Annotated in this window: 50 protein-coding genes and 1 pseudogene (1 of these 51 only partly in view); 27 read left to right on the top strand and 24 right to left on the bottom strand. The window is 58.7% G+C overall.

What is annotated here, in order from left to right; translation table 11 throughout:
- Positions 1–275: 275 nt before the first annotated feature.
- The 9 genes from HY298_06655 to HY298_06615 form a co-directional block, all read right to left on the bottom strand.
- Positions 276–653, bottom strand: a complete 378-nt coding sequence (locus HY298_06655) for a hypothetical protein (protein MBI3849957.1) — start codon at positions 651–653, stop codon at positions 276–278.
- 113 nt (positions 654–766) lie between these two features.
- Positions 767–1,222 carry an Hsp20/alpha crystallin family protein gene (locus HY298_06650; GenBank protein MBI3849956.1) on the bottom strand — a complete coding sequence of 152 codons (456 nt, stop codon included), beginning with the start codon at positions 1,220–1,222 and terminating at the stop codon, positions 767–769.
- Positions 1,223–1,906: 684 nt separating this feature from the next.
- A complete protein-coding gene (locus HY298_06645; GenBank protein MBI3849955.1) occupies positions 1,907–2,272 on the bottom strand; it encodes a hypothetical protein in 366 nt (121 codons plus the stop codon).
- A gap of 58 nt (positions 2,273–2,330) precedes the next feature.
- Complete coding sequence (locus HY298_06640; GenBank protein ID MBI3849954.1) at positions 2,331–3,212, bottom strand: sugar phosphate isomerase/epimerase; 882 nt, start codon at positions 3,210–3,212, stop codon at positions 2,331–2,333.
- Positions 3,154–4,701: a hypothetical protein gene (locus HY298_06635; protein MBI3849953.1), complete on the bottom strand. Its 1,548-nt coding sequence runs from the start codon at positions 4,699–4,701 to the stop codon at positions 3,154–3,156. Before HY298_06635 ends, HY298_06640 begins: the two co-directional genes overlap by 59 nt.
- Positions 4,702–4,707: 6 nt before the next feature.
- Positions 4,708–5,745, bottom strand: a complete 1,038-nt coding sequence (locus HY298_06630) for a nitroreductase (protein ID MBI3849952.1) — start codon at positions 5,743–5,745, stop codon at positions 4,708–4,710.
- 148 nt (positions 5,746–5,893) lie between these two features.
- On the bottom strand, positions 5,894–8,659 hold the full coding sequence (locus HY298_06625; protein MBI3849951.1) for a cation-translocating P-type ATPase: 2,766 nt from the start codon (positions 8,657–8,659) through the stop codon (positions 5,894–5,896).
- Positions 8,660–8,928: 269 nt separating this feature from the next.
- Complete coding sequence (locus tag HY298_06620; protein ID MBI3849950.1) at positions 8,929–10,692, bottom strand: hypothetical protein; 1,764 nt, start codon at positions 10,690–10,692, stop codon at positions 8,929–8,931.
- Positions 10,693–11,454, bottom strand: coding sequence for an ABC transporter ATP-binding protein (locus HY298_06615; GenBank protein MBI3849949.1), 762 nt, complete (start codon positions 11,452–11,454; stop codon positions 10,693–10,695).
- Between the two features lie 166 nt (positions 11,455–11,620).
- Here HY298_06615 and HY298_06610 point away from each other — a divergent pair, with 166 nt between their 5' ends.
- The 8 genes from HY298_06610 (at position 11,621) to HY298_06575 (ending at position 17,606) form a co-directional block, all read left to right on the top strand.
- Positions 11,621–13,048: a class I SAM-dependent DNA methyltransferase gene (locus HY298_06610; GenBank protein MBI3849948.1), complete on the top strand. Its 1,428-nt coding sequence runs from the start codon at positions 11,621–11,623 to the stop codon at positions 13,046–13,048.
- Positions 13,049–13,060: 12 nt separating this feature from the next.
- Positions 13,061–13,954 (top strand): hypothetical protein, encoded by an 894-nt coding sequence (locus HY298_06605; protein MBI3849947.1) that lies wholly within the window; start codon positions 13,061–13,063, stop codon positions 13,952–13,954.
- A 3-nt stretch (positions 13,955–13,957) separates the two neighbouring features.
- Positions 13,958–14,926, top strand: coding sequence for a DNA adenine methylase (locus tag HY298_06600; protein MBI3849946.1), 969 nt, complete (start codon positions 13,958–13,960; stop codon positions 14,924–14,926).
- Positions 14,923–15,093: a hypothetical protein gene (locus HY298_06595; GenBank protein MBI3849945.1), complete on the top strand. Its 171-nt coding sequence runs from the start codon at positions 14,923–14,925 to the stop codon at positions 15,091–15,093. The genes HY298_06600 and HY298_06595 overlap by 4 nt, the downstream gene beginning before the upstream one ends.
- Complete coding sequence (locus HY298_06590) at positions 15,075–16,526, top strand: SIR2 family protein (GenBank protein MBI3849944.1); 1,452 nt, start codon at positions 15,075–15,077, stop codon at positions 16,524–16,526. Before HY298_06595 ends, HY298_06590 begins: the two co-directional genes overlap by 19 nt.
- A gap of 2 nt (positions 16,527–16,528) precedes the next feature.
- Positions 16,529–16,972: a TIR domain-containing protein gene (locus HY298_06585; protein ID MBI3849943.1), complete on the top strand. Its 444-nt coding sequence runs from the start codon at positions 16,529–16,531 to the stop codon at positions 16,970–16,972.
- 85 nt (positions 16,973–17,057) lie between these two features.
- A complete protein-coding gene (locus HY298_06580) occupies positions 17,058–17,228 on the top strand; it encodes a hypothetical protein (protein ID MBI3849942.1) in 171 nt (56 codons plus the stop codon).
- A 162-nt stretch (positions 17,229–17,390) separates the two neighbouring features.
- Positions 17,391–17,606, top strand: a complete 216-nt coding sequence (locus HY298_06575; protein ID MBI3849941.1) for a hypothetical protein — start codon at positions 17,391–17,393, stop codon at positions 17,604–17,606.
- A 151-nt stretch (positions 17,607–17,757) separates the two neighbouring features.
- Here the strand turns inward: HY298_06575 and HY298_06570 are convergent, their stop codons facing one another.
- On the bottom strand, positions 17,758–17,922 hold the full coding sequence (locus tag HY298_06570) for a hypothetical protein (GenBank protein ID MBI3849940.1): 165 nt from the start codon (positions 17,920–17,922) through the stop codon (positions 17,758–17,760).
- Between the two features lie 428 nt (positions 17,923–18,350).
- Here HY298_06570 and HY298_06565 point away from each other — a divergent pair, with 428 nt between their 5' ends.
- From HY298_06565 to HY298_06510, 12 genes are all read left to right on the top strand, one after another.
- Positions 18,351–18,656 (top strand): glycoside hydrolase family 13, encoded by a 306-nt coding sequence (locus HY298_06565; protein ID MBI3849939.1) that lies wholly within the window; start codon positions 18,351–18,353, stop codon positions 18,654–18,656.
- Between the two features lie 29 nt (positions 18,657–18,685).
- Positions 18,686–19,270: a universal stress protein gene (locus tag HY298_06560; GenBank protein MBI3849938.1), complete on the top strand. Its 585-nt coding sequence runs from the start codon at positions 18,686–18,688 to the stop codon at positions 19,268–19,270.
- Positions 19,271–19,274: 4 nt separating this feature from the next.
- On the top strand, positions 19,275–19,748 hold the full coding sequence (locus HY298_06555) for a cyclic nucleotide-binding domain-containing protein (GenBank protein MBI3849937.1): 474 nt from the start codon (positions 19,275–19,277) through the stop codon (positions 19,746–19,748).
- Positions 19,749–19,866: 118 nt separating this feature from the next.
- Positions 19,867–20,751 carry a universal stress protein gene (locus tag HY298_06550; GenBank protein ID MBI3849936.1) on the top strand — a complete coding sequence of 295 codons (885 nt, stop codon included), beginning with the start codon at positions 19,867–19,869 and terminating at the stop codon, positions 20,749–20,751.
- 168 nt (positions 20,752–20,919) lie between these two features.
- Positions 20,920–23,427, top strand: coding sequence for a phosphoenolpyruvate synthase (gene ppsA / locus HY298_06545; protein MBI3849935.1), 2,508 nt, complete (start codon positions 20,920–20,922; stop codon positions 23,425–23,427).
- Positions 23,424–23,903: a hypothetical protein gene (locus HY298_06540; protein MBI3849934.1), complete on the top strand. Its 480-nt coding sequence runs from the start codon at positions 23,424–23,426 to the stop codon at positions 23,901–23,903. The genes ppsA and HY298_06540 overlap by 4 nt, the downstream gene beginning before the upstream one ends.
- A gap of 18 nt (positions 23,904–23,921) precedes the next feature.
- On the top strand, positions 23,922–24,554 hold the full coding sequence (locus tag HY298_06535; GenBank protein ID MBI3849933.1) for a hypothetical protein: 633 nt from the start codon (positions 23,922–23,924) through the stop codon (positions 24,552–24,554).
- 44 nt (positions 24,555–24,598) lie between these two features.
- Entirely contained in the window at positions 24,599–25,993 is a 1,395-nt protein-coding gene (locus HY298_06530; GenBank protein MBI3849932.1) for a universal stress protein, read from the top strand.
- Complete coding sequence (locus tag HY298_06525) at positions 25,990–28,719, top strand: cation-transporting P-type ATPase (protein MBI3849931.1); 2,730 nt, start codon at positions 25,990–25,992, stop codon at positions 28,717–28,719. The genes HY298_06530 and HY298_06525 overlap by 4 nt, the downstream gene beginning before the upstream one ends.
- Positions 28,720–28,731: 12 nt before the next feature.
- Entirely contained in the window at positions 28,732–31,476 is a 2,745-nt protein-coding gene (locus tag HY298_06520) for a bifunctional acetate--CoA ligase family protein/GNAT family N-acetyltransferase (protein ID MBI3849930.1), read from the top strand.
- Positions 31,477–31,526: 50 nt separating this feature from the next.
- Positions 31,527–35,132, top strand: a complete 3,606-nt coding sequence (gene nifJ, locus HY298_06515; protein ID MBI3849929.1) for a pyruvate:ferredoxin (flavodoxin) oxidoreductase — start codon at positions 31,527–31,529, stop codon at positions 35,130–35,132.
- 30 nt (positions 35,133–35,162) lie between these two features.
- Entirely contained in the window at positions 35,163–36,158 is a 996-nt protein-coding gene (locus HY298_06510; GenBank protein ID MBI3849928.1) for a dihydroorotate dehydrogenase-like protein, read from the top strand.
- A gap of 206 nt (positions 36,159–36,364) precedes the next feature.
- Here the strand turns inward: HY298_06510 and HY298_06505 are convergent.
- The 4 genes and pseudogenes from HY298_06505 to HY298_06490 all read right to left on the bottom strand — a co-directional run bounded on the left by HY298_06505 (position 36,365) and on the right by HY298_06490 (position 38,638).
- Positions 36,365–37,382 (bottom strand): annotated as a pseudogene (locus HY298_06505) (fructose-bisphosphate aldolase class I).
- A gap of 51 nt (positions 37,383–37,433) precedes the next feature.
- Positions 37,434–37,652 carry a hypothetical protein gene (locus HY298_06500; GenBank protein MBI3849927.1) on the bottom strand — a complete coding sequence of 73 codons (219 nt, stop codon included), beginning with the start codon at positions 37,650–37,652 and terminating at the stop codon, positions 37,434–37,436.
- Positions 37,649–38,272: a TraR/DksA family transcriptional regulator gene (locus tag HY298_06495; GenBank protein ID MBI3849926.1), complete on the bottom strand. Its 624-nt coding sequence runs from the start codon at positions 38,270–38,272 to the stop codon at positions 37,649–37,651. The genes HY298_06500 and HY298_06495 overlap by 4 nt, the downstream gene beginning before the upstream one ends.
- A 192-nt stretch (positions 38,273–38,464) precedes the next feature.
- A complete protein-coding gene (locus HY298_06490; protein MBI3849925.1) occupies positions 38,465–38,638 on the bottom strand; it encodes a zinc ribbon domain-containing protein in 174 nt (57 codons plus the stop codon).
- A gap of 254 nt (positions 38,639–38,892) precedes the next feature.
- On the opposite strand from HY298_06490, the gene HY298_06485 reads away from it, so the two are divergent.
- The gene (locus tag HY298_06485) at positions 38,893–39,039 is read left to right on the top strand and encodes a hypothetical protein (GenBank protein ID MBI3849924.1); all 147 of its coding nucleotides are present in this window, start codon (positions 38,893–38,895) and stop codon (positions 39,037–39,039) included.
- Positions 39,040–39,198: 159 nt separating this feature from the next.
- Here HY298_06485 and HY298_06480 read toward each other — a convergent pair whose 3' ends face one another.
- From HY298_06480 to HY298_06460, 5 genes are read right to left on the bottom strand one after another with little or no spacing between them, the layout of a single operon-like run.
- Entirely contained in the window at positions 39,199–40,083 is an 885-nt protein-coding gene (locus HY298_06480; GenBank protein MBI3849923.1) for a DNA-binding protein, read from the bottom strand.
- Between the two features lie 48 nt (positions 40,084–40,131).
- Positions 40,132–41,262 carry a site-2 protease family protein gene (locus tag HY298_06475; GenBank protein ID MBI3849922.1) on the bottom strand — a complete coding sequence of 377 codons (1,131 nt, stop codon included), beginning with the start codon at positions 41,260–41,262 and terminating at the stop codon, positions 40,132–40,134.
- A 4-nt stretch (positions 41,263–41,266) separates the two neighbouring features.
- Complete coding sequence (locus tag HY298_06470) at positions 41,267–42,604, bottom strand: erythromycin esterase family protein (protein MBI3849921.1); 1,338 nt, start codon at positions 42,602–42,604, stop codon at positions 41,267–41,269.
- Positions 42,601–43,260 carry a phosphoribosyltransferase gene (locus HY298_06465; GenBank protein MBI3849920.1) on the bottom strand — a complete coding sequence of 220 codons (660 nt, stop codon included), beginning with the start codon at positions 43,258–43,260 and terminating at the stop codon, positions 42,601–42,603. Before HY298_06465 ends, HY298_06470 begins: the two co-directional genes overlap by 4 nt.
- A 52-nt stretch (positions 43,261–43,312) precedes the next feature.
- Positions 43,313–44,026 carry a dienelactone hydrolase family protein gene (locus HY298_06460; protein ID MBI3849919.1) on the bottom strand — a complete coding sequence of 238 codons (714 nt, stop codon included), beginning with the start codon at positions 44,024–44,026 and terminating at the stop codon, positions 43,313–43,315.
- Positions 44,027–44,247: 221 nt separating this feature from the next.
- On the opposite strand from HY298_06460, the gene HY298_06455 reads away from it, so the two are divergent.
- The 5 genes from HY298_06455 (at position 44,248) to HY298_06435 (ending at position 50,641) form a co-directional block, all read left to right on the top strand.
- Positions 44,248–45,216 (top strand): ketose-bisphosphate aldolase, encoded by a 969-nt coding sequence (locus HY298_06455; protein MBI3849918.1) that lies wholly within the window; start codon positions 44,248–44,250, stop codon positions 45,214–45,216.
- Positions 45,217–45,219: 3 nt separating this feature from the next.
- Positions 45,220–46,119, top strand: a complete 900-nt coding sequence (gene iolB / locus HY298_06450; GenBank protein MBI3849917.1) for a 5-deoxy-glucuronate isomerase — start codon at positions 45,220–45,222, stop codon at positions 46,117–46,119.
- 235 nt (positions 46,120–46,354) lie between these two features.
- Entirely contained in the window at positions 46,355–47,338 is a 984-nt protein-coding gene (gene iolC, locus HY298_06445) for a 5-dehydro-2-deoxygluconokinase (protein ID MBI3849916.1), read from the top strand.
- A 13-nt stretch (positions 47,339–47,351) separates the two neighbouring features.
- A complete protein-coding gene (gene iolD, locus HY298_06440; GenBank protein ID MBI3849915.1) occupies positions 47,352–49,247 on the top strand; it encodes a 3D-(3,5/4)-trihydroxycyclohexane-1,2-dione acylhydrolase (decyclizing) in 1,896 nt (631 codons plus the stop codon).
- Between the two features lie 110 nt (positions 49,248–49,357).
- Positions 49,358–50,641: a Gfo/Idh/MocA family oxidoreductase gene (locus HY298_06435; protein ID MBI3849914.1), complete on the top strand. Its 1,284-nt coding sequence runs from the start codon at positions 49,358–49,360 to the stop codon at positions 50,639–50,641.
- Between the two features lie 406 nt (positions 50,642–51,047).
- On the opposite strand, the gene HY298_06430 is transcribed toward HY298_06435, so the two are convergent.
- Genes HY298_06430 through HY298_06420 form a run of 3 tightly spaced genes read right to left on the bottom strand, consistent with a single transcriptional unit; the run spans position 51,048 to position 52,763 of the window.
- On the bottom strand, positions 51,048–51,377 hold the full coding sequence (locus HY298_06430) for a hypothetical protein (GenBank protein MBI3849913.1): 330 nt from the start codon (positions 51,375–51,377) through the stop codon (positions 51,048–51,050).
- A gap of 7 nt (positions 51,378–51,384) precedes the next feature.
- A complete protein-coding gene (locus HY298_06425; protein ID MBI3849912.1) occupies positions 51,385–52,332 on the bottom strand; it encodes a hypothetical protein in 948 nt (315 codons plus the stop codon).
- 35 nt (positions 52,333–52,367) lie between these two features.
- Positions 52,368–52,763 carry a hypothetical protein gene (locus HY298_06420; protein ID MBI3849911.1) on the bottom strand — a complete coding sequence of 132 codons (396 nt, stop codon included), beginning with the start codon at positions 52,761–52,763 and terminating at the stop codon, positions 52,368–52,370.
- 666 nt (positions 52,764–53,429) lie between these two features.
- On the opposite strand from HY298_06420, the gene HY298_06415 reads away from it, so the two are divergent.
- Positions 53,430–53,966 carry a four helix bundle protein gene (locus HY298_06415; GenBank protein MBI3849910.1) on the top strand — a complete coding sequence of 179 codons (537 nt, stop codon included), beginning with the start codon at positions 53,430–53,432 and terminating at the stop codon, positions 53,964–53,966.
- Between the two features lie 258 nt (positions 53,967–54,224).
- On the opposite strand, the gene HY298_06410 is transcribed toward HY298_06415, so the two are convergent.
- Entirely contained in the window at positions 54,225–55,574 is a 1,350-nt protein-coding gene (locus HY298_06410; GenBank protein MBI3849909.1) for a PQQ-binding-like beta-propeller repeat protein, read from the bottom strand.
- A 349-nt stretch (positions 55,575–55,923) separates the two neighbouring features.
- On the bottom strand, positions 55,924–57,671 hold the 3' portion of the coding sequence (locus HY298_06405) for a metal-sulfur cluster assembly factor (protein MBI3849908.1). 241 nt of this gene lie beyond the right edge of the window; 1,748 of the gene's 1,989 nt are visible here — the last part of the coding sequence; the start codon falls outside the window, past its right edge; it ends in the stop codon at positions 55,924–55,926.

Here is a 57,671-nt window from a genome sequence, read left to right as displayed (position 1 = left end):
GTTCCGTCCGGCAATTGCTTTCCCGTTGCACCGCAACTTGGAGATTACTTGCGTGGAAGCGTCGCGAGCAAAGTCTGCCGGCGCCGCACCATTTTGATCTGACGTTCGCCGCGGTCTTCACGGATGTCGCGCGATTGCGCGAAATTGGGATCGCGCTTCCGCAATCTTCGGGCGGATTCATTGCGGTTCGGTCCCAGTCTGTGTGAAACTTTTTTTGGTGGGTTGGGCATAACCTCAAGAAGTTCGGAATTACAGATTTAGAGCCTAAGGGCGAGTCAGTCTATCAGCCATGATAGTCTCCCGCCCGGATCGATTAACACGGCATACAGCGCCGGAAGCCAGGATAGAATCAAGCCAACAAAAGTTTCAACGGTACGCAACCGGCGAATGAATGGAAGCGAGCCGAGCGTCACCAGCGTCCAGGCAATGAGCAGGAGCAGCAGCAGAAACCACGAATAAAAGGCAGCCGCCCAATGGGCGCCGTGCTTCAGCCCGGCATGGTCTTCAATCAAAATCGGCCAATACCCCAACCGCAACCAAACCCGAATGCAGTAGGCGTATGCCAAACCCAGCCACAGCATCCACAGCACGGGCAGAACATAAAGCCAGAACCGCAACCAGAATTTCTTGGGTTGCGCTGTATTTACTCCCATAGCAGTTGCGATCCAGTCCAAACGCTTGCCTGCTGAAGCGTGGGCGGGGGTTGTTGCCGCTTTTACCTCAGGCCCTTTTCCCCGCGCCCCTCGCTTCAAACAGACTTTGCATCCTACGCCACTTTGACTTCAACCGCCTTCGGCTTTGCCTTTTCGCTCTTGGCCAGGTGAACCCTGAGCACGCCATCTTTGAAGTCGGCATTGACCTTTGAACCATCGGCTCCATCAGGCAGCGTGAAGCTCCGCATGAACGTCCCGTAGGACCGCTCGATGCGATGATACTTCTTGTCTTTTTCCTCTTTCTCGAACTTGCGCTCGCCGGTGATGGTGAGAACACCGTTTTCGACGGTGACCTTCACGTCTTCCTTCTTCACCTCGGGCAAGTCGGCTTTCACGAGCCATTCCTTTTCATCCTCGATGATGTCCACGGACGGCGACCATTCCGTGACCGTCATCAATTCCTTTCCACCGTCTCCGGTGCGCGCCGGTGCCAAGCCGAACACTCTGGCAAACCGGTTCTGCAATTCTTCCATTTCCTTGAATGGATCGTAACGAATTAATGCATTCATCAGCTATTCCATTTCTGGTGGAATCGGGTTGTTTTGGCGCGGGGCCACTTCCACCGCTTCCGGCACCCGCGCCCGGATTGAGCGAATGCGAACCGTACAACCTGCTGCTCAACCCTCTTACAACATCCCGAATTCACGCGATCTGCGCTCTCCCGTTCTTGGCGAAGATTGGGCGTTTCTTGAAGCTGGACGCTGCGCCACGGCGTAGTACACATAAACACGCGGGAACACGGAAGGACATTGGCGCGAATTGCGCGAGTTGTCGCGAATCGATTTTGAATTCGCGTTAATTAAGGAGAGCATATCGTGGAGCCGGTGGGCGTCGGCGTTTTAACTGCAACAACGGCAGAAGGATTGCCCGTACCAAACTGCGGTTCGGGCGCGGGCGTTCAAATAGCAGGGGGTGATCTGGCGCTGCTGGCAGGACCGCAAACCATATAACGAGCAGACCTCGGAGGCGGCGTTGCGCAAGGCGGACAGCCGGCTCGTGGAGGTGTTCGATCGGGTGGAACCGGGCGAGAGCCCGTGGAATAATCCCGCGAAAAAGAACTCAAAAACCGCTGGCGGATTACCTCAGCAGTCGTCCGAGCGGGACGCCCGCCGACACGACGCGCTCCGGTCGTTTCAATCCATTGGTGGTCAGATGGGTAAACCATCAGATCTTGGGACTTCAGTTACTACTTTTCAGGTACTACTTCTAAGCTCCCTCCTGTACAGCCAATTGAGCAGGAACAAAACACCGATCAGCAGCGGAGGGCCGCCAATAAACACATACGAGTCCCAATGGAACCTGCCCCAAGACGTCACAATATAAAATATCCCGATTACAATAAAGAGAATGCCCCCAACCCATTCCCAGCGCCAGGAGACGGCCAAAACGATAAGAAGGATACAGGTTGGAATGAGATGTATCAGTAAAGCGAGCATTGTCTTCCAGAATCCATAGTGCTCACCGAATACATCGGCGGCGAAGATGCTCAGGAAACCAGCAAACAGAATACACAGAATCCTGGGTGTCCAGAACAACAATTGCCTGATTGGTCTTTTCATGGCCATAGTCTCCATCTTTCGCTTTTGGCAAAGCCTGGCTGTTTTTTCACCGCGCATGCTAGACACGCCAGTTGGCGACGCTGACCGTGGGCGGACAGGACAACGCCAGGCGACGTGAGATTTCCCGCAGGTAACGCCGCGCCCGACGCGCTTCAGCCAGAACAGCCTCTGGCTCCTTATCGCCGGACAGTTCGAGAATAAAGCCCCCGTGAAATTCAATTTGGGACAATTCGGTGAGCAGCCGATTCCAATCAATGTTCCCCTCGCCCGGCGGTTTGTGGTCGTCATAGCTGCCACCGTTATCGTTGGCGTGAATCATTTGCAAGTGGCCGGACAATTTGTGCATCACGTTGTAAAGATCGCCGGAGAGGAAAGCATGACCGGTGTCGAGACACGTGCCGATGTTGATGGCGCTCATCGCGCCCAGAATCCAAAGAATGTCGCTCGTGCCGCCGAACAAAAGATGCGGCAGTTTGTTTTCCAATACGCAACCGATGCCAAGTTCCAAACAGCGCTGCGCGACTCGGTTCAATGTGCCGGCTGCATTTTGCATCCGCTGGAGACGCTCTACACAAGGCAGGTCCGGCGTTTGTTCGTGTTCCGGCCCGGGATGAATCACGAAGTAGCGGACTTGCAGAATCGCGGCGGCCTCGGCGGCCTTGAGAATTTCATGCAACGCGGCGTTGCGTTGGTCATTATTCAGCGATGTGATGTCGATGTGATCAGCAAACGGCGCGTGGAACGAGTACGCCTCCAGCCCCAGTTCATCGACCCGCTTGGCGGCGCGGCGGACGGCGTCGAAGTCGTGATAATCAAGATGGGCCGGGAAGGAACAGATTTCGATCATGCTGAACCCGCTGTGCCGGATGGGTTCCAGGCAGTCAAAGATGCTCTTCTGGTAAAAACAGCCGGTTGAAAGGCCGACAGGCCAGTCGTTCATATTTTCTCCGATTCAGTAGTGAGGTTTTGTAGTGCTCCAGATTAAAGGGACAGTCGGCGACAAAACACAACTTTTCTTCCTTGGCGGACTGACAGTTGAAATCGACCAGATCGTCGCGTCCGGTAACGAACAAGCCGGCGAAGACCCGCGTGTAGAAATCCGCCCGGGTGGCTGGATCGTAGCCGGCCCACACTTCACCCCAGCCGTAGTCGCGCTCGAACCGGGCACGAATCAACCCGGCGATGTGACGGGGATGCCAGCCGAGTGATAGCATCACGTGCACGACACGTTTGAGGTGGGCGGGGCGAAGCAACAGGTCATTCGGCTGCTCCAGCACATGGCGCACGCAAGCCGGCAACGGATCGAGTGGCATGCAGTCATAAGTTTGCGACCACTTTTCTGGCGGTTCATGTTCCTGGGAATAAAACCAGTCGTGAAATGTTCTCAGCGCTGATCTTTCGTAGGAACGAATCAGCCTTTCGGTGGACCCACTGTGATCGGGAATGCTTACCGTGGCGCGCCGGGCGAGGTCGGTGACCTGCTTGATGTCATGCATGACCCGGATGCCTTGCTTGGTATCCATCTCGTGCAACGGAATCAAAAACACCGGCGGCAGTTGCTTCACGATTTCTTCCCCCAGGACATTCCGTTGTTGCAATGGTTTAAGATAGAGGCTGAACGGCACGCGAATGACCCGCGTGCTCAACGGATCGCCATATTCAGAGATGTCGATGGAAATCATCTCGCGGCCGTGTTCATTGGGGCCGACCTCGACGGCGGTCAGTTCGACTGGAACATCGCTCAAGGGCGCGGCTTCTTCCTTGATGCGATGCGCCAGATGCTCCATGACCAGACCCGCTCCGGCAAAAGCTGCGCCCAGTTCAGGAGGAACCGGCTCGCCGTGCGGCCGATGGGAACGCGCGTTGAGTTTCTCCAAACTGGGTGGCACATGGCCCAGGCTGGCGAGCCGGCTGAAGGCATCGGAATCCTGTCGGATGCGCCAGACGAAATGATGCCCACGGCCGCTGAGCAGGTGGAGCGGCGTGAGGTTGTAATCCAGAAGGACGGCTTCGATTACTGATTCCAGCGGCTTCTGCAAATCGAAAATCCGGTCCGTTTCCAGATAGGCTTCAATGGGAAAATCGAAATTCACGTACTCGATATCGAGATCCAAGAGGAGCGACTTGCGGTCCCAGAGCGAACGGCTGATGTCCAGTTCTTCCTCCCAGAACGCGGGCAAATCCGTTTCCGGACGCGGCTGGCGATAGTGCGGGTTGTCGGTGTCGCCGGCGGTCAGATATCGGCACGTGATGTTCTCCAGCGAATCGCCGCCGAGAAATTCAAGCATCCGACTTCGCATGTGCGGATATTTGTAGTAATTTTTCACATTGCTCACATCATCCTGACATGAGGTCATGCCGCCCCGAGAAGTTGGCCTGGCCTGGGCTTTGTCCGCGAACTTGTCGAAGTCGCCGTGGTTGGCAGACAATTCAGTTTATCCAGTCAGCACCGCATCAACTTCCCGGCGCGGTGTCGGTTTCAGATCCTTCCCGAATCCAAATCGCAAGACTGCTTGCGGAAAGTCCCGCGTTGGAACCAGTTGGTGGAGTTTCATCCGCAGGTACGGCACTTCAATCGGTTGGTTGAGAAACGAGGCCCACACATCTTCAACGCGTGCGCGCAATAAAACTCCCGCCAATGCCTGGCCCGCCGCGAGCCATTCGCGTGGGCTGTCGCCCACGGTGCCGAGCACGGCGAGCGCCGGCGAACCGGTGGCCACTTCGTGGTCCTTGGCCGCCTGCCCATCGCCCATGTCGAACGTGCGTACCACCAGCGGTCCGGCATAGGACATCAAGTCGTCGATGCCCTGCGCGTATCCCGGAATGCCGTCGCGCGCCGCGCTGCGATTCGAATGCACCCACTTCGCCAGCTCCCGGCGAAACGCCTGGTTGCCCCATTGCCAACGATCGCCTTCCGCGACGAGGTCGGCGACGGCATGTTTCAACTCCTCCTCGCGCACGAAACGCAGCGTGGCGGATTCCTTCTCCGCTGTTCTTTGCAGGGCGGCGAGCAAAGCTTCCGGCAAGGGGTCGTCGCTGAAGGGCTGACGGTTGGTCCGGCGTTTTGGAATCGCGTAGAAGACCATGCTTTCCTCCGCCGACACTTCCTCCTTTGTGCCCATTGAAACCCGCGCCAGCAAATCGTGATCTGCCGGCTTGGGAAAAATCTCGACCTCGCCCAAATAGCCGTAATGCTGAATTGCGGTCCGCAAATGGTAGAGTGCGCAGCCGCAACTCATGATGAGTTCGCGGTCGTCCGGGTCCACCACTGGGCAGGCGCGCTGTCGGTCCGCATAAATCTCGACCTGGTCATTGAGGATGCGAAAGCGCCACGGTTGTGAATTGTGGCTCGACGGCGCGAGCACCGCGTAACCAAGGAAAAATTTCCATTTCTCCAACATGGTGCCGTAGGTCGGAAAGTCCTCGGCTGAAATGTTCCAGGGACTCGTTGCTTTGTTCGGCGTCAATTTCATAGTGCGTTTCCCGGCAAGAATCCGGTGGCGGTCGCGTTGCTCGAACGACCCGGTCTGTTTCCAAATCAACCATAACCGCCAGTCTGCCAGCCTCGCTCTCCCGGTCTTGCCAAAGGCTCGCCTTTTTTTGCGCGGGCACCGCTTCCAGTCAGTTGTCCGGGATGCCTGCCTGCTCCTGCAAACCGCGCCGCCTTTGACCGACGCCCTTGGCCAGTTCGAGAACCACCAGTGGCACCGCAGAAACAATCAAGAGCAACCCACAATGCGTCAACGGCATCGCGGTTATCTTGAAGAACCAGCTCAGCTTTTCGCTTTGTAGAATGAAGAACTGGAGAACCAGCGAAATGCCGACCACCAACGGGAGATGGACATTGGCCAACCAATCGAGCCGCCAGACGGGTCTGATTTCATTACGAGAGCCGAACGCCCGCAGCAATTCGGCGAACATCAGCGTCCCGAAGGCATAGGTTCGCGCCACCGACTCAGATGCAGTGCTCAATCCGTAAAGATAGGCCGCCAACGAAACACTGGCCGTCAGTAAACCCGTAACCGTCGTGGTCCTCCAGAATCTCCGGTCGGCGATTTTTTCCGTGCGCGGGCGCGGACGGCGCGTCATCTCGTCGGGATCAATGGCATCGGCTGCAAGGCTTAATGCCGGAAGGCCGTCGGTGACTAGATTGATCCAGAGCAACTGGACTGGCAGCAACGGGGTGGGCCAGCCAGCCAGAACACATACCGTCATCAGCGACAGTTCGCCGGTATTTCCGGCCAGCAGGTATTGCAGAGTCTTGCGGATGTTGGCGTAAATTCCGCGGCCTTCCTCGACCGCGGCGACAATGGACGCGAAATTGTCGTCCGTGATGACCATGTCGGCTGCCTGCTTGGTAACTTCGGTGCCGGACTTGCCCATCGCGATTCCGATATCCGCACCTTTGAGCGCAGGCGCATCGTTGACGCCATCGCCGGTCATGGCGACGACGTCGCCGTTCGCTTTCAGCGCGCGGACGATGCGCAGTTTGTGTTTCGGCGCGACGCGGGCATACACCGCCACTTCCGGTGCGCGTTGCTGCAACACCTCATCTGACAACTGGTCCAGTTCTGCGCCCGTGAGTTCCTTGTCCTCGGTGCCGGCGATGCCCAACTCGCGCGCGACGGTGAGTGCGGTGCGCGGATGGTCGCCGGTAATCATCACCACCCGGATACCCGCCTCCCGGCAGCGCGCCACCGCTGCTTTGGCTTCGGGACGCGGCGGGTCATACATTCCCGCCAGGCCGACGAACACCAGATCCCGCTCCACCGCTTCGGCGGTCAACCCGGCGGGCACTGTATTGTCCAGATCGCGGTACGCCGAGCCAAGGACCCGCAGGGCCTGCTTTGCCAGTGCGCTGTTCTGCGCTGCGATTTGTTCGCGATCCGCTTCAGTCATCGACCGAATGCCCCGCTCGGTGTAAATCTTTGTGCACCGCTCGAGCAGCACGTCGGGCGCACCGTTGATGAAAGCCCGCAACCGCCCGTCCGGCATCAAACGAATGACTGTGCGTCGTTTCCGGTCGGAGTCGAACGGGATTTCGTGATGCTTCGGCAATTCTCGCTCGATTCTTTCCTTGCTGCCGCCCGCCTTGTGGCCGACTGAAAGCAACGCGCCCTCCGTTGGATCGCCGATGACTTTCCATTTTCCTTCTTCAAGCACGACGTGCGCGTTGTTGCAGCCCATGAGAACGTTGGCCATCTCCAGCAACGGTGCCACGTGCCGGGTGTCGGAAGGTTTTCCCTCAAAGCGCACCTCGCCATGCGGACCGTAACCTTCGCCTGTGACTTCAAAACTTTGCCCGGCGATGTAGAGCGACCGCACCGTCATCTCGCCGACGGTCAACGTGCCCGTCTTGTCCGCGCAAATCACACTCGTTTCGCCCAACGCCTCGACCACCGAGAGCTTTCGCACCAGGGCCTTGCGCCGGGACATTCGCAACACACCGACCGCAAGTGCGAGGGTGACAGCAGCCGGAAGTCCCTCTGGAACGGCGGCCACGGCCAGGCTCACGGAGGTCATGAACAGCTCAAACGCCTTCATGCCGCGTATCAAACCCAGGATGAAGACCAGTGCCACGATGCCCAACGAACCCCACACCAGTACGCGCCCGAAACTCAGGAGTCTTTGCTGCAAGGGCGTCTCCTCTTCCATACCGGCCTCCTCGACCAGGCTCGCGATTTGCCCGAGTTCCGTGTTCATGCCGGTGGCAACGGTCACCGCCCGGCCCATCCCGCTCGAAACGGTCGTCCCCATGAAAACCATGTTCTCGCGCTCACCGAGCGGAAGATGCTTGTTGGGGAGTGTCACGGCATGTTTGGTCACCGGCTCCGATTCGCCGGTCAGCGCCGACTCGATGCAGTTCAAAACCTGCGCCTCCAGCAAACGCCCATCTGCGGGCACCAAGTCGCCCGCCTCCAATTCAACGACGTCACCTGGCACCAAATGGGACGCCGGGATCGACTGCACCCGGCCCGCGCGCCGCACTCTGGCGCGCGGCGCCGTCATTTTACTTAAAGCGGCAATCGACTTCTCCGCGTTGAACTCCTGATAAAACCCGATGACCGCGTTAAGGAGGACAATCGCCAGAATGGCCAGGCAATCAATCAAGTCTCCCAGGACGCCGGAGATGACGCCCGCCACGATGAGGATCACAACGAGAATACTCTTGAACTGATTGAGGAAGATGATCCAAGGCTGGATCGGCCTGGCTTCCTTCAACTCGTTGGCGCCAACAATCCGGAATCGTTGCTCTGCCTCGACCGAATCCAGCCCTTCAACCGAGACCGTGAGCAGACGTAGCACATTATCCAAGGATTGTGCGTGCCACTGAACCAACTGTGTCTCGGTGTCGCGAGCCGCCAGACTTGCTACAGTTTCGGCCATACCAACGACGCGTAACAAAACCAGCGCGAAGTTGCTTGCTGTTTCTTGGCTAACCGGCGTCCTTTTTTGCACCTCAGCCGGGACGCCGGTGCTGATGGTTTCCGTTTCGCACCGATGGTCACTCCTTGCATGGGAATCCAGTTGCCCTCGCGCCTTGGTAATCGCCTCAATCCGCCACTAAACAACTCAGCATTGCTGACGCGGTGATCCTCGAGTAGAACCTCCCCATCCCAAGGAGCACCCGTAGATTTACGGGCTGCCGTTTCCGGCTACTCGACCTGCACCGTCACGATGCTGAGGATTTTTGTTTCGCGGCGATGCAACAGGCGGCCCAGCGGTTCGAGTGCCTGCCAGTACACAAACGCCATCAATGCGGCGAGTGCGACGGAGCAAATAAGATTGACGGGCACCGCCGCCGGCCAGCCGGCCATCTGCCACAACAATTCCAACAACGGCGGCGCGAACACCGGCGCCATGGCGAGAGGGAAAAGCAAATGGCACAGGACCATCACCAACATCGCCAGACCGGGCATTTTCGTCGGCTTCATCGAGCCGGATTGGATGCGGTAGGGAACGAGAATGGAAAGCAGATTGCCCACGAGGCCGGCGAGCAGCAGCAGCGTCGCAAGTTGGAATAAGGCCGCCACGAGCGCGAGCGGCGACAGGCGCAACCAGAAGGAAATAATTGCCAGCAGTACCGTGCCGAAGGTTGCGCCGACGATCAGGCTGGCGAGATTCTTGCCGAGCAGAATGAGCCGCCGCTCCACGGGAGAAAGGATCAACGCGCGGAAGCCGTCGCGGTCGAAACCGAACTGGTTGGCGAGAAATTGAACGAGCATGAAGATCGAAAACGCCATCGAACCGCCGACCATGAACGGCTTCGCAACGTCGGGTATCTTCGACGCCGAACGGAGAAAGAGCGATGAGCCAAGGATCACCGTCACGATGAAGGAACTTGCCCAGGCCATTTTCACCTCGGGCGCGCGGAGCAGGGAACGAAACGTGGCGAGCGCGAGCGCCGCGGCCTGCTCCGGCACAATGGGCAGGCGTAGTTCGAGAAACCGGACGCCAGTTTTGGCAGGGGTGGCAACAGCGGGTGAGACCGGAGCGCTTTCGCTTCGCGCCATAGCTTTGCCACCGGTTTCGCCATGATAAAACCGCACCGTGCTGCGATACGCGCGGCGCAATCCGAGCGCACCGATGGTGAAACAGCCGAGTGTGCCCAGTACCGCCGGCAGGGTGCGCCCTTCGGCGAGCGCCCTGGCGCCGGCGGGCAACCACAGTGGCGGGATAAATCTCTGCGCGGTGAACAACTGTTCACGCAGCTTTCGCTTTGCGACGCTTTGTTCCTCGCGCTGGCGTTGTGCTTCCTCGGGTGTGTCGGCACTTCGCGGCGAAGGCCTGGTGTTGCGCTGGATGACGTTGAAATAGAGATTGGGTCCCTGGCCGAGCAGCACGAATGCGAGGGTGATGCCCATGATGATCGTCCGGCGTCGGCGCGGGTTGGTCATCAACGCCGCCAGCCAGCCGCGCAGGCAATACGTCCACGCGGTAATCATGAATACCATGGTCAACGCGAGCGGCAGCAACAACATCATCGCCGGCCCGCGCACCATCACGAGACCGATAGCCAACCCGATCATTCCCGGCACCATCAGGATGATGCTCAAGGCTAGGTGCGACGTGACGTAGTTCACGACGAACATCTGGCCGAGCGCGACCGGCAGGTGCATGAGGCGCTGGAGATCAATGGTCTCCGAACGTTGAATTTCCGTAAGCAGACCGATCATCCAAAAAAACAAAAATGCGCTGGTGACAATGAGCCAAACGATCATTACCTCAAATGGCGAGGCTTGGCGCAGGCCGTAGATCGCTCCCAGCAAGCCGCCGGTAAAACTCAGAGCGCCCAGCACGAACGCGCCCACGCCGACGAGCACAGCGAGGACCGCGCCGAGTCCACCGCTGCGCGACCATTGATTGCGTGTGAGCCGCCAGCGCAGCCAGAGAATCGTTTTGAGTTGTTCCCAGTTCACTCAGGCTTCCAGCCAGCTTAATTTTTGCGCCTCGCCTTTGCCGTCGCCCACGACCTCGAGGAATCGGTCTTCAAGCGAACCGTCCCGGTGTAATTCCTCCATGCTGCCTTGGTGAACCAATTTCCCCTGCGCAATGATGCCGACGTCCGTGCAGAGCTTCTCCACGATCTCCAGTATGTGCGACGTGAGAAAAACCGTGGCGCCGCGGCCAACGCATTGTTTAAGCGTGTCACGCAACACCCGCGACGCAACGGCATCCACGCCTTCGAATGGTTCATCCAGAAAGAGGAGATCGGGGTTGGGGATCAAGGCCGCGGCCAGGGAAAGCTTCTTCTTCATGCCGTGAGAGAATTCGAGCGTGAGCTTTTTCACTTCCTTGGCGAGGTCCATCATCACGAGCAATTCGTCGCAACGCTCGCGCACGGTTTCGCGAGGCAGCAGATACATGCGGCCGATGAAGGTGAGGTATTCGCGCGCGGTCAGGTTGTCGAACAACGCGAGGTTCTCCGGCACCACGCCGATGCGCCGTTTCACTTCGAGTGCCCGGCGCGGGTCGCTCACATCTTCGCCGAGGATGCGCATGGTCCCGGCGCTGGGCGCGAGCAAACCCGTGAGCATCTTGATGGTGGTGGATTTGCCGGCGCCATTGGGACCAAGAAAACCGTAGAAGCGCCCGGACTCGACCCGGAGATTGAGCTGGTTGACGGCGCGGAACTGGCCGAAGTCACGGGTCAGATTGGAAGTCTCGATGGCGACGTTCATGTGGTATTCAATGCCCGGCAGGCTACTTGTCATTGCCTGCCGGAGCAAATGCGAAACTTCCACCCGTCTTGAGCGCCGTCTCGGCTCCTCGCATAGCAATCCCTCTCAACCCCCCGCCAAACAACTCAGCATTGCTGACAAGGCGGCCCTCGTGTAGAACCGCTTCATGCCGAGCCGGGAAAAACTCTCCGAATTTGTCGGGTGGTCGCAGAACCACATCACGGGCGACGAAAAGGGCCAGGCGCAAATTTTCCTCGACCGACTCTTCCAAGCCTTTGGCCAATCCGGGTGTCTGGACGTGGGCGGCACTGCCGAATTCCGCATCCGCAAAGCCGATGAAGATGGTGGCGGCACCGCCTTCGCCGATTACGTCTGGAAACCCGTCGTGCTCATCGAAATGAAAAAGCGCGGCACGGACTTGCAGAAGCATTACCGCCAGGCTTTCGATTACTGGACGCGCCTCGTGCCCAATCGCCCGCGCTACGTCGTGCTCTGCAACTTCGACGAGTTCCGCATTTACGATTTCGACACCGACCTCGACACGCCCAAAGACACCGTCGCGCTGAAAGATTTGCCGGAGCGCTGGGGGCCGCTGGCGTTTCTCGCGCCCGGTTCACCGAAGCCGAGCTTCGACAACGACCGTGAAATTGTCACCCGGCAGGCCGCCGATTGTCTCGCCGACTGTTTCCGCAAACTTGTCAAGCGCGGCGTGCCGCAACCGATGGCGCAGCGTTTTACCCTGCAAATGCTCGTGGCCCTCTTCGCCGAAGACATTGATTTGCTGCCCAAGTATTTTGTCACGCAAGTTCTGGAAGATTGCAGCACGCCCGCGAGCACCTACGACCTCATTGGCGACTTGTTCGAGGCCATGAACACCAACCCGCCCCAGGCCGGTGGCCGTTTCAAAGGCGTGAGTTATTTCAACGGCGGACTCTTTGCCCAGCCCGCGCGTTTGGAAATCCAGGACAGCGAACTGGTCTTGCTCCGCAAAGCAGCGGGCTTTAACTGGTCAAAAGTTCAGCCCGAAGTCTTTGGCACGCTCTTTCAGCATTCGATGGACGCGGGGGAACGCCACGCCTTCGGCGCTCAGTTCACCCACCCGATTGACATCATGAAGATCATCGGCCCGACCATCGTCGAGCCGTGGCGCGAACAGATCGAAGGCGCCCGGACCCTCAAGCGTCTGCGCGAACTCCTCCAACGGATGCACCAGTTCCGCGTGCTCGACCCCGCGTGCGGCTGCGGCAACTTCCTTTACCTCGCCTACCGCGAACTCAAACGGCTCGAAGCCCGCATCTACGAGCGCATGGCGGAGTTTGCCAGCCAGGCCGAACCCGGCCAGATGCGCCTGAGCTTCCTAAGCGCGCAAAACTTCTACGGCCTGGACATCCTGCCCTTCGCCGTCGAAATCGCCAAAGTCACCATGATGGTTGCGCGCAAGCTGGCGATTGACGAACTGCACATCACCGAACCGGCTTTGCCTTTCGGCAATCTCGACAAAAACTTTCTCGCTGCCGACGCCCTGCTCACGCCCGAAGGCTTGCCAGCGGATGGTGCGAGTAAACTTCTCGAAACCCAGTCCTTTTCAGAATAAACTTTTGTCGTCATGTCCAAAAACCTTAAACTCAAACACCCTCTCGCAGAAATCTTCGGCTTTCCGACATCGGACATGAGCGCCGCCGCGAACCGTCACCGAACAAAACGCCTTTGCCCGTTCAACAACAAAGTTCCGAACTGCACCAAAGACAAAGCCCAGAATCCGCTCGGTGTTTGCAGTGTTTTTCATGACGGCGAAGTCGTAATCACGTGTCCGATTCGTTTCAGACAAAGCTGGATGATCGCAGACGACGCTGCCGAATTCTTTTTTCCTGCTAACGCGACTTGGACAACGCTGACAGAAGTTCGCCTGAAAGATGCCGACGGCGGTTCAGCCGGCAACATTGATATTGTGGTCTGTGCTTACGACAAAGCGGGCAAGGTTTACGACTTCGGTGCGTTGGAAGTGCAGGCCGTTTACATTTCCGGGAACGTGCGGAACCCGTTTGAGCATTACATGGAAGCTCCGGCGAAAAATTTCGGCATGGATTGGACGCCCCAGGAAAACTATCCGCGACCTGACTACCTGTCGTCTTCCCGCAAGCGTCTTGCTCCACAGTTGATCTTCAAGGGCGGGATCATCAACGCATGGAGCAAGAAGACCGCCGTTGCCCTCAACAAAAGCTTCTTCAATACGCTGCCCAAGTTGCCGGAAGTGCCCAAGGCGGAAGCCGACATCGCTTGGCTGATTTATGATTTGAAGCTGCCAACCACTGCTGGCGCGCATTACGAGATGTTCCGTGAGCGGACTGTTTACACTCGGTTTGAGCCGGCCCTTAACCAGATCACAAAGTCGCGCCCCGGCAAGATGGAAGATTTCCTACGCCAACTTCAGACAAAAGTTGACGAGAAACTGGAAACACCGCCGACGAATCGGACGCTTGAAAATCCTTTCGGCAAATGAGCTATGTCGCAGACTTACTTACTGCCAGAATTTGAAACCGAGGAACGCGAGAAGCCGGTAAACGTCGCTTCTGTTCCTCAGCGCAGCCCATTCCGCTACCCGGGCGGGAAGACATGGCTCGTGCCTCTTTTCCGCCGTTGGATGATGAGCCTGCCAAGTCAACCAGCAGTTCTGGTTGAGCCATTTGCTGGCGGCGGAATCATCAGCTTGACCGCTGCTTTTGAGCAACTGGCCGACCGCGTTGTCATGGTAGAACTCGATCAACAGATTGCGGCCGTCTGGAAAACAGTTCTCGGCGGTGATGCCGAGTGGCTTGCGAAGCGCATCCTCTCTTTTGATCTCACCGTTGAATCAGCCAAGGCAGAGTTTGCTAAGACGTCCAAAACCCAGCGCGAACTTGCATTTCAAACGGTCGTAAAAAACAGGACAGCACACGGCGGCATTCTCGCGGAAGGCGCGGGTGTCCTGAAAAACGGTGAAAACGGAAAGGGCATTCTTTCGCGGTGGTATCCGCAAACCATCGCCAAGCGGATTACGAACATCGGATATGTTGCACACCGAATCGAATTCAAACACGGCGACGCTTTTGAAGAACTCACACGTTTTCGGAATGACCGGAGCGCCGTGTTCTTCATTGATCCTCCGTACACCGCTGGTGGTAAGAGCGCGGGCTCGCGTCTCTACACTCATTGTGAGATCGACCATGAACGGTTGTTCTCGCTTTGCGAAAAACTCCGTGGCGACTTCCTGATGACCTACGATAACGCCGAGGAAGTTTGCGGCCTCGCCAAACGACATGGTTTCGAGACAAAGCCCGTTGCGATGAAAAACACGCATCACGCAGAGATGGACGAGCTCTTGATTGGGCGGAATTTGGACTGGGTTGACGATGGCGGTGTGTTCCGTGAAGAGCCAACGCCCTACAAGGCTGCGGCGAAACGCAAGCGTACAAGCAAAAAAGCATTGAAATGAAATTGTGCGGTGTTTTGCAATCATCGCCGCAGGCGGCGACGGTGAAGCAGATTGACGCGGTGGCCACGGCGGCGGTGAGCGCCAACGCTGCCCGTTCGCAGCCTTTGCGCCAGTCCATTTTGCAGAAAGCATTCACAGGAAAACTTGGTTGCATCACGACGCCATGACAATACCACAAGAACAATTCATCCGTGATTTTACCAAGGAAATACGAAGCAAGAATGCGGCGATCTTCGCCGGAGCGGGCCTTTCAATTCCAGCGGGCTTCGTGGACTGGAAGGGGCTACTCAGAGAAATCATCAGCGATCTCGGCCTTGATCCCGAGATTGAAACAGACTACGTGACTCTCGCGCAGTATCACTGCAATGAGAAACAGACTCGGAATCGCCTGACGCAAACTGTTTTTAATCATTTTGCGGAAACGAAGACTCCGCCTGCGAATCTCGAAATCCTCGCACGTCTTCCTATCCACACATATTGGACCACCAATTACGACAAGTTAATCGAGACAGCTTTGACGAATGCAAGAAAAGTCCCCGACGTTAAATACACGATGGAGCAATTGACAGTCACGAGGCCTGAGCGTGATGCGGTGGTTTACAAAATGCACGGAGACATCGACCACCCCACGGAAGTGGTCATCACCAAGGACGACTACGAAAAGTATCCACTCAAAATGGGTTTTTTCATTTCCGCTCTCAAAGGGGATCTAATTTCAAAAACATTCTTGTTCCTCGGCTTCAGCTTCACCGACCCGAACATTGACTACATTCTCAGCCGCGTTCGCGCGACATACGAGAAGCACCAGCGCCTCCATTATTGCATTCTGCGCAAAGTCGCAAAAAGCGAAGGCGAAACCCCTGAAGCATTTGAAGCCAGGCGACTGAAGCAAGAATACTTCATCAAGGACTTGAAGCGATTCGGAATACAGACCGTCTTTGTCTCCGATTACCAAGAAATTACAAACATCCTGCAAAGGATCGAAAACCGCTATAAACGCACGTCGATTCTTCTGTCCGGTGCGGCCCACGACTACGGCGTTTGGACACAGGGGCAGGCGAATGAGTTTTTGCACAAACTCAGCTACCAGATTGTGTCGAGCGGAAATCGAATCATCACCGGGTTCGGCTTAGGAGTTGGTAGTGCTGTCATCAACGGCGCACTCGCTTCCATCGAGGCACATGGGAAATCCGTTTCCGAAGAACAACTCGTCATGCGGCCCTTTCCTCAAATTGCCACCGGCGGCGGTGACCTCGCGGCACGTTGGACAGCGTATCGCCGATCTATGGCCAGTTCCTCCGGCATTGCAATCTACGTTTTCGGAAACAAGCTCGTTGACGGAAAGGTCGTCCCTTCGGGGGGCATTCAAGAGGAATTCCGAATCGCATGCGAAGCGGGAGTTAAGCCTCTGCCGATCGGCTGCACAGGCTATGTTGCGGAGGCTCTGTGGAAGCAAGTGCTCGCAGACTTTGATTCATTCTATCCATCCGCTCACCGTTCATTTCGGGAGCTTTTCGAGAAGTTGGGCACAAAGTCCGACAACTTGGATGAGCTCTTAACCACAACAAACAAACTGATACAAAAACTACAGGAGAACTAAATATGGCACGACGAGTATTCTTCAGCTTCGATTACCGCCACGTCTGGCGGGTCAACCAGATTCGCAGCATGCCCAACGTGATTGGTGGTGCAGCGGCCGGATTCCACGATGGCTCTCTTTGGGAGGAAGCGAAAAAGAAGGGTGACGCAAACATAAAAAAGATGATTGATGCGGCCCTTGAAAACACTTCGGTAACGGTGGTCTTCGTAACTTCCGGCACAGCGGACAGAAAGTTTATTAAATACGAAATCGAAAAGTCGATTGAGCGAGGCAATGGGCTAGTTGCCGTGCAGATCCACGAGCTCAAAGACCAGGCCAACGAAACCGGGTCTCCGGGCAGAATTCCTGACGGAATCGAATCCAACGGCTACAAAGCATACAAGTATACTACCAAGGAGGCCTTGGAGCGGTGGATTGAGGAAGCCGCGAAGACGGCGGGGCACTAGCCCGCTTCAGCATTTACAAAATGAGCAACCCGCAGCAACTCGTTCAGAAGCTCTGGAACTACTGCAACATGCTGCTCCACGGCGCGTGTTGAAGCAGGTCGAGCCTCTGGATTCCAAGTCGGACGATTTGCTTCAACTCACGGATTTGCTGACCGGCTGTGTCAACAATCGGCTGGGTCATCCGGCGGGCGAACGAAAACAGCAGTTGCGCCGCAAGGCTGAGGAACTGGGCCTGATCAGCGACCGGAACATCTGAAAGGAGTCGTTACCAGCCGTTCGCAGATTCAATTCGGCTGGCGCGGAGAAAAATGCGTCCTTGCCGTCGAGAAGCGGAAGGCTAAACTAGCTGCAGCTTGGTCCCGCAGGCACGACCGGTTGAGGATGCCGTTCCTCCAATCAAGGACAAGCGAAAGTTGCCATGAGCGTGACGACATTTGAAGGCGTAGTCGAAAACGGACAGATTCGTTTGGCGGCCGATATTTGTCTGCCGGAGAAGGCGAAGGTCTATGTAATCATCCCCAACGGTGCTGTGCCGCCGCCAGCTTTCATGGCCAGTCCTCGTCTCGCGCACCCGGAAGAAGCCATCGCTTTCAAAATGCAAGTGATTCAAGAAGCGCCAAATACCGGCGTATGACGCCATTCGGTTCACGCCGCCCGCGCCGCTGGCGTTGGTCACGTTTCGCAATATCGCGACCGCCGCAAGCGCGTCAGACGTGCCGATGTTGCTGGATTCGGGTGCCGATATGTCGCTCGTCCCAAGGCAGGCCGTTCGCCCGCTCGGAGTTTCAATTGACCCAGCCGGGGTTCATGAATTGATGGGGTTCGACGGAAACAGAAGTTTGGCGCAAGCCGTGCATCTCGATCTGGTCTTTCTCGGGCGAACCTTCCGAGGCCGCTTCCTGTTGAGCGATCACGAATGCGGCATTTTGGGCCGCAACATTCTCAATCATCTTTCGTTGTCGCTTGACGGCCCGAGTTTGACTTGGGACGAGCGGACATCTCCTGCCAAATGACACGAGGGCGTCCGTTCTTGGGAATGGTTATTTTCCCGTGCTGATTGCAAAATCCGGAGTTTCCCCATTTGAGACGCAGTGCATACTCACCGACCCTGGGTTGCTGGGGGGTGGAGAGCTACAAAGCCTTCCTTTCCAAACGCCGGGAGATGATCGCCCAGAGGGTCAATGAATGCCTCGGCACAACATCCGCCCCGATCGCACCCTGAGCATCAAACGCTGGGATGGGTGACTTGAACAATACCGACGTGTGGCTCATTCGCGAGCAATCGATGGAAAGGGTTTGCCAATTTCGGATGAGCGACCAGGCCAGTTCTCGTGTCTCTTAAAATGGAAACCTGAAGGAACAGACTGTGAAGACAACGCTGGCAAAGAGAACAAACAGCAAGTTCACCCATCCGCGCAACGCGACACGATTGACGCGGATCGAGTACGTGAACCCGCAGGCAACGTCGGTGTACATCGCCGGGCAGTTCAACGACTGGCATCCAACGATTACCGAGATGTTCAACATCGGCAATGGCCGTTGGGCAAAAGACCTGACGCTGACACCCGGTACTTACGAGTATCGGCTGGTCGTGGACGGCCAATGGATGGAAGACCCGGCTTGTCACAACTGCGCGCCCAATCCATTCGGTGGGCGGAACTCAGTCCTGACTGTCCCGGCCTAAACCGGAAACCATCAACCACCAATAAAACCATGAAATTCAAACCAACCACCAAATCGGGCGGGGTCCTCGTCGAACTGGGCCCCAAGGAAGCGCAACTGCCAGTCACATCCGCGGAAAAGGAAACGGCGGCGCTGCCGGTTTTCAAATTGAAGAAGATTCTCGTCCCGGTGGACTTTTCGGATTGCTCAAACAAAGCGCTGCACTATGCCATACCGTTCGCCAGACAGTTCGATGCGGAATTAATCTTACTCCATGTGGTGCAGCCTTATGTGCCTGTGCCAGAAATGCCGACCATTGATATTGGACTCCTTCAGAGCCAGATGCGAGGGTCAGGCGAAAAGGAGTTGAAAACGCTTCAACGCAAGGTTGCCGGCGAAGTTTCATCGGAGATCGCCGTGCGTGTGGGCACGCCCTATATGGAAATCATCAAAGCGGTAAAGGAACTGGACGTGGACCTGGTGATCCTCGCTACGCACGGCCGTACGGGTTTGGCCCATGTGTTCCTCGGCAGCACGGCCGAACGGGTCGTCCGCCACGCCGGTTGCCCCGTGCTGGTCGTGCGGGAGCGCGAACGCGACTTCGTGGCCACCCAGTCCGGCGGGACCAAGGATTGAGGTCATGAATGATGCACTGCAATCCGTCATTCAAGACCATCCCTTCTTTCAAGGGATGAAACCGGCGCATTTGGACGTGATCGCCTCGTGCGCGACCGAGGCGACGTTTAGACCGGAACAAATTTTGTTCCACGAAGGCGAACCCGCCAGCTTGTTTTATCTCATTGAAAAAGGCCGCATCGCTTTGGAGGCGCACGAGCCGGCGGACGGCACCGCACTGGTTCAAACTCTTGGTGTGGGAGATGCGCTCGGCTGGTCCTGGTTGTTTCCGCCCTTTGTCTGGCACTTTCAAGCCCGCGCCTTGGAGCCCACCACGGCCGTCGTCCTGAACGGCGCGCATCTGCTCATTGCGGCCGAACGCGATCACGAGTTTGGTTACGAGTTGATGAAGCGTGTCTCCCAAATTGTCATCAACCGCTTGCAGACCACACGCCAGCAGTTGCTCGTCAACCAAATGCAGTCCGCCTCAGACAATTAAACCTTCAGACGCAGTTCGCAAAATGGAAAGTCTGCCGATGAATGCTTGGGAACATCCAACCTCCAGGCCCGACGCGCCTCGTGAACGGCCGTCCGGCATTCGGCTCCAAAATATTTTGGTGCCAACGGATTTCTCGACCGCCTCGCGGCAGGCGCTGCCCTACGCCTTGTCGCTGGCGGATCAATTTGGCGCCGACCTCACGCTCGTTCACGTTGTGCCCGAAACACTGCCGGCATCCATCAGTCACATTGGAATCGTGTTGGAGGAAAAGCGCCTGATCGCAGCGGCTAAAAAAGCCCTGGCTCAGTTTCGGGAGCAGGAGCTGGGGACGAATCTGAAAGTTGAGACGGTGGTGCTGTCCGGCTGTCCTTATCTCAAACTGTGCGAAGTCGCGAGAACTCTGCCATGCGACCTCATCATCACGTCCACCCATGGCCGCACGGGTCTAAAGCACTTCCTGTTGGGCAGCACGGCTGAGCGGGTGGTGCGTTTCGCCCCGTGTCCTGTGCTTACGGTCCGGGAGCAACTTATTCCAATGCGTTTCCCTGAAACTGGCTCGGCGCGCTTTCGGAGAATCATCGTGCCCACGGATTTTTCGGAAGCCAGCAGGAAGGCGTTGCCGTATGCCGCTGCGTTTGCCCGCGAATTCGGTGCCGGGATTCGTGTGCTCCACGTCATCGAGCCAGATGCATATTACGACTCGGATGGCGCCCGATCCGGGGTCATGGAGGCTCACTTGAAAAAGGCACTGGGCGTGAAGTTGGACCTCCTACTGCAGTCCTGTGCGTTTGAAGGGACGGTCCAGGTGCGGAACGGCGTCGCGTTTGAGGAAATAATTCACGAAGCGGCCGACCAGAACGCCGACCTCATCATTCTTTCAACGCACGGGCGGACGGGCTTGAAGCACGTGTTGCTCGGCAGTACCACCGAACGCGTCGTTCGCCACGCCGCCTGCCCGGTGTTGGTAGTGCGCGAGCAAGAGCACGAGTTCGTCCGGGTTTAGTGCATGCAGTTCGCATATTCTGACCTCCAGCAACGCAAAAAAGGGCGAGCCTTTGGCAACATCGGATAAGACCGAGCGCGGAGCTGTGTCTAAGCTATTTTGACGAAATCCAGAGGGATTCCGCTCGGATGCGAAAAGCCTGATCTGGAGCAAAGATAGACGCTATTTATGAAACCAAAGACGACCTTACCGAACAGAATCGTCAGCCGCAGCAATACCCTTCTGGTTGCGCCGCGGATCTCACCACCAGTTGCGTCGAAAACCGTGCCTGGCACGGCTTTTATCAAGTGGTTCAAAGACATCAGTATCGAAGACATCCCGCTGGTCGGCGGCAAGAACGCGTCGCTCGGAGAAATGTATCGCGAATTGACTCCACAGGGCGTGAAGGTGCCGAATGGGTTCGCCATCACCGCCGAGGCCTACCGGTACTTCCTGCGCGAAGCAAAGCTCGACGATCAAATTCGCAGTCTCCTCCGCGAACTCGACACCCGCGACATTGAAAACCTTCGTCAGCGCGGCAGTCAGATTCGCCACGCGATTCTCGCCGCCCAACTTCCGCACGACCTCGAACTGGAAATCACCGCCGCCTATGACACGTTTCGCGGAAACCAACTGCATCCGGCAGATGTCGCCGTGCGGAGCAGCGCCACGGCGGAGGATCTGCCGGACGCCAGTTTCGCCGGCCAGCAGGAGACTTATCTGAACGTGCAAGGCCACCTCGCCCTGCTCGACTCTTGCAAACGATCCTTCGCCTCACTTTTCACCGACCGCGCCATTTCGTATCGCGTGGACAAGGGCTTTGACCATTTCAAGGTCGCGTTGTCCATCGGCGTTCAGCGGATGGTCCGGGCCGACCTTGCCGCGAGCGGCGTCATCTTCACCATCGACACTGAAACAGGCTTTCGCGACGCGATCCTCATCAATGCCGCTTACGGCTTGGGCGAAAACGTTGTCCAAGGCTCGGTGAATCCCGATGAATACTGCGTCTTCAAGCCAACGCTAAAGACCGGATTCAAACCGATCCTTCAAAAGATCGTCGGCACAAAGGAATTCAAACTCATTTATGACATCGGTGGCGGAAAGATGGTGAAGAATGTTCCAGTCGCTCCCGGGGATCGGGCGAAGTTTGCCATCTCCGACGAAGACATTCTTTCCCTCGCCCGTTGGGCATGCATCATTGAAGACCACTACTCGGCCAAGAAAGGCTACCCGACACCGATGGACATAGAGTGGGCGAAGGACGGACACACGGACGAACTCTTCATCCTTCAGGCACGGCCGGAAACCGTGCAGTCGCAACGCGACATGGACGTGGTCGAGATTTACAAACTCAAACAGCGCGGGCCGGTGCTCATCACGGGACGCAGTGTCGGCGAGAAAATCGCGCAAGGCCCCGTTCGTGTCATCAAGAGCGCGCAGTATCTACAGCAATTCAAATCGGGCGACATCCTCATCACGGACAAGACCGATCCGGATTGGGAGCCCATCATGAAGAAGGCCGCCGCCATCGTCACCAATCGCGGCGGGCGCACCTGCCACGCGGCTATCGTCAGCCGCGAACTCGGCGTGCCGGCCATTGTCGGTACCGAACGAGGCACGGAGGCCTTAAAGGATGGACAAATGGTGACCGTATCCTGCGCGGAGGGAGACGTTGGCTTTGTCTATGAAGGACGCCGTCAGTTCGATGTGCAGCGCACCAACCTTAAAGGCCTTGGCCGTCCGAAAACCAAGGTGATGATGAACGTTGGCAACCCCGAGGAAGCGTTTTCGCTCTCGTTCATCCCGAACGACGGCGTCGGCCTTGCCCGCGAGGAATTCATCATCACCACCTACATCAAGATTCATCCGCTCGCTTTGCTGGACTTCGACAAGCTGGCATCCGGCCCGGTGAAATCTCAAATCGAAGACCTCACCTCCGGCTACACCGACAAGCCGCAATTTTTCGTCGATAAACTCGCCCAAGGCGTCGCGATGATCGCCGCCGCGTTTTATCCCAAGGACGTGATCCTACGCCTGAGCGATTTCAAAACAAACGAATACGCCAACCTCATCGGCGGCAAAGCCTACGAGCCGGCCGAAGAGAACCCGATGATTGGTTTCCGCGGCGCCAGCCGTTACTACAACCCGCGTTATCAAGCCGGTTTTGCGCTGGAATGTCGCGCGGTCAAAAAAGTTCGCGACGAAATGGGCCTGACCAATCTCAAGTTGATGATTCCGTTCTGCCGCACCGTCGAGGAAGGACGGCGCGTTCAGGCCGAAATGGCGAAACACGGACTCAAACGCGGCGTGAGCGGATTGGAGATTTACGTCATGTGCGAAATCCCCAGCAACGTCATCCTCGCCGAAGAGTTCTGTGAAATCTTCGACGGCTTCAGCATCGGCTCGAACGACCTCACGCAACTCATCCTTGGCGTGGACCGCGATTCCGAAATCGTCGCGCCTATCTTCGACGAACGTAACCTGGCGGTGAAAACGATGATTGCGCAGGCCATCCAGATTTGCCGCGCGCGGAAACGCAAGATTGGTATCTGCGGCCAGGCGCCGAGTGATTACCCCGACTTCGCCCAATTCCTCGTCACCCAGGGCATCGACAGCATCTCCCTCAACCCGGACACCGTGATGAAAACCACCGCGGCAATTTTGGAAAAAGAGAAAGAAAGGAACGACCAACAATGAATGCAACACACCTGCACTTGCTGCTGAATCACATCCCCGTCCTCGGCACAGTATTCGGACTGGGATTACTGGTCTTCGCGCTCTGGCAGAAAAGCGATGAGTTAAAGAAAGCCGCATTGGGCGCCTTCCTCATCGTTGCGTTGCTCGCGGTGCCAGCGTATTTAACCGGAGAGCCAGCGGAGGAAGTCGCCAAGCCGCTGCCGGGTGTCTCAAAACCAATAATTGAGCAGCACGAAGATGCGGCGGTCGTAGCGTTTACCGGTATCGTCGTGCTGGGCGTCGGCGCGCTGGTCGGATTAATTCTGTTTCGGCGGGGCAAAGTCGTCCCTGTCTGGTATGGCTTGGTGATGCTGGCGGCTTCACTGACCGCAAGCGGCCTGATGCTATGGACGGCGAACCTGGGCGGCCAAGTTCGGCACACGGAAATTCGCCCGGGCGCCAGCGTGCCAGCAGTAAACAACTCAAACCATGATTGAGAGAAAGGAAGCCCGGTCATGAAAAACTCCGCTATCACCAAAGCTTCGACGATCGCGACGATGGCGTTCGCCTTACTGTCGCTGAACCCCGGCAAAACTTTTGCTCACTGCGACGGCATGGACGGCCCGGTGGTCAAAGCCGCGCAAAAAGCGCTTGCCGACGGCAACGTCAACCCCGTCCTGATCTGGGTGCAGAAGGATGATGAAGCCGAAATCAAGTGCGCCTTCGAGCAGACACTCGCCGTGCGCAAGCTCAACGCCGACGCGAAGCAACTGGCCGACCGCTTTTTCTTCGAAACGCTGGTGCGCATCCATCGCGCTGGCGAAGGCGCGCCTTACACCGGACTGAAACCAGCGGGGCGCGACCTCGGCCCAGCGATTCCGGCGGCGGACCAGGCGCTGAAGGACGGGAATATCCAGCCCATCATGAAACTTCTGACGGAGACAGTTCATAAAGGAGTTGAGCGCCATTTCAACGACGCGTTGAAAAAGAAAAACTTCGCCCAAAACGATGTCGAAGCTGGACGCGAGTTCGTGAAGGCTTACGTGGAATATATTCACTGCGTGGAAGCGCTCTACAAACAGGCCAGCCGCCAAGTGCATGGCCATTTTCCTCAATCGGGCGAAGGAGTTCATGACCACGAAGAATGATACGGATACTGTGTGAGTTTTAGCAAAAGCGATAACACAACGAAATGACCACGACCATGAACAACCGCCAGCGACCAATCATCTGCGGTACGGACTTCTCCATCCATGCGGTCGAAGCGGCCAATGTGGCGGCTGCCATCGCCAAACGTGTCGATAGCGAGTTGGTTCTCGTCCATGTCGAGGAGCATGCCGGACTGGGAGCGAGCCATCCGGAGGTTTTTTCGGCTGTGCTTGAGAGAACGCGCGTGCACCTTGCTAAAGAAGCTGAACGGTTGCGCAAACTCGGTGCCGTAGTGAAGGCGGAGATTCTCTCCGGCTCTGCGTATGAAGCGCTGGTCAAAGCGGCCACCGCATCGAACGCACGACTGGTGGTGGTGGCGTCGATTGGACAGATTGCCTTGGGCCGGCTGCTGGTAGGCAGTGTGGCCGAACGCACGGCGGAGACATCGCCAGTGCCGACCCTCGTTGTGCGGCAAGACGAACCATTGGTGGCCTGGGCTCGCCGCAAGCGGCGGTTGAAGGTTATCGTCGGCTGCGATTTTTCCGCGAGCGCCGATGCCGCGCTGCGATGGTTGCGCGATTGGCAGGAGATCGGTCACTGCGAAATCACGGTCGCACACGTGGACTGGCCGCCGGCAGATCTTGAACGTTTGGGGATACGGGGACCGATTTCGCTGACGGAAATTCATCCCGAAGCGGCGCGCGTGCTGCAACGGGACCTCAAGGAGAGAGTCGCCGCGATTTTCGGCGAGCAGCCGGTTTCTCTCTGTGTCGTGCCCGGCTGGGGCCATTCCGATGCTCAGCTCACCCAATTGGCACAACAAGAACAGGCCGACTTGCTCGTGGTGGGTACTCACCAACGCCACGGCCTCGATCGGTTTTGGCTTGGGTCGGTGTCACGCGGCGTATTGCGGCACGCGTCCATGAGCGTGGCAGTTGTGCCGCTGACCGGAACCAGCGAGGGCACACTTGATCGTGTTCCCGAAATCAAGCGCGTGCTGGTGACCACGGATTTTTCAGACCTGGGCAACCACGCTGTTCCTTATGCTTATGCGGCGGTACAACGTGGCAGCCGCATCAAGCTCATTCACGTCATCCCGCCGTGGGAATTGCCCGGTCCGCTGGTGCCGCATTACCAACCCAAGCGGCTGACCGAAAAGCAGCACAAACAACTGACCGCCGATTCGCTCAAGAAGCTTCGCTCGTTCATCCCGTCTGGAGCCGAACTGCGCGGCATCGCCACGGAAGTTGAAGTCGTCGAACATCGCGACGTAGCGAAGGCGATTTGCCAGGAGGCGGAACGTTTCAGCGCGGACGTGATTTGCCTTGGGTCGCACGGACGCAGTGGACTTTCGAAAGCCGTACTCGGGTCGGTGGCACAGAAGGTGATGAAGCAAAGTTCGCGTCCGGTGCTGGTAGTGCGCCCGTCCAAACGATGAACCCGCCGGCGCAAAAGCATTTCCACCAGCTCCACGCTGACGAAGTCCAGCGCCTGCTGGACGTCAACTTGCAGACGGGCCTGGCGGCAGCCGAAGCCAAGCGGCGCCAGGCCAGGTTCGGCCCGAACCGCGTCACGCCGCGCCGTGGCACGCCGGCGTGGCTGAATTTCCTTCAGCAATTCAACCAGCCGCTCGTTTACATCCTCCTCGTCGCCTCGGGCGTCACGGCATTTCTCGGTGAATGGGTGGATTCGTCTGTCATCTTCGGCGTCGTGTTCCTCAATGCCATCGTCGGGTTCCTGCAGGAAGCCAAGGCGGAGAAGGCCATTGAGTCGCTCGCGAGCCTGGTCGCGACCCAAACCACGGTGCGCCGCGACGGACGCAAACTGCGAGTGCCTTCCGAGAAACTTGTCCCCGGCGATGTGGTGCTGCTCCAGGCTGGCGACCGAGTGCCAGCGGATTTGCGCGTGTTGCATGTCAAGAACCTGCAGGTGGACGAGTCCGCGCTCACCGGCGAATCCGTCGCCGTCCACAAGCATCCCGACGCGCTGGCGCTCGAGACGGTGCTGGCGGATCGTAAGAACCTCGCTTTCACCGGCACACTCGTCACCGCCGGCCAAGGCGAAGGTCTGGTATGGGCCATCGGCGACCAGACCGAAACCGGCCACATCGCGAGTCTCATCTCCGAGGCGGTGGACCTCTCGACGCCGCTGACGAAGAAAATCGCGCAGTTCAGCCGGCTGCTCTTGTGGGTGATACTGGCGCTGGCCGCGGCGACATTCGTGATTGGCGTGGCGCGTGGCGAAAAGGCGGTGGAGATGTTCATGGCCGCGGTGGCGCTCGCTGTGGGCGCGATTCCCGAAGGGTTGCCCGCCGCCGTCACCATCGTCCTCGCCATCGGCGTCTCGCGAATGGCGAGGCGTCAGGCGATCATCCGCAAGCTCCCGGCTGTGGAAACGCTCGGCAGCACCACGGTCATATGCTCCGATAAGACCGGCACACTCACGGAGAACCAGATGACCGTGCAATGGATTTACGCGGGTGGCGCAAACTACAAAGTAACCGGGGTAGGTTACGAACCGAAGGGAGATATCCAATTCGAAGGGGAACCAGTGACCTCCGAAACCAATCTCGCGCTTTTTGAATGTCTGCGTGCCGGCGTTTTGTGCAACGATTCGCAAATTGTGCGCGACGAGCGTGGACACTTGAAAGTGCAGGGTGACCCGACGGAAGCCGCACTGCTCGTCGTCGCCGAGAAGGGCGGGTTGTTTCACGCGGACGCACACCGCGAAGCGCCCGTGTTGGACACGATTCCGTTCGAGTCCGAGCACATGTTTCGCGCCACGTTGCACGATGCGCAGGTGGGCCGGGTGATTTACAAGGTCGGCGCGGTGGAACGGCTGCTCGATCACAGCACGGACGCGCTCGACGATCGCGGTAAAGTCGCTCCGCTCGACAAAGAGGCCGTCCGCTGCGCCGTCGAAGCGATGGCCGAGCACGGCCTGCGTGTCATTGGTTTCGCTCGGCGCCACGTGGACGCGAAGCACGCCAAGCTCGAGCACGGTCACGTTGCCGGGGGACTCACCTTCCTCGGCTTACAGGGGATGATTGACCCGCCGCGCCCCGAGGCCGTCGCCGCGGTGCGCAAGTGCCAGCAGGCGGGCATTGGTGTGAAGATGATTACCGGCGACCACCTCGCCACGGCCCGCGCCATCGCGGGGCAGATTGGGCTGAAAGGCCGCGAAGAGCACGGAAAGTTCGTCGCCCTCTCCGGCCGCGAGTTGGAAAAGGTCGCCGACGAAGAGCTTCCTGAAATTGCCAACCGCACCGACGTCTTCGCTCGCGTGGCGCCAGAACAGAAACTTCGGCTCGTCCGCGCGCTACAGTCGCGTGGCCACGTCGTCGCCATGACCGGCGATGGCGTAAACGACGCGCCTGCGCTCAAGCAGGCGGACATCGGCGTGGCCATGGGTATCAGCGGCACCGACGTGGCCAAGGGTGCGGCGGACATGATTTTGACCGACGACAACTTCGCCTCGATTGAAGCCGCGGTGGAGGAGGGCCGCGCCGTCTTCGACAACCTGACCAAGTTCATCGTGTGGACGCTACCGACCAACGCGGGCGAGGCAGTGATTCTGTTGACGGCGATTGTGTTCGGCACGCTGCTGCCGGCGCTGCCGGTGCAATTGCTTTGGGTGAACATGACCACGGCAATACTTCTTGGCCTGATGCTCGTCTTCGAGCCTAAAGAACAAGACCTCATGCTTCGCCCGCCGCGTGACCCGAAACGCCCGCTGCTCACTTACCCGTTGATGATGCGGACCGGGTTGGTTTCGCTCATTATGCTGGCTGGCGCCTTCTGGCTGTTCTTCTGGGAAATGAACATGGCGGGTGAAACGATCGCCGAGGCCCGAACCGCCGTCATCAACGTCATCGTTCTCGTCGAGATCGGGTACTTGTTCAACTGCCGCTCGCTGAACCACTCGTTCTTCTCGGTCGGCTTCCTTTCCAATCGCTGGGTCATCGCCGGCTCGATGGCGATGTTGGCGACGCAACTGTTCTTCAGCTATGGTCCGGTGATGAACAAGCTGTTCCACACCGCGCCCATCAGCGGCGAGTCCTGGCTGCGGATTCTCGCCGTGGCTGCCGCGTCGTTCATCGCCGTCGAGTTTGAGAAGTGGCTTCGTTTCGGCGGTTGCCGTGGCGAACACGTCACACCCGAGTGAAACCAAAGCAAAATGAAAAGCCAAAGCATTACAAACCTTGCCCCTGAGCACGCGCACGACATTCTCCGGCACGCCCGGCGGCATCCGCTTGAATCGATCTTTGCGCCACGCACGGTGGCTGTCATTGGTGCCACGGATAAGGAAGGCAGTGTGGGCCGTGCGGTGCTGAAAAATCTCTCCGCATTCGCTGGCACCGTCTTTCCCATCAACCCCAGGCGCACCAGTGTGCTCGGTATTCAGGCCTTTCCCAATATTTCGGAGGTGCCACAAAAAGTTGATCTCGCCGTCATCGTCACGCCCGCGCCTACGGTCTCGGGCATTGTTCGCGAGTGTGTCGAAGCCGGCGTGCGTGGCGCCATCATCATCTCGGCGGGATTCAAGGAATGTGGCGCCAGCGGCGCGGAGTTGGAACAAAACATCCTGGCGGAAGCGAGACGCGGACGGTTGCGTGTCATCGGTCCGAATTGCCTCGGGGTGATGTCGCCCCATGCACAGTTCAATCCGACGTTCGCGGCCACCATGGCGCGTCCGGGCAACGTCGCTTTCATCAGCCAGAGTGGCGCGCTATGCACCGCCATCCTGGATTGGAGTCTGCGCGAAAACGTCGGCTTCAGCGCTTTTGTGTCGGTCGGCTCCATGCTCGATGTCGGCTGGGGCGACCTCATTTATTATCTCGGCGACGATCCGTACACCCGGAGCATCGTCATCTACATGGAATCCGTCGGCGACGCGCGGTCGTTCCTCTCGGCGGCGCGCGAAGTGGCGCTCACGAAACCGATCATCGTCATCAAGGTGGGTCGCACGGAAGCTGCCGCCAAGGCAGCCGCGTCGCACACCGGTTCGCTCACGGGGAGCGATGAAGTGCTTGAAGCCGCGTTCCGTCGCGTTGGTGTGTTGCGGGTGAACACCATCGAGGAGTTGTTTGACATGTCGGAAGTGCTGGCCAAGCAACCGCGCCCGCGCGGGCCGCGGCTGGCCATCGTCACCAACGCCGGCGGCCCCGGCGCGCTCGCTACTGATATGCTCGTCAATTCCGGCGGCCAGCTTGCGGAGTTTTCGGAAACTACCCGTGCCGCGCTCGACCAGTTGTTGCCTCCACACTGGAGTCACAACAACCCCATCGACATCCTCGGCGACGCCGGTCCGGAACGTTACGCCAAAGCCGTCGAACTAGCCGCCCGGGACGCGAACTCGGACGGCGTCCTCGCGATTCTGACGCCGCAAGCGATGACGGAAGCGGTCGCCACCGCCGAACATTTGAAACCGTTCGCCAAACTCGACGGCAAACCGCTGCTCGCCTGTTGGATGGGCGGTCCCGCCGTCGAGGGCGGGGAAGCGATCCTAAACAGTTCAAGCATTCCCACGTTCAAGTATCCCGACCGCGCGGCCCGCGCCTTCGACCTGATGTGGCGTTACACACAAAACCTGCGCAGTCTTTATGAGACGCCGGCCTTGAACGGGACAAAATCCGAACCGAAGTCGGGTTCAAAACCCACGGAGCTGATGGCAAAGGCGCGGAAAGCCGGGCGCACGTTGTTGACCGAATTCGAATCAAAACAAATTCTCGTCGCCTATGACATCCCAACCGTCGCGACGCGCGTCGCGTTGACCGAAGAGGAAGCCGTGGCTCAGGCCAGCGACCTCGGTTACCCGGTCGTGGTGAAACTTTTCTCCGAATCACTCACGCACAAGACGGAGGTCGGTGGCGTGCATCTCAACATCCGCAACGCTGCCGGCGTCCGGCGTGCCTGGCGCGCGATCGAATCGTCGGTGCGCCAGAAAGCCGGTGCGCACCATTTCCTCGGGGTCACGGTGCAGCCGATGATCTCGCTCGAAGGCTACGAACTCATTCTCGGCAGCAGCATAGATGCGCAGTTCGGTCCGGTGCTGTTGTTCGGCGCGGGTGGCCAGCTTGTCGAGGTTTTCAAAGATCGCGCGCTGGGTTTGCCGCCCCTCAATGCCACACTCGCCCGCCGTCTGATGGAACAGACCCGCATCTACACGGCGCTTAGAGGCGTGCGCGGACGCTCGCCCGTGGACCTCGCGGCCTTGGAACAATTGCTGGTGCGCTTCAGTCAGCTCGTCGCCGAGCAACGTTGGATCAAGGAGATCGATATCAATCCGTTGCTGGTTTCGTCCGACCGAATATTGGCGCTCGACGCACGCATCGTGCTGCACGAGCCGACGATGCGCGAGGATCAATTGCCCCGGTCCGCCATCCGCCCTTATCCTTCACAGTACGTCACGGGATGCAAATTGCGAGATGGAACGTCCGTCACCATCCGGCCCATTCGTCCCGAAGACGAGCCGCTGATGGTGACATTTCATCAGACACTTTCCGAGCGCAGCGTTTATTATCGTTACTTCACCCCGTTGCGGCTGGAGCAGCGCACGGCTCACGAGCGCCTCGCCCGCATTTGTTTCATCGACTATGACCGCGAGATGGCCTTGGTCGTCGAACGCGACGATGAAAAGAGCGGTCAACGTGAAATTGTTGGAGTGGGCCGGCTCAGCAAGTTGCATGGCGCGAACGATGCCGAGTTCGCCCTGCTCGTCAGCGATCAATGGCAGCGCCTGGGCTTGGGAACCCGCCTCCTGAAAACGCTCGTCCAGATCGGGCGCGATGAAAAACTGGACCGCATCACGGCAACCATTCTGCCGGACAATCGTGAAATGCAGCACGTGTGTCGGCGCGTCGGATTCCAGATCCGTCATGAAGTAGGGGACGCCGAATGTCGGGCGGAGATTTTGTTATGAATTTGACCTTGTCGCAATCCGCTCGGGTGATGCAACCAATGCCAACCGCAATGAACCAAATGAAAACCATTGACGCCACCGAAGCCGTGGCGCGCGTAGCCTACGCGCTCAACGAAGTCATCGCCATCTATCCCATCACGCCCGCGTCGGGGATGGGTGAGTGGGCGGACGCCTGGGCCGCAGCCAGGCAAAAAAATCTTTGGGGCACGGTGCCTTCCGTCATCGAAATGCAAAGCGAAGGCGGCGCGGCGGGCGCGATTCACGGCGCGCTGCAAACCGGCGCGCTCGCGACCACTTTCACGGCGTCGCAGGGGTTGCTGCTGATGATTCCCAACCTGTACAAAATCGCCGGTGAACTGACGCCGATGGTATTGCACGTTGCGGCCCGCTCACTGGCGGCGCAGGCGCTTTCCATCTTTGGCGACCACAGTGACGTGATGGCCGCGCGGGCCACGGGTTTTGCGATGCTTTGTTCGGCCTCGGTGCAGGAAGCACAGGATTTTGCGCTGATCGCCCACGCCGCCACGTTGGAGTCGCGGATTCCCTTTGTGCATTTTTTCGACGGCTTCCGGACCTCGCACGAGATTTCCAAGATCGAAGTGCTGACGGATGAAATTCTTCGCGCGATGATCGACGAGCAATGCGTGCTGGAACATCGTGCCCGGGCGCTTTCGCCCGATCATCCCGTCCTGCGCGGCACCGCGCAAAACCCGGACGTTTATTTTCAAGCGCGCGAAACGGTGAATCCGTTTTACGCCGCCGCTCCGGGCATCGTTCAAGAGGCGATGGACAAGTTCGCCCGGTTGACCGGCCGGCAATACGGACTCTTCGACTATCACGGCGCGGGCGATGCGGAACAAGTGATCGTGCTGATGGGTTCCGGTTGCGAAGCGGTCCACGAAACCGTCGATTTTCTGAACGCCGGCGGCGAAAGAGTCGGCCTGCTCAAGGTGCGTTTGTATCGACCGTTCGACTCAGAACGATTCATGGAAGCACTGCCGCCAAGTGTCAAAGCCATCGCCGTCCTCGACCGCACCAAAGAACCCGGCAGCGCTGGCGAACCGCTGTATTTGGATTGCGTCAATGCGCTCTACGAAGGCTTGAGCAGCGGCTGGGCAAAGTTCACAACGCTGCCGATGATTGTCGGCGGTCGCTACGGGCTGTCTTCCAAAGAATTCACCCCCGCGATGATCAAGTCGGTCTTCGAGAACCTCGCGCAAGCGTCACCCAAAAACCATTTCACCGTCGGCATACACGATGATGTTTCCGGCACGAGTCTCGATTACGACGCACTCTTTTCGGTCGAACCAAAGCAGGTTTTTCGAGCGTTGATTTACGGACTTGGCTCCGACGGGACGGTTGGCGCGAACAAGGAATCCATCAAGATCATCGGCGAGAATACCGATCACTACGCCCAGGGATATTTTGTTTACGACTCCAAAAAGTCCGGCGCCGTCACCGTGTCGCATTTGCGGTTCGGCCCGAAGCCGATCCGTTCGACGTATCTTGTGTCCGAGGCGAATTTCGTCGGCTGCCATCAACCATTCTTTTTGGAACGCCTCGATGTCGCCGAGCAACTCGCGCCGGGCGGAACGTTTCTGCTCAATGCGCCCTGGGGGCCGGACGAAACATGGCGTCGCCTGCCCGAGCCCACGCAACGCCGCCTGATCAACCAGTACGCAAAACTTTTCGTCATCGACGCTCACAAGGTCGCGCGTGAATGCGGCATGGGCGGCCGCATCAACACCGTGATGCAGGTCTGTTTCTTTTCCGTCTCCGGGGTGCTGCCGCGCGACGAAGCCATCGCGGCCATCAAGGATTCCATCCGCAAGACCTACGGCAAAAAGGGTGAAGAAATCGTGCAAATGAACCTGAACGCCGTGGACAACACGTTGGCGAATCTTCACGAAGTAAAAGTGCCCGATCACGTCACGAGCCTCACGGAAATCCAACCGCCAATTTCCCCACGCGCGCCTGAGTTTGTGCGCAACGTCCTCGGCACAATCATCGCCGGTCGCGGCGACGCGCTTCCGGTCAGCGCATTGCCGGTGGACGGAACTTATCCGACCGCCACCGCGCGCTGGGAAAAGCGCAACCTCGCCACGGAGATTCCCGTGTGGGACCCCAACGTCTGCATCCAATGTGGAAAATGCGTCTTCGTCTGCCCGCACGCCGTCATCCGCAGCAAGGTTTATGAGGCGGCTGATCTGTCCGGCGCGCCGACTCAGTTCAAGGTACACGACGCGCGGCATCCGGACTGGAAGGGACTAAAATACACGTTGCAGGTCGCGCCAGAGGATTGCACCGGCTGCGGCATCTGCGTCGATGTCTGTCCGGCGCGCAACAAATCCGAAGCGCGGCTCAAAGCCATCAACATGCGCCCGCAGCCACCGCTCCGTGAAACCGAACGCGCGAACTGGGAGTTCTTTTTGTCGCTTCCCGACACCGACCGCCGCGCTGCACACGCGAACAACGTGCATGGCGTGCAGACCTTGGAGCCGCTGTTCGAGTTTTCGGGCGCGTGTGCAGGTTGCGGGGAGACGCCCTACCTCAAGTTGCTCACACAATTGTTCGGTGACCGCCTCATGATCGCCAACGCGACGGGTTGCTCCTCCATCTACGGCGGCAATCTGCCGACCACACCGTGGGCGAAGAACACCGAGGGACGAGGACCGGCCTGGTCAAACTCGCTGTTTGAGGACAATGCGGAGTTCGGATTGGGCTTCCGGGTTTCCATCGACAAGCAACGGGAATTCGCCTGCGAACAACTCAGACAAATGAGTGGCGTTGTCGGTGAAGAACTCGCGCGTAGAGTTCTTGAGGCGGACCAAAAGGACGAGGCGGGCATTTACGAGCAACGCCAGGCAGTGGACGAACTGAAGCAGAAGTTGACAGCCTTGAACACTAACGAAGGGCGCCGCTTGCTCGCCGTTGCCGACACGCTGGTGCGCAAGAGTGTTTGGATCGTCGGTGGCGATGGTTGGGCGTATGACATTGGCTTCGGCGGACTGGATCACGTTCTCGCCAGCGGTCGCAATGTCAAAGTGCTCGTCCTCGACACGGAAGTTTATTCCAACACGGGCGGTCAATGTTCCAAGTCCACCCCGCGCGGCGCGGTGGCGAAGTTTGCCGCCGGCGGCAAACCCGCCGCGAAGAAAGACCTCGGCCTCATCGCCATGACCTACGGCAATGTGTACGTGGCATCCGTGGCGATGGGCGCAAAGGATGAGCACACGCTGAAAGCATTTCTGGAGGCCGAGGCTTACGACGGGCCGGCGCTCATCATCGCCTACAGCCATTGCATCGCCCACGGCATCAACATGACCACCGCGATGCAGAACCAGAAGTCCGCCGTGCAATCCGGCCAATGGCTGCTGTATCGCTACCATCCCGAGCGCGCCAGGAGCGGCGAGAATTGTTTGCAGTTGGATTCACAAACACCGCGATTGAAGGTCGAACAATATTTGAATCTGGAGAACCGGTTCAAGATGCTGACCAAGAGCAAACCGGACGAAGCGAAAAAGCTGTTTGCCCAAGCCCAGCAGGACGTCGGTGTTCGCTGGCAGCTTTACCAGTATCTCGCCGCCCGCGATTGTAAATTGCGAACCACCGAGCCGGTCGCCGCGCCGGTCAAGCCGGTTTCGGAAGATGCTTGATCGCACAACACCAGAAGAAAGGAAACCGTAATGGACTTGAGCACAACCTATCTCGGACTAAAATTGCGAACACCGCTGGTGCCTTCCGCTTCGCCGTTGTCCGAAGACCTCGACAACCTCAAGCGCATGGAAGACGCCGGCGCCGCCGCGGTGGTTCTTCATTCACTGTTTGAGGAGCAGATCCGCCTGGAGCGCTACGAGCTGGCGCACCATCTCACCCAGGGCACGGAGAGTTATCCCGAAGCGTTGACTTACTTTCCCGAACCCGCGGAGTTTCACATTGGGCCGGAGGTTTATCTTACGCACATCAGGAAGGCGAAGCAATCCATGAACATCCCGATCATCGCCAGCCTCAACGGCTCGACACCCGGCAAATGGACGCAATACGCCCGGCTCATCGAACAGGCTGGGGCCGACGCGCTGGAACTGAATATCTACTGGATTCCGACCGACATGGAGATGAGAGCCGATGAAGTAGAACACGTTTATGTGGAAATTCTCAAAGCGGTGAAATCGGAAGTGAAGATTCCGGTGGCGGTGAAATTAAGCCCGTTCTTCAGCAACTTTGCCAACATGGCGGCGCGGCTCGACGCCGCCGGGGCGAACGCACTCGTCCTGTTCAACCGCTTTTATCAACCGGACATTGAGTTGGAATCGCTGGAAGTCACGCCCAGCGTATTCTACAGCACGCCGATGGCGATGCGTCTGCCCATGCGCTGGATCGCGATTCTTTACGATCGCATCAGCGCCAGTCTCGCAGCCACGAGCGGCATTCATCGTGGGACGGATGCGTTGAAAATGCTGATGGCCGGCGCGGATGTTACGATGCTCTGCTCCGTCCTCATGCGTCACGGCATCGATCAACTCCGCGTCATTGAGCGCGAGATGGTCGCGTGGATGCAGGAGCACGAATACATTTCGGTCGAGCAACTAAAGGGATGTTTGAGTCATAAAAACTGCCCGGACCCCAGCGCCTTTGAACGAGCACAGTATATGAAGGCAGTTGGCGGCAACCACGCTCCCTGAATAATCTGCCGGTCCAAACCCACCTGAACCGCGCCCACCATGATCCCGCCGGCCCCTTTTCCAAATATTTCAATGACTTCGCCCCGAGCTTGGTCGCCAGCGGGCGACTTTGGCGGCCGGTTGTCCGCCGCGCAGGAGATAGGCGAGAATCACTACCCGTTATTCGGATTGACTGAGCCGCTGGAGTTCTTCGGTAAAAAGTGCGTTCAGGAAGCCACTGATTCCATTTCGACAGAATATTTTCCGAAGCGGGCTGCGCCGTTGCATTGGGCGCGAGGATAAAGCGCCTGCTGGGCGGCACTCCGGCTGATCGCCTCGCCACGTTTTCAACGCGGGTGCCTGCAGCGCACGACCGAAAGAAAAACTCAATTCCCAGGGTGCTTTCGCAAGCTGGTTGAGGGCGTTGAGATGCGCTGTCGCGAGCACGTCACTTTGTCCGCCGGAAAGAAAAACAATTCCGGGCACAGCCCCCGGCACGGCCCGCAACATGCAGCGCAACGTGGTCTCGGCAACTTGCGCCAGGCCGGCCTGCTGCGGACAATCCTTGCCGGCCAAAACCATGTTCGGCTTGAGCAGCATCGCTTCGAGACGAACGCGATGTTCGAAAAGCGATTGGAACACTGCTTTCAAAATCGCCTCGGTCACTTCGAAGTGGCGTTCGATCGGATGGTCGCCATCCATCAAGACTTCTGGCTCCACAATCGGAACCAGGCCGGCCTTCTGACTCAGGGAGGCGAAGCGCGCCAATCCGTGCGCATTGGACTCGAGACAAGTGCGGTTGGGAATGTTCGCGCCGATGACGATGACCGCGCGCCACTTCGTGAACCGCGCGCCCCATCGCACATATTCTTCGAGCCGGTTGCGCAGACCGTCCAGGCCCTCGGTCATTTTCTCTCCGGGAAACCCGGCCAGGGCCTTGGCACCCTTGTCCACTTTAATGCCGGGGCTGCTGCCCTGGCTTTTAAGCACCTCGACCAACGGCATTCCGTCCGCGGCATTCTGCCGTAGAGTTTCGTCGAACAGGATGACACCGCTGATGAATTCACCCAGTTTCGGCGTGGTGAAAAGCATCTCACGATATGCCCGTCGGTTCACTTCCGTGGACGGAACACCGATGGTTTTGAATCGCTTCTCGATCGTGGGCAGACTTTCGTCCGCCGCAAGAATGCCTTTGCCCGGCGCCACCAGCGCCCTGGCCGTGGTTTCCATTTCGTTTGCGTTCATAATCCGCCGGCCCCGGACAATGTCCATGATGACGAAAGCCGCGGACGGGCGCTAACGATGACAGTACTCGCCGAGCGCCTCATTCAACACGGATTCGGGCACGAGGGAAGGATCGCGATTGACTGCCGATTCTTCCGAGTCGATTACGGGCACGATCTCCACTTCAGGAACCTTCCCCTGAAGCACCTCGCAGAACTCTTCCAGGTCAAACTCCGCCGGCAATTCCTCGCCGCCACACATCGCCTGATCGACGTAAAATATTTTTCTCATTCGACGCCGCCTGCTCCTGAAGGGCGTTTGTGTTGTTTGCCTGAACCCTCGTGCGGGTGAAGATGCCGGCCAGGCGGCGAATAGACCTGGGCAAGGGCTTCGTCTTTCGGCGTGGTTTCCTGGGACTCTTCCTCCGGCGACTCGGATTCCTCCAGACTCCGGTTCTGGGGACCTCGAACCGAGGCGACCTGTCCGAGCTGGGCGCGATTGACGGCACCCTGCTGCTCGAACCGATCCTCAATATCTTTCGAAAAACGAGCCCACGGAATGGCCCGCAGGCGCGCGGGCGAAATCGGTTTCCCGGTTTCCTCGCAGACACCGTAGCTGCCGTTCAGGATGCGCTTGAGCGCTTCTTCAATTTCGAAAAATGCGTCCTGCTCGGCAGACAGCTCGCTCAACGCCATGTTGTGATCAAATTCATCCGTGGCGCTGTCTGCCATGTCCATGCTGTGCGGTTCAAGCGGCTGCGACGCGTCATCCAACTTTTCACCACGCTCCCGCAGCAGTCGCTCACGCAACGCCACCAGGGCGCGGTAATGCCACGCCCATTTTGGATCGATTTTCGCCGGCGACATGGAAGCGGCTCGACCGCTGAATCGCTTTTTCAAACCGTGTTTCATCTCTCAAATGCTCCTGGCCGTGCAGTTTCTTCTACAACCGGGAATGGAGAACGTCCATTGGGTTGGTTCTTAACTTTCTCATCCTTCCAATTCCATTCAGATTATTGGCGGACTCCTGCCAGGACTTGCCAGGACCAGGTCCGCCCTGCATTGTTTCCGCATTTCCGGCTGGCGAAGACAAGTCCGCCGGGTTCACCACTTCCCGCTCTTCTTCGAAGTAACAGCGACAAACGGTTCAATGACCTTTTCCAAGTCTGCGCTGTCACACTTCGGACATCGAATCTTTTTTTCTTCGTGTTCCTTGATCGTCAGCACTTCGCCAAATTTCTTGTGACATTTCCGGCAAATGTATTCGTAGAGTGGCATGTTAACCCTCACTGATTTGTTTGTTGTAGTTGTTCACACTGTCAGAGCGATTGGATGAAAAACCTGTTCGTTTCAATGGGCATCAATCTTTCATCCACTAGCGTTCCAACTTGCATCCCCATACGTCATAGTATTCAGGCTGACCGGCGATTACGCTGCACTGATATTGCCAAACATTGGTCGTTTCTTGGTGGCCGATGATGAACGTCACGCTTTTAAGCGTTGACTGGCTCAGACGGGAACGAGGCAAAGCCATGACGGCCTCACCAATGGCCATCAAGCCGCACCCTGTTTCCTCCAGCTTCGGACGCACGACGGAGCAAGCCATCAGAGACACTCACTGCCCGGTGATCGGTGGCGGGAGAAAAAGAGCGCAACCTGATGTCACCATCGGCTCGTGAATGCGAACCGCCCGAAACAATGTCCAAACCCGACGATGAGTCACAAAACTCCACCAGCGATAATGTGGAGAGCCTGGAGAGGAGTAGCGCGTCGTAAGGGGGATTCATGGCCGGGAGGCTCCCATGCGTCGCGCCGATAACATTTTCGTTCGGCAACACTCAAGCCGGGCGAAGTTCCATTGGACGCAATCCGCCCAGTCTTCGATAATGTGCCTCACACTCATCTTCGCGCCCACGCACGATGCGCAGACCATTGAGTCGGCCGAATTCCGAGGTGATGACGGTGCACTGCCGCTCGCCCTCATCGCCGTCGTAATAAATCACCACCCAATCCCTGGTTTTGTGGGAATTGTGAGCGTGCGCCGTATTCGAGAACAGCGCAGTGTAATGACGCCCGGCCCGCGTGGTGTGCAGCACCGGCAGCCACGCTTCGCCGCTGGGATTGAATCGGCGCGGGGCGATTTTCTTTAGTGTGTCGGCGGTGGCTTCGCGGCGATATTCACCGTCCACGTCCAGCAACTCGGCCACCGCGGGGTCGTCGGTCTCGGTTGGAGGAGTCGTTGGCTGGCGGACGCGACCAAGCCGGTGCGCGAGCGAGTCGCGGATGCCGGCGAGTCGCTTGGCGCCAACACCGGCGATGTTTTCAAGACGACCATCGTGGGCTGCGGCTTCCAATTCCTCCAGCGTCTCTATGTTCAAGTCATCATGCAACCTCCACGCCAGGGTTTTGCCAACACCGGGCACCGAAGTCAGCAAGGTTATCGGATCATGCTCGCCGCGCAGCCGGTCGAGCATGGCCAGTTTACCGTGCAGAAGAATGTCGCGAATCGATCGCGCAAGGCTTTCGCCCACGCCAGGAAGTTTCTCCAGTCCCACGAGCCCCTCCGCGGCGAACAGTTCCGACACCGGCCGCGCCAGTTCTCGGAGCGCATTGGCTGCATGCTGGTAAGCCTGCACGCGAAAGCGATTTGCGCCCTGCTCGGCGAGGATGCGCGCGACTTCCTCCAGCCGTCCGGCGATGTCTTCATTCAATGCGACGGGCATGACAATTCCGTTATCCGATTGTGCGTGCTGACTGATGTCCCCTACACGTTAATGCTCAACGCGTGCAACTGCACGCCGTCTGCCACCAAGCTTTTCGCGCAACGACTCCTCCAAGGCGGCTTGAATCATCAGGTATTCGCCGAGATTCTCGGACGTGACGATGCCCACCAGTTCGCCGTCTTGCACCACCGGCATGGTGCGGCAATCGTTCTCCTGCAGCCGGTTCAGCACGCTCTCAACCATTTCAGTCGGTTGCACCGTGCAGATTTTCCGCTGCATCACCTCACCCACGAGCGATGGAGGCCCGTGTTTGGCCAGACCGCTCAGCAGGTCAGTGCGAGTGAGCACGCCCACAACGTGTCGATTCTCGACAACCGGGAAGTCTTGCTGGCAGCCAGAGAGCACATGCTCTACGGCGCTGGTGAGCGTGTCGCCCGGCACCAGCGTGCGGAAATCCGTGATCATCACCTGCTCAACCGGCAATCCGGCCAGCGCCGATTTCGTTTGCGCCAGCCCCGCCTCCTGCGCGGCGCCGATCCAAACGAACAGGGCGATGAATATCAGAAACGGATTCGTGAACAAACCGATGAACCCGAACACCCAGGCCATGCCTTGCCCGATCCGCGCCGCGATGTTCGTCGCCCGCACATAATCCATTCGCATCGCCAGCAAGGCGCGCAGCACGCGCCCGCCATCCATTGGGAATGCCGGCAGCAGGTTGAACACGGCAAGGATTATGTTGACCCACATCAGGTTCACCAGAAAATGACCTCCCACGAGCTTGAACTCGGTCAATGTCGAAAACCCGGCGCCAACAAACAGCACGCCCAATAACAACACCGCCAGCACGACATTGACCGCCGGCCCGGCGAGCGCCACGAGCAACTCCTGTTTCGGTTCATCCGGAATTCGCTCCAGCCGCGCCACCCCACCAATGGGCAACAACGTAATGTCGCGAGTGCGGATGCCAAAACGTTTCGCCGTCAGTGCGTGTCCCAATTCGTGGAGCACGACGATCGCAAAAAGCGCCACGATGAATCCCAGACCGCTCGCCGCATCGTCCCATCGGTGGCGCTGCAAATAGTGCGACAGCGCCACCCAACCGAGCAGCACCAGGAACGTGACGTGCAAATAAATGCCAATGCCCGCCACGCTGCCAATTTTCCAGGACCATTTCATACTGTCAGAGGCCGGTTGGGAACGTTTCCTCCACCTCACCCAGTTCCCAAGCCGTGCTGCGTTCCAGCGGTTCAACCGCACGGGTGTGGTCGAAATGCAGCACCGCATCAAACTGGTCGGGCAGTCGGGTGGTGAAATAGTGGCTGACCAATTCAGTCTCTGGCCGATAAATTACACCAATCGCTCGTTCCAGTCGAGCAGCACGCAGGTTAAAGGTGACCTCCGAATGTTTCTCGAACTCCAACCAGAAGCGCGGACACTCGACGGCGTGAAACAGCGCCTCGTAACTTTCCTCCACGGCTGGCCGTACGTTCTTGCGCTCGGCCGGCGCGTCCCATTCCGAAGCGGCGGTTACCGTGCCACCATAGGTCGTGCAACCGAGGAGCACGGCTTGACGACCAAAACGCTCGCGCACAAGCTGACCCACGTTTAATTCGCCGCGCTCGCTCATCTGGGTGGCGCGCGCATTGCCGAGATGCGAGTTGTGCGCCCAGACGACGACCTTGGCGGGCTTGGAGAACTGTTCCAGGTGCGCGACCAGGGCGGCGAGCGTTTCCACCATGTGATGGTCGCGCAGGTTCCAAGACGACACTTCGCCACGGAACATCGTGCGGTAATACTGCTCGGCATTCTTGATCACGAAGGCATTCTGCTCGGCAGAAAAGAATTCGTCCGCCGCGACCCGGCCGTCGCGCTGCAAATACTCCGCTTCGCGCAGGCGCAATTCGACGAGTTCGTTGACCACGGCATCTTCGCAAGTCGGCGTCATGCCCAGTCCGGTGGCGAGGCCGTAGCTCTGCGTGTCCTTGCCGAAGTGGTCGAAGCAGGAGTAACGCTTGCGCGCGCGTTTGACCGCCGCCGGGTCCACTTTCGCAATATAGGCGAGCACGGCTTCAATCGACGCGTGCAGACTGTAAAGGTCGAGACCATAGAAACCGGCCTTGCGTTCGTCCTTTTTCTGCCCGTCGTTGTGCTCCCGCAGCCAGCCAACGAAATCGAGGACGTCGGCATTGCGCCACATCCACTGTGGGAAACGCTTGAAGCCGCCCAGTGCCTCCACCGCGTCCGCGTCCTCGCTCTCGCCGCGCACAAAACGATTCACGCGATAGGCATCCGGCCAGTCCGCCTCGACCGTCACGGCGCTGAAACCTTTCTCGCGGATGAGGCGCTTGGTGATTTGGGCGCGCTCGCGATAAAACTCGTGGGTGCCGTGCGTCGCCTCACCGATCAGGACGAAGTGGGCGTCTCCCACAAGATCAAGCAACGCGTCGTAGTCACCCCGCGAACCGCTCAACGGCACGGCCACTTCACGGATGAGTATGGGAAGCAGGTTCACGTTCAGGTGGGACTGGGAAGCGGACTGGCGCGTGCCAACAACTCACGCACTTCCGCGTCCGTGGTCTGTGAAAAATTCTCATACCACTGGCCCACGCCGACGAAATCGGCGGGCGTCATCACAGCCACGAAATCATCCACGTCGGACCGCATTTCCCGCACCGTGGACAAAGCCGCAGTCGGTGTAGCGACGACGATGCGGCTGGCCTCCAGTTGTCGGAGCGCCTCGACCGCGGCACGCATGGTCGAGCCGGTCGCGATGCCATCATCCACGAGAATGATGGTGCGCCCCGCCACTTCCGGCGCGGGACGATCATCGCGGTAGGCGCGTTCCCGCCGCTCCAGTTCGCGCAACTCCCGTGCCGCGACGGAGTCGATGATCTCATCGGAAATCCGCAGTCCCTCGACGACGTCTCCATTGAGCACGCGCACACCGCCACTGGCAATCGCGCCCATGGCCAGTTCTTCGTGGCCCGGCACGCCGAGCTTGCGCACCACGAACACATCCAGCGGCGCATTCAGTGCTCGCGCCACTTCGCAACCCACCGGCACGCCGCCACGAGGCAGCGCGAGCACGAGCACGTCGGGGCGATTGGCGTACTTCGTCAGTTTCTTCGCCAGCAATTGCCCGGCCTCGATTCGATCACGGAATTGCATGTGCATAAATTCCTTTCCGTCGCGCGCGGTTGCGCTGGTTCCCTCCAAATAATTCTCCTCACGGAGGTCGCAGGTGTCGGCAGAACCACTTCGCCGCCAGCCGCGCGACTTCCTCCAAGGCGCCTGGCTCTTCAAACAAATGGGTGGCCCGCGGTACCACGGCCAGTTCCTTCTGGCATTGCAGCCGCGCGTAGGCACTGCGATTCAGCTCCAGCACCGTTTCGTCACGTTCTCCGACAATCAACAGTGTGGGCGACTGGACACGCTCCAGCGCGTCGCGCGCCAGATCCGGTCGTCCCCCGCGCGACACGACGGCCCCAATAACCTGGCCGAGTGACGCTGCCGCAACCAGCGCCGCGGCTCCCCCGGTACTGGCACCGAAGTAACCCAACGACAGATGCCCGCGCTGTGGTTGATCTGCCATCCATCGAGTGGCACTCACCAGCCGTTGCGCCAGCAAGCCGATGTCGAACCGCAAATGGCCGGTCGCCGCATCTTCGGCTTCCTCCTCCCGCGTCAACAGGTCAAACAACAGCGTGGCGATTGCCGCTTCGTGGAGTGTCCGCGCGACAAATTTATTTCTTGGACTGTGTCGGCCGCTCCCGCTGCCGTGCGCGAACAAGACCATTCCCAGCGGCGCTTTAGGAACAACCAGGTCCCCGGACAGCGTCACGTGGCCCGCTGGTATCTGAACGTTCCACGCGTCGGTTGGGGTGTCAGCCACACCACCCCTGGCGCCGGCGACGGTGACTCGATTGACTTGCGGTTTCATACCAACTAGATTTTAGGCCACCAGCCGGCTCTATGCTTCGCTTATTTTGGCAAACTTTAGTCCAACCTTGACCCTTGGCAGCAGTGGAAACCGATTCGTTTTCCAATCACCAAATGCGTTCGGGTTTTCGGGTTGGGTGCTTTGGTCTCGCTAAATCGTCTTGTCACAGGAGCATGGTGTCCGCAAAGTCAGCGCCATTAACTTGAACACCTGAAGACTTCATGCGTCTGGCCACGATTGACCTGTTGAAAGCCGCCTATGGCCGCTATGCGCTCGGCGCCTTCAACGTTTCCAACCTGGAACAAATTCATGGTCTGTTTGTCGGCGCGGCCCGGGCACAGGCGCCGGTCATCGCGCAGTTCACGCGTGTGATCCGCAGTTATGCGCACCCGGAAATGCTGGAAGCCATGCTTCAGGCCGCCGAGGCAATTTATCCCAGTGTGGTCTTTGCCTGCCATCACGATCACGGAGACGAGGCGAGTTGCGATGAGGCGATTGGATCGGGCCATTACAATTCGGTGATGATCGATGCGTCCCATCACCCGTTCGAGGAAAACGTGGCCATCACGCGGCGCGTCGTGGAGAAAGCGCATGACCGCGGCATCACCGTTGAAGCCGAGCTGGGATTGTTGCAGGGCATCGAAGACGAGATGAGCGTGAGCGCCAAAGAAGCCATCCTCACCGACCCGCCGCAGGCCGAAGAATTCGTGAATCGCACCGGCTGTGACAGTCTGGCGGTGGCCATCGGCACGAGCCACGGCGCCTACAAATTCTCCGGTCGGCAAGGGTTGCACTTTGATCGGCTCGCGGAGATTCAGAAACGCCTCCCAGGATTTCCGCTCGTTTTGCACGGCGGCTCGGCGGTACCCGCCCGTGAAGTCGAACGGATCAACAACTCCGGCGGCGACCTGGACCCGTCCGCCAGCGGTGTGGCCGAACGTGAACTGAGGCGCGCCATTTCGTCGGGCATTGCGAAGGTCAACATCGGCACCGATGGCCGGCTGATTTGGACGCGCGTTCACCGGGAGTTTTTCAAACAGTCTCCCAAGGAGTTTGATTTCATGCTGCCCGGCAAAACTTACATGGAAGAGTTTGCGACCTTTGTGGCGGCCAAAGGCGCGGCCCTCGGCGCGGCTGGACAGGCCGAATTGACAACCACTGCCATAACTCTGGAATCTAAAACCTCCTGAACGATGAATCCGTCCACCGAATCCCCATTGCTCGTCCATCCGACATCGCAACCGGGCGAATACGTCAGCGTTACGCCCGAAACCGCCGGCTGGGAGCATCTGAACTTTGCGGCGCGCACGCTGAGCGCGGGTGAGCCGTGGAGCGGCTACACGGATGCGTGCGAATACGGCTTCGTCGTGCTCGGCGGCAGTTGCGCGGTCGAATCGTCGCGCGGCAACTGGCAGAAAATAGGTCGGCGACCCAATGTTTTTTGCGGTATGCCCTACGCGCTCTACTTGCCGCGCGAAACCGAATTCACCGTGACTGCGCTGGGTGATGCAGTGGATCTGGCTTGCGGTTGGTGCCGGTCTGAGGGAAATCATCCACCCAGGCTGGTGACGCCCGAACAAGTCGCGGTGGAAATTCGCGGCGGCGCCAATGCCACACGGCAGATCAATTCGTTGATTCCGCCCGGCTTTGATTGCCATCGGCTCGTGGCGGTCGAAGTTTATACACCGTCTGGCAATTGGAGTTCCTATCCGCCGCACAAGCACGATGTTCATCGCATTGATGCCGGGGGCAACCTGCTCGAAGCCGACCTCGAGGAAATCTATTTCTACAAGTTTGATCGTCCGGAAGGTTACGCCATCCAACGCGTTTATACTTCCGACCTGCGACGCAACGAAGTAATCGTCGCGCGAAACAACGACGTGGTGCTCGTGCCGGAAGGTTATCATCCGGTGGCGGCGGCGCACGGTTACACGGCCTACTATCTGAATTTTCTCGCCGGCAGCGCGCAGTCGCTGGCTAATGCGGACGATCCACAACACGCTTGGATCAAAGAAACCTGGACGACCAAAGATCCGCGCGTGCCGGTGGTGACGATGGAGATGGAGAAGCAAGCCGGCGCGAAAGCCAATTAATGCAAAAATGAAATCCGAGCCAACCCTCACCCCGGCCCTCTCCCTTTCCGAAAGGGAGAGGGAGAATCCTCGCCAGTCTGCCGGCGTAACGTGCGCGACCAGAAATTTCGCACGGCGAACCTTGCTGTTCCCTCTCCCCTTCAGAAGGGGAGAGGGTCAGGGTGAGGGGACCGCCTGGCCGGATCCCAAAAACTGAACCATGCCAATACCCGCCCCAACTTTCGATCTCATCACCATGGGCCGCTCGTCCATCGATCTTTACTCAAACGATGTGGGCGCGCCGTTCCCGGAAATCAAATCGTTCGCTGCTTACGTCGGCGGTTCGCCCACGAACATCGCGGTTGGTGCACAGCGCCTCGGACTTCGCACCGCAGTGCTCACCGCCGTTGGCGAAGATCCGGTCGGCGATTTCATTCTTAGCTTCCTCAACAAGGAAGGCGTAGAGACCAGATACATTCCGCGCAAACCGGGCACGCGCACGAGCGCCGTCGTGCTCGGCATCGAGCCGCCCGATAAATTCCCGCTCGTTTATTACCGCGACAATTGCGCGGACAATCAGCTTTCGATTGACGATGTTCTTAGAACTCCCATCGCGGATAGTCGCGTCTTCGAGTTTTCTGGCACCGGCCTGAGCCGCGAACCCAGCCGCAGCGCCAACATCTTCGCCGCCGAGCAGGCCAAATCCACCGGCGCAACGGTGGTGCTCGACCTGGATTTTCGTCCGAATCAGTGGCACGACGCGCGCGCCTTCGGCGTCACGGTGCGCGCGGTGTTGCCGTTGGTCGATATCGTGCTGGGCACAGAGGATGAATGCAAAGCTGCCAACCTTTCTGATCCGGCGCAAGTCAACGTCAGCCACTCCCAGATTTCCGGCGCGCGTGTCGCCGGCGATTTGGAACAAGCCGTCCACGCGATGCAGCATCGCGGCCCGAAGCTCGTTGTGGTGAAGCGCGGCGAGAAAGGCGCCATACTTTTTCCGTCCGGCGGCCAGCCGACTGATGTTCCGGGCTTCCCGGTGGAAGTCTATAACGTCCTCGGCGCGGGTGATGCCTTCGCCTCCGGCTTCATTTATGGTTTGGTGAAAGGTTGGGACTGGTACAAGGCCGCGCGCATGGGCAATGCGGGCGGCGCCATTGTCGTCACGCGGCACGGCTGCGCGAATTTCATGGCTTACGAAGCGGAGGCGTTGAAATTCATCGAAGAGCGCGGCGGCTTTTGATAAACCCATTCACATGAAGACCAAACGACTTACCACCGCGCAGGCCATCATCCAATTTCTGATGCACCAGCACGTCGAACGCGACGGTAAACGCCAACCGTTCTTCGCCGGCTGCCTCGGCATTTTCGGCCACGGCTGCATCGCCGGCATTGGTCAGGCGCTGCAAGAGTATCCGCAGTTTCGCTACTACATGACGAAGAATGAGCAGGCCTCGGTTCATATCGCCACCGCTTTTGCGAAAATGAGCAACCGTCTGCGCGCTTTTGCGTGCGTCAGTTCCATCGGACCGGGCGCGACGAACATGGTAACCGGCGCCGCCACCGCCACGATCAATCGAATCCCCGTGCTGCTCCTGCCCGGCGACATTTTCGCGCGCCGCAATGTCGGCCCGGTGTTGCAACAACTCGAACACCCGTTGTCGCAAGACATCTCCGTCAACGATTGTTTCCGGCCCGTTTCCAAATACTGGGACCGCATCAACCGCGCCGACCAACTCATGAACGCACTGCCGGAAGTCATGCGCGTGCTCACATCGCAAGCCGAGACGGGCGCCGTGACGCTCGCGTTGCCGCAGGATGTACAGACCGAAGTGTTCGATTACCCGGCTGAGTTGTTTGAGGAAAGAGTTTGGCACATCCCCCGCCCGGCCCCAGAGATCACGCTGTTGAAGCAAGCGGTCGAATGGATTCGCGCGAGCAAGAAACCCGTCATCGTCGCCGGCGGCGGTGTGCTTTACAGCGAAGCGCACGGCGCGTTGGCGAAGTTCGCCGAACAGACAGGCGTTCCCGTTGCCGAAACACAGGCGGGCAAAGGCGCGTTGCGCTACGACCATCCGCAATCGCTCGGCGCGATCGGTGTCACTGGCACGCCGGGCGCAAACATCACTGCGCGCGAGGCCGACCTCGTCATTGGCATCGGCACGCGCTACAGCGACTTCACGACGGCCTCCAACACCGCATTTCAAAATCCGAACGTTCGTTTCATCAACATCAACGCCGCGGAGTTCGACGCGTTCAAGCGCTCCGCGCTTCCCGTGGTGGCTGACGCGCGCGCCGCTTTGGAAGCGTTGGGCAAAGCACTACGCGGCCTCCGGCTCGGAGCGGCCTCCGGCTCGGAGAGCTGGCAGGTCAGCGCCGCCTACCGACGTCGCGGGCAGAAATTCAATCGCGATTGGGACACGGAAGTGGAGCACATTTACAATCTGAACAACGGCCTGCCCGTCAGCCAGGGCGAAGTCATCGGCGCGGTGAATGAATTCAGCCGACCGCAGGATGTGGTGCTGTGTGCGGCCGGCAGTTTGCCCGGCGATTTGCACAAGCTCTGGCGCACTCGCGACCCGAAAGGCTACCACATGGAATACGGTTACTCGTGCATGGGTTACGAAATCGCCGGCGGCCTCGGCGTGAAGATGGCGGCGACGGATCGCGAAGTTTATGTAATGGTCGGCGACGGATCCTGGTTGATGATGTCCTCCGAACTCGTCACCTCAATTCAGGAAGGCTGCAAGCTCACCGTCGTTCTGCTCAACAACCACGGTTTTCAAAGCATTGGTGGCTTGTCACATGCGATTGGCAGCGGCGGCTTTGGCACGCGCTACCGTTTCCGCAACGCGAAGAGCGGCCAGCTCGATGGCGCACCAGTGCCGGTGGACTACGCTGCCAGCGCGCGGAGTCTCGGCGCGCACGTCGTTACCGCCTTGAACATTCCTGAGTTGAAAACCGCACTCGCTGATGCCCGCCGACAAACCAAGACAACGGTGATCGTGATCGAAACCGACCCGGAAAAACGCGTGCCCGGTTATGAATCGTGGTGGGATGTGCCCATCGCGGAAACCTCGACCATCGCCGCTGTCAAGAAAGCGCGGAAGGAATATGAACGAGCCAGAACCAGGGAGCGGTATCATCTGTGAAGCGCGTTACCTTTAACGGCACTTCGTTGTTGCTCGCAATTAGGCGCGACTCTGGCCGATGAATATTCTCATTGCGGGTTCTTAGAAGGCGAATAACAATCCGGCTCACCATGACAAATCAAGTGACTCGACGCCAGTTCCTGAAACTTACATCGGTTGCAGCGCTCTCCGCGCCTTTCATCGTTTCCTCAGCCGGAGCCGCCTCCGCTCAAAAGAGTCCCAACGATCGCATCACGCTGGGCTTCATTGGCACGGGGAAGCAAGGTCGCGGTTTGCTACAGAATTTCCTGACCATGCCCCACAGTCAGGTGGTGGCGGTGTGCGATGTGGACACCACGCGCCGTGTGCATCATCGGAAAATCGTCGAGGAGTTTTACAGCATCAAGGGCAACACCGAGTTCAAAGGCTGCGCCGAATACGAGGATTTTCGCGACCTCATCGCGCGCAAGGACATTGATGCCGTGGTCATCGCCACGCCGGATCACTGGCACGCCTACATCGCCATCGCCGCCTGTAACGCCGGTAAGGACGTGTATTGCGAAAAGCCTCTTTCGCTGACCATCCACGAAGCACGCGCGATGGTCAACGCCGCGCGCAAGAATGATCGCGTGTTCCAGACCGGTTCGATGCAGCGCTCCTCAAGCGAGTTCCGCAAGGCCTGCGAACTCGTGCGCAACGGTCGCCTTGGCCAGATCAAACAGGTGATCGTGGACGTCGGCCCACCTTCGGTGCCGTGTGACTTGCCGGAGGAAACGATGGAACCGGGGTTGAATTGGGACCGTTGGTTGGGACCAGCACCGATGCGCCCGTACAATTCCGTTCTCAGCCCACGCGGAGTGCACGACCACTTTCCCAACTGGCGCAACTATCGTGAATACTCCGGAGGCATGATGACGGACTGGGGCGCGCACCATTTTGACATCGCGCAATGGGGACTGGGCATGGACGAAAGCGGGCCGGTGGAAATCATCCCGCCTGACGACCCCAAGGCCACCAAAGGACTCCGCTATTTGTACGCGAATGGGGTGGAGATGCTCCACGGCGACAGCGGCGGCGTGCTGTTCATCGGCACCGAGGGAAAGATTCTGGTCAATCGCGGCAAGTTTCAAGCGACACCAGAATCCATCGGCACCGAACCGTTGGACGATAAAGCCATCCGCCTCTACAAGAGCAACCATCACGTCGTCGATTTCATGGATTGCGTGCGCAGCCGCAAGAAACCGATTTGCGATGTGGAAATTGGCTGCCGTTCCGTGACGGTCTGCCATCTCGGCAATCTGGCTTACTGGAACCATCGGCGTTTGAAATGGGACCCCGTCAAGGAGCGCTTCATTGGTGACGACGAGGCGAACCAGTGGCTGGATCGCCCAAAGCGCGGGCCTTGGAAGGTGTGATTGCCGCAGCGCCGCTTTCTCTGCTTAACCGACGAGGCGCGCAGACGTTGACATGAATTGGGGAATTCCGCGCGTGTAATGTTCGGTGACCCGCGCGACACTTAACACCGCACTTCGCCTTGGACGGTTGCGGCAACCAGCCCGACACGACGAGTTTCACCGACACCAACGCTGCGTCCACATCTCCGCTCTTCTACCGCGTGGGTGTGAGCCAATAGGAATTCGGATGGCAAGCCAACCGATGAAAGGCGTCGTATGAAAACACAAAACAAACTTCCAACAGCTTGTGGGTGACGGCCTTCGCCGCTTGGCGGCGGCCAAGCGGAAGAATGTGCAGACTGACCGCGAAACACGCTGCATACGCGAAATGAACTGGCCGCAAAAGAGCGCACAGCAAACAAGACCTTCAACCGCTGATGGACGCTGATGAACGCTGATTACTTTTAAGGCAACGACGCCACGGTGCAAAGGCGCAAATCTTCCTTGTCTCGGCCCTGGGCAGATGGAAGCCGCTGATGACACAGCGACCGGCGTCGCGCCACTTGGCGGCCTGATCGTAGGTGCGGAGGATGGCATCTCCGGGGCAACGGGCGGAACAGAGAAGCGCGGTCTTGGGCAACGCGAGCAAGTCCAGATTGCTGAGAGCGGACAGTTGCGGCGGCGCGTCAGTGCCAAAATGCTCGCTCAAACGCTTTGGATAACGGGCGTCGGCAAGGTTGAGCACAGCAGGGGTCATTTCTCCTCTACAAGTTTTCACCATCCACTGCTGCCGGAAGCGTATCCATGATGTCTCGCAGGAACGGGCACATTTGGAGTTTTGAATAATGAAATTCCGGCGCTCCAACTCGCAGATTCAGTTTTTGAGCGTCTCCCGGTTTGATTTTTTTCGGCCTCGAAAGAACCAGCGTCTCTCTTGAGCGGGTAATCGTGACGTAAAACAGCCTGCGCTGTTCCTCGTAGTAATCGGCATCTGTGCCTGGATATTCTGCGGTTCGAATCCCAGGGATGGCCTCCTTGCAAAGCCCCAAGACGAACACATGATGGGCGGTCAGCGGTTCGATGCCGAGGTTGTCCCTGGCGGCGTCCGGTTCGACTTGTGCGGCGAGCTTGAGGAACAGGCGCAGTTTGCAGATTTCCACCGCCTCTTCCATGATGTCCACGCCGAAGAGGTTGTTCAGGATGATGCTTTTGAAAATGAAGTAGCGGCGGTTCGGATGCGCGGCCACGCGCTCCAGGATTTTTCGGAAGTCGGATAATTTTTCCGGCCGGTGCTTTTCGCCGGAGCGCTCAAGGTCTTCGACGAACGCTTCCATGCGGTCGAGGCAGGCTTCGTAAAGCGGTTCAAGGATGTTGAGCGCCGCGAACAGGAACGCACCCGAACCGCACGTCAGGTCGAGCACGGTGATGGTGGTGATGGCCTGCCAGAAGGCGCGAAGCATTTCCGGCCCTTCGCAATTCTCAATCACGTCCTGCGCGAACTGGCGGATGTCGAGGTTGAGCGTGATGAGGTTGTTGATGTCGCGGATGGGAGGGAATGTTCCGCCCTCACCCCGGCCCTCTCCCCCAGGAGAGGGAGAAACATCCGCCGCGCCTGGCAAAGGTGACGCGCTCGATTTGTCGTGAGACGGAGAACGATTCCCCCTCTCCCCGGGGGAGAGGGCCGGGGTGAGGGCGAGCGTTTCACCACACATTCTTGCGCGCAGTTCAAAATATCGCGTCCGCCGGGCTACGACTTCGCGCCAGATTTCCGTCGGCAAGGCGAACTCGCCGGGCGCGGGCCTGTTCCATCCGAGTTCGTCGGCACACCGAAGGTCAACTGATTGCGAAATTCCTCGGCGAGCTTCTTCTTGAGGCGGAGGGCAGTCTGATTGTCGAGTTGATCCTGGCCTTGAGTCAGGCTGAACGCCGCGCGCAATTCCTCCTGCGGAAGCCGCTGCATCCCGACCAGCAGGCGGCAGCAATTCTCTTTTCCGCCAGCCCATGCTTCAACGTGCGAGTCCAGTTCCCTCCAGCCGCGAAGATTGAAATAGCCGACGCAGAAGTCGGCGCGATTGGAAAGCTCAAGCGTCTGCTCCAAAGCAGGCAGCAGAGCGGCTTCGATATTGTCAAAGATTCGCGGCATGGCTGTTCGCTCGCGCGCGAATCAGCCGTGTTGAGGGACTGCTCCTGGAAGGAATCCGTGCCTGAAACAGAAGGGGGCGACACTTACTTGCGCCCCGCTACAGGCACGTGGATGCCTTCGAAGGAACGCTTTCAGCGCGCCCCGAGGGGCGCGCGTCGAGCGCTGTCCTTCGATCGAAATTTCCACGTTTCGTAGCGAACAGCAGCCGAGACTGCGCGAAATGATTTTGTAAAAAAGTTTTCTGGTCGTTTTGTTTTTGACTGACGTGGTGAGAGTAGCGAAGCAAGCGGCGGTTGCAAAGCGGGGAGTTTTGTTCGCGTAGTGCGCGTGTTTCGCGGTTGATTCTCCGACCCGGTTGGCGACTGGCTGAAGGTTGAGAGTTGAGAGCAGAATCCGCGTCCGTCGGTGTTCATCCGCGTTGAAACGGTTCTGTGTTCTTTGCGCTCTTTCGCGGCGAGGCGGCGGCGGATCACGGTTTTACCACCCGTTGACGCCTGCCTTCGGCCATAGCCAATAGACAATGACCGATAGCCGATCAATGATAGCCGATTGCAAATAGCCGATCGCCGAAACGGCACGGCGCGCGAACTTTCATCTTGGCTATTGACTATCGGTTATCGGCTATTGAAACCTCACGCATCAACAACCACTGAAAGGAATCCCATCATGCCCAAGTATCTGAAGTTTGAAGACCTGCCCGTGTGGCAGGAGGCCGCGCGACTCTACAATCGCGTGCTGGATCTGCTGGAGGAACCGGACGTGCCGCTCACGCCTGGCTTCCGCAACCAACTCGACCGCGCCGCGCTCTCCGTCTCCAACAACATCGCGGAAGGTTTTGAGCGCGTGACGACCAACGAACTGAACATGTTTCTCGCCATCGCACGCGGCAGCGCCGGGGAAGTGCGCTCCATGATGGCGGTGGTCAAGGACCGGCCGAAACTCAAACCCATCGTGCGCCGCTTGCACGAAATCCGCTCCCTCGCGGAATCGTGCGCGCGACAACTGACGGCGTGGACGGCGTCCATTGACAGATCGCCGGTGCAAGGTAAACGGCATTTGACCGGCGAGGTGAAGGAGCGACGCGAGACGGCGCAGAAGGCAAAAGATTTTCGTCTGAATTTTTTGCGGAACCTGAGACCAGACCATCCGCTTTTCAATTCACCGGAATCGCGCGCCGCGCGTGGTGAACCGGTGGAAGATTAGTCGATCGCCCATGAGCCAATTGCCAATCGCGAAACGCGGCGCGAATGGTCAATGAGCCGATAGCCAATAGCCAAAGGCCAAACACCGCCGGAATAACCAATGAGCCGATTGCAAATAGCCAATAGCTGATAGCCAGTAGCGAATGGCCAATAGCCGAATGACAATTCACCATGCGGCCCGCTCCTCCTGGGAGGAGCAGGGGGTGGGATTAGTAGCTCGATTGGCGAACTTTGATCCGTGGAATCTCTCCCGGCGAGATTACTTCACCGCGGACGTTCGCACCGACCAGTCCGCGTTGCCAGCGGCGTTCTCCACATCGCCAACCACGATGGCGCGGTTGCCGGCGGTCGCCACCCCGAACGCTTCGTCGTCCCCGCCATTCGGGTTGACTTGATCGCTCCAGAGCTGCGCGCCGGCCTTGACGCTGTAGGCGCGCACAAACCAGTCGGTGTCGCCCTGGGCATTGGTAACCCGGCCAACGATCAGCGCGGTGCTGCCGGAAACGGTTGTGGCCAGGGCCGCATCGTTGCCGCCCGCGGGGTTGTAACGATCCTCCCAGAGCAGGTTGCCCGACCCGGTGTCGTAGGTGCGCACGGCGAAGTCGGAATCGCCCGCAAGGTTGCGCACGCTGCCGGCGACCACCACGCTGTGCCCGCGCACGGCCAGGCTCACGGCGCGGTCGTCATCCGCCGCCAGATCATGTTGGTCTTCCCAAAGCAGGTTGCCGGTGCCCGCATCGTACGCGCGCACCTCCCAATCTTCATCGCCAGCACCGTTGACAACATAACCCGCGACGAAAACCGATTTGCCCCGGGCGACCACCGCCAGCGCGGCATCGTCGCCGGCCACCTTGTCGAATTGGTTGGTCCAGAGGACGGCGCCGTTGACGAGGTTGTAGGCGCGCACGTACCAATCGCTGTCTCCGGCGCCATTGGTGACGTGACCCACGGCGAACACTTTCGTGCCTTGAATGGTGACGGCGACGGCTTCGTCATTGTCGCCGACGAGGTCAAGCTGATCCTGCCAGCGGAGCGCGCCGGTGGTGGCATCGTAAGCCCGCACAAACCAATCGTCGTTGCCGGCACTGTTGCGGACGCGTCCGACGGCGACAACGCTTTTGCCCAGCGCGACGATGGCATTCGCGCGGTCGTTGCCATTGGTGGCGTCGTACAGGTCCTGCCACAGGAGGCTGCCGATGCCGGCATCGTAAGCGCGCACGAGCCAGTCATCGTTTAACGATCCATTGCGGACCCGTCCGGCGGCTGCCACGACCTTCCCTGCCACGGCCACCGAGAGGGCTTCGTCGCGGCCTCCGGCGACGTCAAGCTGATTGGTCCAGAGCAACGAGCCACTCACGGCGTCATAGGCGTTGATCCGCCAGTCGTCGTTGAGGGTGGCGTTTCGGACCCGGCCGGCGACAAAGACGCCCCGGCCTTTTGCGGCCACGGCCAGCGCCTGGTCCCGGCCGCCGGAGAGATTGAATTGATTCGTCCACAACACGTCGCCGCCCGCGGCGCGCGTTGTGGCGGGTGAGGAGATCAGCGCCGTCGTCAGCAAAGTGGACGACAACCCGGTGAAAACATAACGGAGGATGGTTTGATTTTTCATAATGAATTTCTTCTTGTTGATCCAATAGGAAACCGACTGCGTGGAAAGCGCAACTAATTTTTCCAACCTCGCCGGCGGACAAATGTTTTTCGTACTGCAATGATGAACCGTCATGCTCTTTCGAACTGGATTGTGAGGTTGCGAGGTTTTTATCCCTCCCATGAACCTCGTAGCAGCGGACGTGAGTGCGCTCCATCTGAATTCGGTGAAAGTCAGAGCCGACTTACGTCGGCTGCTACGGATTAGGGTTCAGTGCGCGAAATCATCTCAGAGAATCCCCTCCCTCTTTCTCTACGCCATCGGACGGCGGGGAGGAGGTGGATGCGACAGTGGTCGCAGCGCTCCACGATCACGACAACCCCAGCTTCCGGCGCCCCTCGTCCGTCAGTTGATTGGAACTCCAAACCGGCTCCCAAGTCTGCTCCACCACCACCTGGCGCACGCCGGGCACTTGCAGCAACCGCTCCTCCACCGGCCGTGAATACGTGGGATGCACCGAGATCGAGCCGTGCGCGAAGTAACCGACACGCGGCCGCCCGCGATGCGGCATCGTCATGATCACCGTCACCACGTCGCCCCGCACGCGCACATCGTACACCAGACCGAGGTCCACCACGTTGATGTCCGCCGTGTAAAGCTGCGCGTCTTTGCAATCGCGCAACGCGTCCCACAAAACCTTCTTGGGAATCGGACTGTCGCCGGCTTCTCCCGGGCGCGCCAATCGTCCCGGAGATGCCTTCGCGGTGACACCCTTCGGCACTTCACCCGCCGACGCGACCAACGGATTCATCAGGCGGCGACGCAATTCTTCAATCATGCGCGGCCCATCCGCCGTCGTGAACGGCAAGGCAACGTAGGCGTTCTTCTCATGCAACACGGCACCAGCGGGCACGTGTCTGCCCGGCAGCGGATACCGGCTCCAAAGTTGCCCATGCCAGCGATAGGACAACGTCGGCGCGCCGGAATGTTTCAGCTCCGGCAACCCCTCGGCCTTGTGCTCCAGAAACAGCGCGATGAACGAGTCCTTGCTTTCTTTGTTGAAGAAGCCGACGCCCCAGAGGTTTTCCTGATGCTCCTTGTCCACCTCGCCGATGCGCAGTTTTCCGTCCGGCCCCATCCACACGATGTCCGTGAATGAGTTCCCGGAGAAGACCCACTCGTCATCCCGCAAACCTTCCGCCTCAAAACTTTTGACCGCTTCCATGCGGCCAATTTTGTGAAACCACGGCAGACCGGCGTAGAAGCGGTATTCGACGTCGATGTTGAGCCGGCTCGGCGAAAACAACGGATGCACCGGCGAATACGGAAATCCCCAGCGCCGCACCATCGTGCACAACGGCCCGCGCACGACTTCATAATCCGAACACGTGTCCCACAACGTAATGCGCAATTTCTGAAAACTCCCCGAATCCACGTAATCATGCGCCCAATCGATGCCCGGCGGCTCACCGTGGCCCTCGCCGCCGGAAAACAATTCCAGCCCGTGCTCGCGCTTGAGCGTCAGCCGTTCGAGTTGCCCCATCTGCCGCGAGAGCGATGCCTTGAAAAATTCGTTTTCGATGTCCAGCCCGAAGCCTTCGCCCGTTGTCACCAGGTCCGATGGATATCCTGGAAATTCCGCGTCCGGGTTTCCATAAAACACCAGCCACGTCTGCGCTTGATTCGCCGGACAATCAGCCATGAACAGCAGTTTGCAGAAACGTTCATTGCCCCGCCGCACCTCGCCATACACCTGACACGGAATTTCCTTCAACGCGCCGTCGGCCACTCGCGCGACGCGCAACTCCCGCGCGAGGAACGTCACCTGTTCCGCCGGAAAACCCAGCAACACCTCCACCGGCTCGGCTGACCGCTGCTGGCCGATGGGTTCAGCGAGCGTCAAGAGCTTGCAGTATTTCCACCCATGCGCCCAGTTGTTCCACGGTGACGGTAGCGACTCCACCATTTCATATCGCGAAGCCGCCATCAGTGGCGTTCCGGGATTCTCCTCCTCGGCTTGCGCCTGAATCGCCGTGCTCCGCAGCGAATGTGCCAGCGCGCGCGCCAGCCGGAAATCTTTCTTCTGCCACGCCGCCTCGAGCAGCTTCAGCTTCTCTT

The sequence above is a fragment of the Verrucomicrobiota bacterium genome, from assembly GCA_016200005.1.
GTDB lineage: Bacteria > Verrucomicrobiota > Verrucomicrobiia > Limisphaerales > PALSA-1396 > PALSA-1396.
This window is presented reverse-complemented; position numbering and strand designations above follow the sequence as displayed.

What these genes read in the sequence shown, in the direction of transcription:
- HY298_06510 (MBI3849928.1), top strand. Translation starts at nt 35,163, where the DNA reads ATGGACTTGAGCACAACCTATCTCGGACTAAAATTGCGAACACCGCTG.
- iolC (MBI3849916.1), top strand. Translation starts at nt 46,355, where the DNA reads ATGGGCCGCTCGTCCATCGATCTTTACTCAAACGATGTGGGCGCGCCG.
- HY298_06555 (MBI3849937.1), top strand. Translation starts at nt 19,275, where the DNA reads ATGAATGATGCACTGCAATCCGTCATTCAAGACCATCCCTTCTTTCAA.
- HY298_06430 (MBI3849913.1), bottom strand. Translation starts at nt 51,377, where the DNA reads ATGACCCCTGCTGTGCTCAACCTTGCCGACGCCCGTTATCCAAAGCGT.
- HY298_06575 (MBI3849941.1), top strand. Translation starts at nt 17,391, where the DNA reads ATGAGCGTGACGACATTTGAAGGCGTAGTCGAAAACGGACAGATTCGT.
- HY298_06520 (MBI3849930.1), top strand. Translation starts at nt 28,732, where the DNA reads ATGAAAAGCCAAAGCATTACAAACCTTGCCCCTGAGCACGCGCACGAC.
- HY298_06625 (MBI3849951.1), bottom strand. Translation starts at nt 8,659, where the DNA reads ATGGCCGAAACTGTAGCAAGTCTGGCGGCTCGCGACACCGAGACACAG.
- HY298_06415 (MBI3849910.1), top strand. Translation starts at nt 53,430, where the DNA reads ATGCCCAAGTATCTGAAGTTTGAAGACCTGCCCGTGTGGCAGGAGGCC.
- HY298_06630 (MBI3849952.1), bottom strand. Translation starts at nt 5,745, where the DNA reads ATGAAATTGACGCCGAACAAAGCAACGAGTCCCTGGAACATTTCAGCC.
- HY298_06650 (MBI3849956.1), bottom strand. Translation starts at nt 1,222, where the DNA reads ATGAATGCATTAATTCGTTACGATCCATTCAAGGAAATGGAAGAATTG.
- HY298_06475 (MBI3849922.1), bottom strand. Translation starts at nt 41,262, where the DNA reads ATGAAATGGTCCTGGAAAATTGGCAGCGTGGCGGGCATTGGCATTTAT.
- HY298_06605 (MBI3849947.1), top strand. Translation starts at nt 13,061, where the DNA reads ATGTCCAAAAACCTTAAACTCAAACACCCTCTCGCAGAAATCTTCGGC.
- HY298_06525 (MBI3849931.1), top strand. Translation starts at nt 25,990, where the DNA reads ATGAACCCGCCGGCGCAAAAGCATTTCCACCAGCTCCACGCTGACGAA.
- HY298_06500 (MBI3849927.1), bottom strand. Translation starts at nt 37,652, where the DNA reads ATGAGAAAAATATTTTACGTCGATCAGGCGATGTGTGGCGGCGAGGAA.
- HY298_06570 (MBI3849940.1), bottom strand. Translation starts at nt 17,922, where the DNA reads ATGATTGAGAATGTTGCGGCCCAAAATGCCGCATTCGTGATCGCTCAA.
- HY298_06655 (MBI3849957.1), bottom strand. Translation starts at nt 653, where the DNA reads ATGGGAGTAAATACAGCGCAACCCAAGAAATTCTGGTTGCGGTTCTGG.
- HY298_06640 (MBI3849954.1), bottom strand. Translation starts at nt 3,212, where the DNA reads ATGAACGACTGGCCTGTCGGCCTTTCAACCGGCTGTTTTTACCAGAAG.
- HY298_06480 (MBI3849923.1), bottom strand. Translation starts at nt 40,083, where the DNA reads ATGCCCGTCGCATTGAATGAAGACATCGCCGGACGGCTGGAGGAAGTC.
- HY298_06540 (MBI3849934.1), top strand. Translation starts at nt 23,424, where the DNA reads ATGAATGCAACACACCTGCACTTGCTGCTGAATCACATCCCCGTCCTC.
- HY298_06585 (MBI3849943.1), top strand. Translation starts at nt 16,529, where the DNA reads ATGGCACGACGAGTATTCTTCAGCTTCGATTACCGCCACGTCTGGCGG.
- iolB (MBI3849917.1), top strand. Translation starts at nt 45,220, where the DNA reads ATGAATCCGTCCACCGAATCCCCATTGCTCGTCCATCCGACATCGCAA.
- HY298_06455 (MBI3849918.1), top strand. Translation starts at nt 44,248, where the DNA reads ATGCGTCTGGCCACGATTGACCTGTTGAAAGCCGCCTATGGCCGCTAT.
- HY298_06530 (MBI3849932.1), top strand. Translation starts at nt 24,599, where the DNA reads ATGACCACGACCATGAACAACCGCCAGCGACCAATCATCTGCGGTACG.
- HY298_06495 (MBI3849926.1), bottom strand. Translation starts at nt 38,272, where the DNA reads ATGAAACACGGTTTGAAAAAGCGATTCAGCGGTCGAGCCGCTTCCATG.
- HY298_06435 (MBI3849914.1), top strand. Translation starts at nt 49,358, where the DNA reads ATGACAAATCAAGTGACTCGACGCCAGTTCCTGAAACTTACATCGGTT.
- HY298_06560 (MBI3849938.1), top strand. Translation starts at nt 18,686, where the DNA reads ATGAAATTCAAACCAACCACCAAATCGGGCGGGGTCCTCGTCGAACTG.
- HY298_06410 (MBI3849909.1), bottom strand. Translation starts at nt 55,574, where the DNA reads ATGAAAAATCAAACCATCCTCCGTTATGTTTTCACCGGGTTGTCGTCC.
- HY298_06420 (MBI3849911.1), bottom strand. Translation starts at nt 52,763, where the DNA reads ATGCCGCGAATCTTTGACAATATCGAAGCCGCTCTGCTGCCTGCTTTG.
- HY298_06645 (MBI3849955.1), bottom strand. Translation starts at nt 2,272, where the DNA reads ATGAAAAGACCAATCAGGCAATTGTTGTTCTGGACACCCAGGATTCTG.
- HY298_06610 (MBI3849948.1), top strand. Translation starts at nt 11,621, where the DNA reads ATGCCGAGCCGGGAAAAACTCTCCGAATTTGTCGGGTGGTCGCAGAAC.
- HY298_06485 (MBI3849924.1), top strand. Translation starts at nt 38,893, where the DNA reads ATGACGGCCTCACCAATGGCCATCAAGCCGCACCCTGTTTCCTCCAGC.
- HY298_06595 (MBI3849945.1), top strand. Translation starts at nt 14,923, where the DNA reads ATGAAATTGTGCGGTGTTTTGCAATCATCGCCGCAGGCGGCGACGGTG.
- HY298_06615 (MBI3849949.1), bottom strand. Translation starts at nt 11,454, where the DNA reads ATGAACGTCGCCATCGAGACTTCCAATCTGACCCGTGACTTCGGCCAG.
- HY298_06425 (MBI3849912.1), bottom strand. Translation starts at nt 52,332, where the DNA reads ATGTGTGGTGAAACGCTCGCCCTCACCCCGGCCCTCTCCCCCGGGGAG.
- iolD (MBI3849915.1), top strand. Translation starts at nt 47,352, where the DNA reads ATGAAGACCAAACGACTTACCACCGCGCAGGCCATCATCCAATTTCTG.
- HY298_06460 (MBI3849919.1), bottom strand. Translation starts at nt 44,026, where the DNA reads ATGAAACCGCAAGTCAATCGAGTCACCGTCGCCGGCGCCAGGGGTGGT.
- HY298_06465 (MBI3849920.1), bottom strand. Translation starts at nt 43,260, where the DNA reads ATGCACATGCAATTCCGTGATCGAATCGAGGCCGGGCAATTGCTGGCG.
- HY298_06600 (MBI3849946.1), top strand. Translation starts at nt 13,958, where the DNA reads ATGTCGCAGACTTACTTACTGCCAGAATTTGAAACCGAGGAACGCGAG.
- HY298_06535 (MBI3849933.1), top strand. Translation starts at nt 23,922, where the DNA reads ATGAAAAACTCCGCTATCACCAAAGCTTCGACGATCGCGACGATGGCG.
- HY298_06490 (MBI3849925.1), bottom strand. Translation starts at nt 38,638, where the DNA reads ATGCCACTCTACGAATACATTTGCCGGAAATGTCACAAGAAATTTGGC.
- nifJ (MBI3849929.1), top strand. Translation starts at nt 31,527, where the DNA reads ATGAACCAAATGAAAACCATTGACGCCACCGAAGCCGTGGCGCGCGTA.
- ppsA (MBI3849935.1), top strand. Translation starts at nt 20,920, where the DNA reads ATGAAACCAAAGACGACCTTACCGAACAGAATCGTCAGCCGCAGCAAT.